This window comes from Erysipelatoclostridium sp. DFI.2.3 (genome assembly GCF_019132535.1).
GTDB lineage: Bacteria > Bacillota_I > Bacilli_A > Erysipelotrichales > Erysipelotrichaceae > Clostridium_AQ > Clostridium_AQ innocuum.
Window position 1 is genome coordinate 113,294 of record NZ_JAHOOJ010000002.1, and the last position, 57,671, is coordinate 170,964.

The 57,671-nt window shown below is 41.6% G+C and carries 56 protein-coding genes (2 of these 56 running past the window's edge); 49 read left to right on the forward strand and 7 right to left on the reverse strand.

The genetic code is table 11. The features are described 5' to 3' along the window. From KSZ58_RS02560 to KSZ58_RS02590, 7 genes are all read left to right on the forward strand, one after another. Positions 1-204, forward strand: partial view of a PTS sugar transporter subunit IIB gene (locus tag KSZ58_RS02560; RefSeq protein WP_008816306.1) — the end only. 279 nt of this gene lie to the left of the window's left edge; the window shows 204 of its 483 coding nt (coding positions 280-483); its start codon lies beyond the left edge, outside the window; it ends in the stop codon at positions 202-204. Between the two features lie 15 nt (positions 205-219). Beyond that, a complete protein-coding gene (locus tag KSZ58_RS02565) occupies positions 220-975 on the forward strand; it encodes a PTS sugar transporter subunit IIC (RefSeq protein WP_009269962.1) in 756 nt (251 codons plus the stop codon). Next, on the forward strand, positions 972-1,808 hold the full coding sequence (locus KSZ58_RS02570; RefSeq protein WP_008816308.1) for a PTS system mannose/fructose/sorbose family transporter subunit IID: 837 nt from the start codon (positions 972-974) through the stop codon (positions 1,806-1,808). Before KSZ58_RS02565 ends, KSZ58_RS02570 begins: the two co-directional genes overlap by 4 nt. Positions 1,809-1,819: 11 nt before the next feature. Continuing rightward, positions 1,820-2,980 (forward strand): iron-containing alcohol dehydrogenase, encoded by a 1,161-nt coding sequence (locus KSZ58_RS02575; protein ID WP_009269961.1) that lies wholly within the window; start codon positions 1,820-1,822, stop codon positions 2,978-2,980. Next, positions 2,973-4,016, forward strand: coding sequence for a zinc-binding dehydrogenase (locus KSZ58_RS02580; RefSeq protein WP_008816310.1), 1,044 nt, complete (start codon positions 2,973-2,975; stop codon positions 4,014-4,016). The genes KSZ58_RS02575 and KSZ58_RS02580 overlap by 8 nt, the downstream gene beginning before the upstream one ends. 18 nt (positions 4,017-4,034) lie before the next feature. Then, positions 4,035-4,922 carry a class II fructose-bisphosphate aldolase gene (locus tag KSZ58_RS02585; protein ID WP_002606395.1) on the forward strand — a complete coding sequence of 296 codons (888 nt, stop codon included), beginning with the start codon at positions 4,035-4,037 and terminating at the stop codon, positions 4,920-4,922. A 481-nt stretch (positions 4,923-5,403) separates the two neighbouring features. Beyond that, positions 5,404-6,282: a hypothetical protein gene (locus KSZ58_RS02590; RefSeq protein ID WP_008728725.1), complete on the forward strand. Its 879-nt coding sequence runs from the start codon at positions 5,404-5,406 to the stop codon at positions 6,280-6,282. A 55-nt stretch (positions 6,283-6,337) separates the two neighbouring features. On the opposite strand, the gene KSZ58_RS02595 is transcribed toward KSZ58_RS02590, so the two are convergent. Then, on the reverse strand, positions 6,338-8,017 hold the full coding sequence (locus tag KSZ58_RS02595; RefSeq protein ID WP_008816311.1) for an AAA family ATPase: 1,680 nt from the start codon (positions 8,015-8,017) through the stop codon (positions 6,338-6,340). Between the two features lie 212 nt (positions 8,018-8,229). Here KSZ58_RS02595 and KSZ58_RS02600 point away from each other — a divergent pair, with 212 nt between their 5' ends. From KSZ58_RS02600 to KSZ58_RS02670, 15 genes are all read left to right on the forward strand, one after another. Then, positions 8,230-9,099: a methionyl aminopeptidase gene (locus KSZ58_RS02600; RefSeq protein WP_009269959.1), complete on the forward strand. Its 870-nt coding sequence runs from the start codon at positions 8,230-8,232 to the stop codon at positions 9,097-9,099. Between the two features lie 289 nt (positions 9,100-9,388). Beyond that, positions 9,389-11,110, forward strand: coding sequence for a biosynthetic-type acetolactate synthase large subunit (ilvB, locus tag KSZ58_RS02605; protein ID WP_008816313.1), 1,722 nt, complete (start codon positions 9,389-9,391; stop codon positions 11,108-11,110). Between the two features lie 34 nt (positions 11,111-11,144). Beyond that, a complete protein-coding gene (gene ilvN / locus KSZ58_RS02610; protein WP_002606390.1) occupies positions 11,145-11,657 on the forward strand; it encodes an acetolactate synthase small subunit in 513 nt (170 codons plus the stop codon). 311 nt (positions 11,658-11,968) lie between these two features. Further along, positions 11,969-12,358 (forward strand): hypothetical protein, encoded by a 390-nt coding sequence (locus KSZ58_RS02615; protein ID WP_008816314.1) that lies wholly within the window; start codon positions 11,969-11,971, stop codon positions 12,356-12,358. Between the two features lie 531 nt (positions 12,359-12,889). Beyond that, complete coding sequence (locus KSZ58_RS02620; RefSeq protein ID WP_008816317.1) at positions 12,890-13,591, forward strand: GntR family transcriptional regulator; 702 nt, start codon at positions 12,890-12,892, stop codon at positions 13,589-13,591. 10 nt (positions 13,592-13,601) lie between these two features. Further along, positions 13,602-14,333 (forward strand): GntR family transcriptional regulator, encoded by a 732-nt coding sequence (locus KSZ58_RS02625; protein WP_008816318.1) that lies wholly within the window; start codon positions 13,602-13,604, stop codon positions 14,331-14,333. Positions 14,334-14,851: 518 nt separating this feature from the next. Then, positions 14,852-15,883, forward strand: a complete 1,032-nt coding sequence (locus KSZ58_RS02630) for an SIS domain-containing protein (protein WP_065530146.1) — start codon at positions 14,852-14,854, stop codon at positions 15,881-15,883. Positions 15,884-15,886: 3 nt separating this feature from the next. Continuing rightward, a complete protein-coding gene (locus KSZ58_RS02635) occupies positions 15,887-16,537 on the forward strand; it encodes an HAD family phosphatase (RefSeq protein ID WP_009588415.1) in 651 nt (216 codons plus the stop codon). After that, positions 16,534-17,379, forward strand: coding sequence for a sugar phosphate isomerase/epimerase (locus tag KSZ58_RS02640; RefSeq protein WP_161129364.1), 846 nt, complete (start codon positions 16,534-16,536; stop codon positions 17,377-17,379). The genes KSZ58_RS02635 and KSZ58_RS02640 overlap by 4 nt, the downstream gene beginning before the upstream one ends. Continuing rightward, positions 17,376-17,792, forward strand: coding sequence for a PTS sugar transporter subunit IIA (locus KSZ58_RS02645; protein WP_217752606.1), 417 nt, complete (start codon positions 17,376-17,378; stop codon positions 17,790-17,792). The genes KSZ58_RS02640 and KSZ58_RS02645 overlap by 4 nt, the downstream gene beginning before the upstream one ends. Positions 17,793-17,806: 14 nt before the next feature. Further along, the gene (locus KSZ58_RS02650) at positions 17,807-18,280 is read left to right on the forward strand and encodes a PTS sugar transporter subunit IIB (protein WP_008816324.1); all 474 of its coding nucleotides are present in this window, start codon (positions 17,807-17,809) and stop codon (positions 18,278-18,280) included. A 15-nt stretch (positions 18,281-18,295) separates the two neighbouring features. Further along, positions 18,296-19,069, forward strand: a complete 774-nt coding sequence (locus KSZ58_RS02655) for a PTS sugar transporter subunit IIC (RefSeq protein ID WP_009269955.1) — start codon at positions 18,296-18,298, stop codon at positions 19,067-19,069. Further along, on the forward strand, positions 19,056-19,895 hold the full coding sequence (locus tag KSZ58_RS02660; protein WP_008816326.1) for a PTS system mannose/fructose/sorbose family transporter subunit IID: 840 nt from the start codon (positions 19,056-19,058) through the stop codon (positions 19,893-19,895). Before KSZ58_RS02655 ends, KSZ58_RS02660 begins: the two co-directional genes overlap by 14 nt. A gap of 58 nt (positions 19,896-19,953) precedes the next feature. Further along, entirely contained in the window at positions 19,954-20,616 is a 663-nt protein-coding gene (gene deoC / locus KSZ58_RS02665; RefSeq protein ID WP_008816327.1) for a deoxyribose-phosphate aldolase, read from the forward strand. A gap of 99 nt (positions 20,617-20,715) precedes the next feature. Then, positions 20,716-22,086, forward strand: a complete 1,371-nt coding sequence (locus KSZ58_RS02670; protein WP_009269954.1) for an MATE family efflux transporter — start codon at positions 20,716-20,718, stop codon at positions 22,084-22,086. 710 nt (positions 22,087-22,796) lie between these two features. Here KSZ58_RS02670 and KSZ58_RS22475 read toward each other — a convergent pair. Further along, positions 22,797-24,221, reverse strand: coding sequence for a GGDEF domain-containing protein (locus KSZ58_RS22475; protein ID WP_308125099.1), 1,425 nt, complete (start codon positions 24,219-24,221; stop codon positions 22,797-22,799). A gap of 132 nt (positions 24,222-24,353) precedes the next feature. After that, positions 24,354-25,412, reverse strand: coding sequence for a PAS domain-containing protein (locus tag KSZ58_RS22480; protein ID WP_009269951.1), 1,059 nt, complete (start codon positions 25,410-25,412; stop codon positions 24,354-24,356). Between the two features lie 252 nt (positions 25,413-25,664). Here KSZ58_RS22480 and lepB point away from each other — a divergent pair, with 252 nt between their 5' ends. From lepB to KSZ58_RS02750, 15 genes are all read left to right on the forward strand, one after another. Then, positions 25,665-26,312 (forward strand): signal peptidase I, encoded by a 648-nt coding sequence (gene lepB, locus KSZ58_RS02680; RefSeq protein ID WP_002606376.1) that lies wholly within the window; start codon positions 25,665-25,667, stop codon positions 26,310-26,312. Continuing rightward, complete coding sequence (locus tag KSZ58_RS02685) at positions 26,309-26,746, forward strand: SRPBCC family protein (RefSeq protein ID WP_021421046.1); 438 nt, start codon at positions 26,309-26,311, stop codon at positions 26,744-26,746. The genes lepB and KSZ58_RS02685 overlap by 4 nt, the downstream gene beginning before the upstream one ends. Positions 26,747-26,779: 33 nt before the next feature. Further along, positions 26,780-27,064, forward strand: coding sequence for an anaerobic ribonucleoside-triphosphate reductase (gene nrdD / locus KSZ58_RS02690; RefSeq protein ID WP_002606374.1), 285 nt, complete (start codon positions 26,780-26,782; stop codon positions 27,062-27,064). Between the two features lie 355 nt (positions 27,065-27,419). Further along, positions 27,420-28,748 carry a hypothetical protein gene (locus KSZ58_RS02695; protein ID WP_009269949.1) on the forward strand — a complete coding sequence of 443 codons (1,329 nt, stop codon included), beginning with the start codon at positions 27,420-27,422 and terminating at the stop codon, positions 28,746-28,748. A gap of 116 nt (positions 28,749-28,864) precedes the next feature. Further along, complete coding sequence (locus KSZ58_RS02700) at positions 28,865-30,070, forward strand: O-antigen ligase (RefSeq protein ID WP_009269948.1); 1,206 nt, start codon at positions 28,865-28,867, stop codon at positions 30,068-30,070. A gap of 683 nt (positions 30,071-30,753) precedes the next feature. Further along, the gene (locus KSZ58_RS02705; protein ID WP_009269947.1) at positions 30,754-31,491 is read left to right on the forward strand and encodes a ChbG/HpnK family deacetylase; all 738 of its coding nucleotides are present in this window, start codon (positions 30,754-30,756) and stop codon (positions 31,489-31,491) included. Between the two features lie 5 nt (positions 31,492-31,496). Then, a complete protein-coding gene (locus tag KSZ58_RS02710; RefSeq protein ID WP_217752607.1) occupies positions 31,497-34,226 on the forward strand; it encodes a sigma 54-interacting transcriptional regulator in 2,730 nt (909 codons plus the stop codon). 232 nt (positions 34,227-34,458) lie between these two features. Then, positions 34,459-34,938, forward strand: a complete 480-nt coding sequence (locus KSZ58_RS02715) for a PTS sugar transporter subunit IIB (RefSeq protein ID WP_002606365.1) — start codon at positions 34,459-34,461, stop codon at positions 34,936-34,938. 13 nt (positions 34,939-34,951) lie between these two features. Continuing rightward, the gene (locus KSZ58_RS02720) at positions 34,952-35,731 is read left to right on the forward strand and encodes a PTS sugar transporter subunit IIC (RefSeq protein ID WP_217752608.1); all 780 of its coding nucleotides are present in this window, start codon (positions 34,952-34,954) and stop codon (positions 35,729-35,731) included. Continuing rightward, the gene (locus KSZ58_RS02725) at positions 35,724-36,524 is read left to right on the forward strand and encodes a PTS system mannose/fructose/sorbose family transporter subunit IID (protein ID WP_002606363.1); all 801 of its coding nucleotides are present in this window, start codon (positions 35,724-35,726) and stop codon (positions 36,522-36,524) included. The genes KSZ58_RS02720 and KSZ58_RS02725 overlap by 8 nt, the downstream gene beginning before the upstream one ends. 16 nt (positions 36,525-36,540) lie before the next feature. After that, the gene (locus KSZ58_RS02730) at positions 36,541-37,767 is read left to right on the forward strand and encodes a neutral/alkaline non-lysosomal ceramidase N-terminal domain-containing protein (RefSeq protein ID WP_008816339.1); all 1,227 of its coding nucleotides are present in this window, start codon (positions 36,541-36,543) and stop codon (positions 37,765-37,767) included. Beyond that, a complete protein-coding gene (locus KSZ58_RS02735) occupies positions 37,764-38,186 on the forward strand; it encodes a PTS sugar transporter subunit IIA (RefSeq protein ID WP_008816340.1) in 423 nt (140 codons plus the stop codon). The genes KSZ58_RS02730 and KSZ58_RS02735 overlap by 4 nt, the downstream gene beginning before the upstream one ends. A gap of 102 nt (positions 38,187-38,288) precedes the next feature. Next, positions 38,289-39,089 (forward strand): Nif3-like dinuclear metal center hexameric protein, encoded by an 801-nt coding sequence (locus tag KSZ58_RS02740; protein WP_008816341.1) that lies wholly within the window; start codon positions 38,289-38,291, stop codon positions 39,087-39,089. Positions 39,090-39,093: 4 nt separating this feature from the next. Beyond that, positions 39,094-39,852, forward strand: coding sequence for a tyrosine-protein phosphatase (locus tag KSZ58_RS02745; RefSeq protein WP_009588448.1), 759 nt, complete (start codon positions 39,094-39,096; stop codon positions 39,850-39,852). 21 nt (positions 39,853-39,873) lie between these two features. Beyond that, positions 39,874-40,722 (forward strand): Nif3-like dinuclear metal center hexameric protein, encoded by an 849-nt coding sequence (locus KSZ58_RS02750; RefSeq protein WP_008816343.1) that lies wholly within the window; start codon positions 39,874-39,876, stop codon positions 40,720-40,722. A 398-nt stretch (positions 40,723-41,120) separates the two neighbouring features. Here the strand turns inward: KSZ58_RS02750 and KSZ58_RS02755 are convergent, their stop codons facing one another. Beyond that, positions 41,121-41,993: an AraC family transcriptional regulator gene (locus tag KSZ58_RS02755; protein WP_008816344.1), complete on the reverse strand. Its 873-nt coding sequence runs from the start codon at positions 41,991-41,993 to the stop codon at positions 41,121-41,123. Positions 41,994-42,174: 181 nt separating this feature from the next. On the opposite strand from KSZ58_RS02755, the gene KSZ58_RS02760 reads away from it, so the two are divergent. From KSZ58_RS02760 to KSZ58_RS02780, 5 genes are all read left to right on the forward strand, one after another. Next, positions 42,175-43,758 carry an acyl CoA:acetate/3-ketoacid CoA transferase gene (locus KSZ58_RS02760; RefSeq protein ID WP_217752609.1) on the forward strand — a complete coding sequence of 528 codons (1,584 nt, stop codon included), beginning with the start codon at positions 42,175-42,177 and terminating at the stop codon, positions 43,756-43,758. A gap of 112 nt (positions 43,759-43,870) precedes the next feature. After that, the gene (locus KSZ58_RS02765; RefSeq protein WP_002606355.1) at positions 43,871-44,329 is read left to right on the forward strand and encodes a MaoC family dehydratase; all 459 of its coding nucleotides are present in this window, start codon (positions 43,871-43,873) and stop codon (positions 44,327-44,329) included. Between the two features lie 15 nt (positions 44,330-44,344). Beyond that, on the forward strand, positions 44,345-45,301 hold the full coding sequence (locus KSZ58_RS02770; RefSeq protein ID WP_008816346.1) for a ketopantoate reductase family protein: 957 nt from the start codon (positions 44,345-44,347) through the stop codon (positions 45,299-45,301). Positions 45,302-45,305: 4 nt separating this feature from the next. Next, the gene (locus KSZ58_RS02775; RefSeq protein ID WP_009269942.1) at positions 45,306-45,680 is read left to right on the forward strand and encodes a VOC family protein; all 375 of its coding nucleotides are present in this window, start codon (positions 45,306-45,308) and stop codon (positions 45,678-45,680) included. A gap of 10 nt (positions 45,681-45,690) precedes the next feature. After that, positions 45,691-46,161, forward strand: coding sequence for a type II 3-dehydroquinate dehydratase (locus KSZ58_RS02780; protein WP_002606352.1), 471 nt, complete (start codon positions 45,691-45,693; stop codon positions 46,159-46,161). 276 nt (positions 46,162-46,437) lie between these two features. On the opposite strand, the gene KSZ58_RS02785 is transcribed toward KSZ58_RS02780, so the two are convergent. Next, the gene (locus tag KSZ58_RS02785) at positions 46,438-47,952 is read right to left on the reverse strand and encodes an RNA-binding domain-containing protein (RefSeq protein WP_002606351.1); all 1,515 of its coding nucleotides are present in this window, start codon (positions 47,950-47,952) and stop codon (positions 46,438-46,440) included. Positions 47,953-48,307: 355 nt separating this feature from the next. Continuing rightward, positions 48,308-49,282: a helix-turn-helix transcriptional regulator gene (locus KSZ58_RS02790; RefSeq protein WP_009269940.1), complete on the reverse strand. Its 975-nt coding sequence runs from the start codon at positions 49,280-49,282 to the stop codon at positions 48,308-48,310. Between the two features lie 697 nt (positions 49,283-49,979). Between KSZ58_RS02790 and KSZ58_RS02795 the strand changes: the two genes are divergently transcribed. The 7 genes from KSZ58_RS02795 (at position 49,980) to KSZ58_RS02825 (ending at position 57,533) form a co-directional block, all read left to right on the forward strand. Beyond that, complete coding sequence (locus KSZ58_RS02795) at positions 49,980-50,183, forward strand: DUF1146 family protein (RefSeq protein ID WP_002606349.1); 204 nt, start codon at positions 49,980-49,982, stop codon at positions 50,181-50,183. A 62-nt stretch (positions 50,184-50,245) separates the two neighbouring features. Then, positions 50,246-51,919, forward strand: a complete 1,674-nt coding sequence (locus KSZ58_RS02800) for a sensor histidine kinase (protein WP_009269939.1) — start codon at positions 50,246-50,248, stop codon at positions 51,917-51,919. A gap of 5 nt (positions 51,920-51,924) precedes the next feature. Continuing rightward, positions 51,925-53,505 (forward strand): response regulator, encoded by a 1,581-nt coding sequence (locus tag KSZ58_RS02805; RefSeq protein ID WP_217752610.1) that lies wholly within the window; start codon positions 51,925-51,927, stop codon positions 53,503-53,505. Between the two features lie 43 nt (positions 53,506-53,548). After that, positions 53,549-54,490, forward strand: a complete 942-nt coding sequence (gene spoIID / locus KSZ58_RS02810; protein ID WP_002606346.1) for a stage II sporulation protein D — start codon at positions 53,549-53,551, stop codon at positions 54,488-54,490. A gap of 48 nt (positions 54,491-54,538) precedes the next feature. Then, positions 54,539-55,162 carry a M23 family metallopeptidase gene (locus tag KSZ58_RS02815; RefSeq protein WP_002606345.1) on the forward strand — a complete coding sequence of 208 codons (624 nt, stop codon included), beginning with the start codon at positions 54,539-54,541 and terminating at the stop codon, positions 55,160-55,162. Between the two features lie 261 nt (positions 55,163-55,423). Continuing rightward, the gene (locus tag KSZ58_RS02820; protein ID WP_002606344.1) at positions 55,424-56,410 is read left to right on the forward strand and encodes a rod shape-determining protein; all 987 of its coding nucleotides are present in this window, start codon (positions 55,424-55,426) and stop codon (positions 56,408-56,410) included. Positions 56,411-56,432: 22 nt separating this feature from the next. After that, positions 56,433-57,533 carry an MraY family glycosyltransferase gene (locus tag KSZ58_RS02825; RefSeq protein WP_008816354.1) on the forward strand — a complete coding sequence of 367 codons (1,101 nt, stop codon included), beginning with the start codon at positions 56,433-56,435 and terminating at the stop codon, positions 57,531-57,533. A gap of 5 nt (positions 57,534-57,538) precedes the next feature. Here the strand turns inward: KSZ58_RS02825 and KSZ58_RS02830 are convergent, their stop codons facing one another. Next, positions 57,539-57,671, reverse strand: the 3' portion of a protein-coding gene (locus tag KSZ58_RS02830) for a hypothetical protein (protein WP_021421051.1). It continues 14 nt past the right edge of the window; 133 of the gene's 147 nt are visible here — the last part of the coding sequence; the start codon falls outside the window, past its right edge; it ends in the stop codon at positions 57,539-57,541.

Consider the following 57,671-nt stretch of genomic DNA (forward strand, 5'->3'; position numbering starts at 1 on the left):
ATTGATGAAGGTATTCTGCTGGATAAAGTGATTCTGGGGGGAATGGGGGCAAAGTCAGGCCGCAGGAAATTTAATCGCAATGTATCAGCAAGTGAAGAAGAAATCGAGTGTATGCAGCGCATCATGAATAAGCATATACCGATGTATTATCAGTTGGTACCGAATGAGTCGCCAAGTGATGTTGGTAAAATGATAAGCGGATAGGAAAGGAGAAGTATTATGAGTATTTTGCAGGCTGTTTTACTGGGGATTATTTATTATTTGGGGAATAGCTCGATCATTGCAGGACCGGTTGGTTATTATTCTGTTTACAGGCCGTTGGTAAGCGGTTGTCTGACAGGGATGTTTCTTGGTGATCCCGCACAGGGAACTATGATAGGAGCTACCATAAATCTGATGTATGTAGGGTTTATATCGGCAGGTGGTGCTTTGCCCGGAGATATGTGTCTGGCTGGTATCCTGGGAGCCGCTTTGGGAATTACAGGTGGTCTGGATACGGAAGCAGCTCTGGCGATTGCTGTCCCAATCGGATTGATTGGTACCTTACTTTGGTTTGGACGTCTGACACTGGATTCAGTATTTGCACATATGGCAGATCATCTGGCAGAAAAAGGCGAGGCTGGGAAGGTTTGGATTCCTTCTGTATTGTTGCCGCAGCTGATGCTGTTTGTGCTTACCTTTGTTTCATGTATGCTGGCATGCTATTTCGGGGCCAGCTATATTCAGGGTATTATTGATGCTCTTGGCGGGACAGTATTAAATATCCTCATGATTATCGGAGGGATGATGCCTGCTCTCGGTATTGGCTTGACGCTGATGTATATTTTCAAAGGAGAGGCAAAAATCTTTTTCTTCATCGGGTTCCTGATTTCTGTATATTCGGGATTGAGTATGATTGCGATTGGATTTATATCGCTTTGTATTGCAATCGTCTATACACAGAAAAAAGAGAGTACAGGAGGTAATGCGGCATGAGTGAAACTGTAGATAAGAAAAATCTGCTTACCAGCAAAGAGGTTAATAGAGCCTGGCTGCTATGGCTGTTCAATAATCAGGCCTGTTACAATTATGAGCGTATGATGGGAATCGGCTTCCTTCATGCCATGACCCCGGCCTTTCGAAAGCTTTACAAGGATAATAAGGATTTACGTATAGAAGCCATGCAGCGTCATACCAGCTTCTTTAATTGTGAGCCTTGTCTGGGGTCATCTATTGTTGGACTGGTTCTGGCGATGGAAGAACAGAAGGCATTGGGAGCTGAACTTGATAATGATGCAATCACCTCAATTAAAACCGGACTGATGGGGCCGCTTTCGGGTATTGGTGATACCTTGATACAGGGTGTCATCCTCCCCCTGCTTATTGCATTCGCTGTAGATTTTGCAAAAGGTGGTAACTGGGTCATTCCTCTTGTATTCTCATTGGTTATGGCGATTATTGTATTCGGCATATCACGCTTTGGATTTTTACTGGGTTATCGTAAAGGTTCAGATGCAATTCTCAGTATGCTGGAGAATGGTGTTATCAAACGTTTAATATCCGCTGCGAGTATTATGGGCTGTATGGTACTGGGAGCATTGGTTGTTAATTTTGTGACAATGAAATGCGGCATCAGCATTCCGCAGGCTGAGGGAAGCTTCTCGATGCAGGAGCAGCTATTTGATGCCATTCTTCCAAGTATGCTTCCGCTGTTATTGACACTGGGCTGCTACAAGCTGCTGAAAGCAGGAAAATCAAGTGTTTTGGTTATGCTGGTCATAATCGCTATTGGTGTTATTGGCGGATTAACGGGAATTTTGAGTGTATAGGGAGGCAATAGATGCAGATTAAACAATACCAAACAACGAAGTATATCATGGGAAATGGTGCACTTCGTGAAGTACAACGGTGGAAGGATAAAAAAATCGGCTTGGTTGTCGATGAAAATGTTTTGAAGGCATTACAGCTTGAAACAAAGCTGTTTGATGAGCTTTTAAAGGACTGTGATTATGAAGTCCTCTGTAATATGCCGCAGGAGCCTACCACAGAGCTTCTGGAACCGGCCATTCGAAAAGCGCAGCGCTTTGATCCGGATGTATTTGTGGCAATCGGAGGCGGCTCCGTCCTGGATAGTGCGAAGGTACTATGGCTGTTTACAGAATTCCCTGATTACACTTGGGAACAGGCATTTGCACCATATGCTGTAGAATCATTCACAAAGGAAAAGGAACTGATTGCCATTCCTACAACCAGTGGGACAGGCTCTGAAACAACGGGCTGTGCGGTAATTAAGGATACAGAGAAAAGAAAGTGTATGGTTTTAAGCAATGAAATCATGCCAAGCACAGCCATTCTTGATTATGAGCTGTTGGTAAGTCTTCCTAAGCACGTCATTGCATTCTCCGGATGTGATGCTCTTGCCCATGCGTTGGAGGCGGGTATTTCTGTTCTGGCTTCGGATATGGTACGGATGCAAAGTGTGCAGGCCGCTGTGCAGATTATAAAACAGCTGGAGGCTTCCTGCAATGGTGATTTGAATGCACGTCGTGATATCCATTTGAGTGCAACGATTGCAGGTGCATGTATCAATAACTCCATAACCGGTATGGCGCACGGAATGGATCAGGCCGGTGGTGATTTCAGAAAGCCGCATGGACTGATGACGGGGCTTATCCTGCCGTATACGATGTGTCATCTGCTGCCGCAGCCTTTATATGAGGAAGTGGCTGATCAGCTGGGAATCTGCGGGACCTCTATGGAAAAGCAGGAGCGTCTGATAGCAAGGATATGGGAGATGTATCGAAAAATAGAGATGCCGGTTACCCTACAGGAAGCAGGTATTGATCGTAAGGCTTATATGTGTAAAATTGATACCTATGTGAAGCAGGCGATGCAGGATGCCAATGTGCAGTGTGCACCAAAGACCTTCTCTGCAGCTGAATTAAAAGCAATGTATCAGGAATTATATGATGGAAAAGAATGGAGGACAGCATATGAATAAGAAAATGAAGGTAGTAGCGATTACAAATGACCATAAGGTTGAGGTGAAAGAGGTTCGGCGTCCTGATGTAAAGCCGGGCAAAATACTGATGCATATCAAAGCATGTGCATTATGTACCTGGGAACAGCGTGTGTTTACACGGGAGTCCAAAATGCCGCTGCCGTTTGTTGGCGGACATGAAATTGTCGGAAGCGTTGCGGCCGTTGGGGAGGGGGTAAGTGAACGTGAGTTTCCGATTGGAAGGAAGCTGACAGCTCGTTTGATTCAGGTTTGCGGAAAATGTTATTTCTGTCGTCATGGTGAAGAGAATCTGTGCGTAGATATCAATGCGCCGTTTGATAAGGAAATGGAAATACCAGGTACAGGAGGGCTTGGAGAATATCTGAATATCGATCCCTCTCAGGCTTACCTGCTGCCGGAATCACTCTCTGATACAGCAGCGGTGTTCAGCGAACCGCTGGCATGTGTGCTGAACTCGATTGAACGTGGACAGATTGCACTGGGAGATGATGTAGCGGTGTTAGGTGGAGGCATCATGGGAATGCTGCATGTACTCTGTGCCAAGCTATCGGGTGCACGCGTTATCATGAGTGAGCCGGATGCTGAACGTCGTGCTCTGGCAAAGACGCTGGGATGTGATGATACTATCAACCCGATGGAAACAAATCCGGTTGATTACATAAAAAATCTGAATGGTATCGGTGCAGAGGCTGTCTTTAACACAACACCGATCAGTGCTGTTGCTAAGCAGGCTGTGGAGATGACAGCACCCTTGGGAAGATGCGTCATGTACAGCTCACAGCATCCTGATAAGCCGATTGAAATCAGTCCAAACTGGCTGCATTCCAGTGAAACGGTTATTACAGGAGCAGTAAGTCCAAGCGTACGTTCCTTTCAGCGGGCGGTCAATATGTTAAGCAAAGGGTTGATTGATCCAGAAAAATTGGTTTCCGGAGTATATCCGTGCAATCAGGCACAGGAAGCGTTTGAAGCAGCAATACGTCCGGATACATTTCGTATTATTATCACATTTTAACTTAAGGAGGAATATAAGATGTTAGTAAGTATGGCAGAAATCCTGCAACAGGCAAAAGAGGGACATTACGGAGTACCGGCTTTATCAGCTGTAGATGAGCTTTCATTGAGAGCATGCGTGGAAGCGGCTGAGGAGATGAATGCCCCCCTGATTATGCTTTGTGGCTGGGGTCATAATAAGGATATGCAGTATTTTGGCCGCATGCTGCATGATTTTGCAATCAAAGCGAGCGTACCGGTAGCGTTTATATTGGATCACAGTGCAACCTTTGAGGATGCGGTAAAAGGAATTCATGCCGGATTTCATACCATCATGGTCGATCGCTCCTCCCTTCCATATGAGGAAAATGTCGCACAGGTGAAGGAGCTTGTGAAAATTGCACATGCTGCAGGTGTCGGTGTAGAGGCAGAGCTAGGTCATGTCGGTGTCGGTGAGAACTATGCTGTTGATGGTATTGCAGCCCTAACGCAGCCAGATGAAGCAGTCCGTTATGTGAAGGAGACAGGCGTTGACTGTCTGGCTGTGGCCATCGGTTCCGCACATGGTGTTTATAAAGGAGAGCCAAAGCTTCGTCTTGATCTTTTAAAAGAGCTGGCAGAGAAGGTTCCGGTGCCATTGGTGCTGCATGGTGGCAGCGGTACCGGTGATGAGAATCTGGCAACGGCATGCCGTCTGGGTATCAGTAAGGTGAATGTAGCCAATGATTTATTCCGCGGAGCGTATAATAAAATACAGGAAGTCGGTATGGAGGGGAATAATATCTATGCCTTAATGCCGATGCTGCAGGAAGGATATAAGGAAACAGCAAAGCATTTCATAAAAATTCTGGGATGTGCAGATAAAGCATGGAAGGCAGAGCAATGTGTTTCTTCGGGATTGAAACAGGACCTAAATGAAGCAAAGTAACAAATAATCTAATAGAGAAATAAGATATCCTGTTATGGTGATTGTGACAGGATATTTTATGATTATCTGAAATCTATGATTGATCACATAAAATATGCTTACATGATATGGAAGCGAATTATACAGTTAACATAACATTCACACAAGGATGAGTTTCTATAATCTGTCTATCATGCGGAAGAATATGGAGACTTTTTATATTGATAATTTATGAGGCATATTAGTTTACTAAGTTACAACTTAGTAAGTTATAACTTAGTAAACTTCGGAGTAAAATATAGGTTCTGAGTTGGTTTAAAAATCATAATTATTACATAGTATAACTGTTTCTATTTAAATTTAAATTATGAAAACAATATTTTATAACCCTTTAATAAATGTGATTTTAATTTATTTTTTTGTTTTTTAAATATATTAAAAAGAATTATTGAAATTTCCTTCAGAATTCTATATGATTGTAATAAAATTCAGGAGGTGTTTTATGTCGAAAAAATACCAGACAATGAAAAAAGCAATCAAGATGGAGATCAAGGAGCATAGGAAATCGTTTCTTGTATACCTAACCCTGCGCGCACTTGTAATTCTTGTTATGATTCTTCAGATATTCAACAGGAATTTTGAAAATGTATTTTTATGCCTGTTAACACTGATTTTACTGATTGTACCAAGCTTTTTACAGGTAGAGCTGAAAATCGAACTGCCGACAGCATTGGAAATTATCATCCTGCTATTTATCTTTTCCGCAGAAATTCTCGGAGAAATCCAGTCCTTCTATATTCTGATTCCCATGTGGGATACCATCCTGCATACGCTGAACGGCTTTCTTGCGGCGGCAATCGGTTTTTCACTTGTGGATCTTTTGAATAATGATGATCGTCTGCAGTTTCGTCTTTCCCCTGTGTTTATGGCACTGGTTGCTTTCTGTTTTTCCATGACAATCGGTGTTGTATGGGAATTCTTTGAATTTGGTATGGATACCTTCATGGGAACGGATATGCAGAAGGATACGATCGTGCAAAGTATAACAACGGTTATGCTGGATCCAACCAACAGCAATATACCAATTACGATTGACGGGATCCATTCCGTTGCGGTAAATGGCAAAGAGCTGGGATTTAACGGTTATCTGGATATCGGACTGATTGATACTATGGAGGATTTGCTTGTGAATTTTATAGGCGCCTCTACATTTTCTATCCTTGGCTATTTTTATGTGAAAAAGCGTGGAAAGGGTGCTTTTACCAGACAATTCCTTCCTAGAAGAAAAACAAGAGATGCGGATTTTAAGCGTCTTGCCAGAAAAGAACTGGAGCAGGAGGAGCATGAAAAGCTGAAGGATGCAGGAAAAGAGGCATCTTGAAATTATTAGATATAAAAAAAGGATTGCGGGTCCGCAATCCTTTTGGAATAATGAACTATTGAATGCTCGTATCGTTTACAATAGTATCCGTGCTATCCTTTAAAGCCTCAATAACACAGAATTTCTTATAAAAAGCGATGCCATAGCCGATAATATCCTCATAACCCTCCGCCAGCATACCTTCTATATATTGTTTATCCTTTATCTGCTTACATGCGTGCTTTGCCGTGTTTTTTAATTCCGCAAGGGAAGTAGCTGTTTTTAGTTCTAATATCATCCCCCGATCACTTAAGGAACGAGGCGCAACCGCTATATCGAATCTTCCCAAACCGGACTCCTGATTAGACATGATGCGATAATTGCATAACAAGCCTATTAAAATGCCATGATAGAATTTCTCATCATAATCAAAATAGCTGATGGAAGTAAAAAGAAGGTCATTTACTATTTTATTTGCGGTTTCTATATCTTCCTTCAACAAGGCTTCAGCGAAATTCTCAGCATGTGCCTCCGTTTGTTCCTGAAACCATTCTTCAAATATGAGGGTATAAATTCTGTTGATTTCTTTGTTAGGAATCATCAGCTGGTATATACTCTTTTCTTCATCTATGCATTTTATGACTTTCAAATACCCCGTGAATAGAAGAAAGCTGTAAATGTTCTGTATTTTATCCATTTCACGGTAGGTGAGCTCATGTTTTATGGCTTTTTCAATCATCTTACCGGATGTCAATAAATCAAAATCCTCTCTCATATGTGAATTTGCTTTTTGAATGTACTGATAGATAATATCATTTCCACTCGTATTTGCCCAGAAGGATTCCGGTGTATCGTTTCCCTGCTTGATTTTTTGAACATATTTCAGTACGCTCCATGGATTGTATATCTCTTTGTTTCCGAATAGATACCCATCATACCATTCTTTTATGGTTTGTTCATAGGATTTCAAATCGTAGTGTTCAAGGAGTGTTATCGTTTCTTTTGGTGTAAATCCAAAGGATGTACTGGATTGATCTTCAGAAATGGAATATACACTAAAATTATTTAAGCCAGTGAAGATCGACTCTTTCGCAATTCTCAGGCAGCCTGTCAGAATCCCTTTTTCCAATGCATCATTTGTTTTTAGGGCAGCACTGAACATACCGCTTAAAAAGTCTGCCATTTCATCATAATATCCTTTTAAATATGCGCTTTGTAACGGAACATCGTATTCGTCAATCAAAAGAATAACATCTTTATGATAATGCTGCTTCAAGCAACCGCAAAGAAACTTTAATGCATTCTGCAGATCTACATCACTTTGTGAACGACGATAATATGCTATAAGCTGTTCTTTATCGAAGGTATTTAATTCCTCACTTTCGAGTAACTCCTGATTTTTTCTGACAATATCCTGGATTAGGATAGCGAACATCGCCTTTTGATTTTCAAACGTGTGTTTTTTCATATCTTTCAGAGTAATAAAAATGACCGGATACTGATTTTGGTATTGTAATGAGTCTGTATGATTGACAATATCCATATCGTTAAAAAGATAAGCATTATCCTTCTGCTTCATTGAGAAAAAATAATATAGCATACTCATATTCAGTGTTTTACCAAAACGGCGCGGTCTGGTATATAATGCGACCTTTTCATTTATAATGTCTGTAATGAATGATGTTTTGTCTACATAATAACAGTCTTTGTCAATCAGTTCCTTGAAATCTTCTATTCCAATCGGCAGACGTTTCATATGATCAGCTCCTTAACTTTATCCTTATTATACCACGATACCGAAACCGTATCGTAAGGAAATAATGTTTTGCGTACATGGTTATACAAAATGCATAATGCTATAAGGCATAGATGATATAGAAGGACTTTATTTCCCTTTCTTTCGCATGTTTTCATGTGAAAAGTACAGAAATAAGTGCTATACTATAGAGGTTGAAAAGAGGTGTCTATATGGAAATGCATAGAAATACACGCTGCTGGTGCGGCAGTGGAAAGAAATATAAGCAGTGCCATGAAAAATTTGATGAAAAGCTCGCAAAGCTGGCCAGGGAAGGACATATTGTACCGGATCGCTCTCTGATTAAAAACAAGGAAGATATCATCGGTATTAAGAAAAGTGGGAATATCAATACAGGAGTACTGGATCATGTCGCAAAGCATATTCGTCCCGGTATGAGTACCGGTGAAATTGATCGTCTGGTATATGATTATACTGTTTCCCATGGTGCGATTCCTGCACCATTGAATTATGAAGGATTTCCGAAAAGCTGCTGTACATCTGTGAATGATGAGGTCTGTCACGGTATTCCGGATGACAGTATTATCCTGCAGGAAGGCGATATTGTAAATGTCGATGTATCAACAATCTTTCATGGCTACTATTCCGATGCTTCCCGTATGTTTATGATCGGGGAGGTCAGTGAAGAGGCAAGAAATCTGGTTGAGGTCACAAAGGAATGTCTGAACATTGGCATGGATGCCGTCAAGCCATGGGGACATGTCGGTGATATCGGTGCCGCCATTCATAAATATGCGACAAGCAGGGGATACAGTGTTGTTGTGGATTTTGCCGGACACGGTGTTGGCAAGGAGTTTCATGAGGATCCGGTAATCGGTCATGTCGGTCGTGCAGGTAGTGGTATGGTGCTGGCTCCCGGTATGGTATTTACGATTGAGCCCATGATCAATGTAGGAGATTATCATTTATATATTGATGAAGATAACGGATGGACATCCTATACAGAGGATGGTTCATTAAGTGCCCAGTGGGAGCATACCCTCCTGGTCACAGAACATGGTATTGAAATACTAACGTATTGATACAATAGAATATAGAGATGTCTGAATTAGTGTGAGCAACAAAATGTTTTTATAATGTAAGCAGATAGTATATGCAGTATTCAATACTTTATATGGTATCTGCTTTTTTGTACATCAGCTTCTTTGCACATAAATTGCCTGTGAAATAGCATTTTTCATAGTTTTTTTTGAATTTGCTGAATCCTACGGTTTTTGTCACAAAAATGTCTTAAACAAGCAGGTTTAAAGTGTTTTCATAGTGCCTGTATTGTGTTAAAGTAGTAATAAGATAGATTAGGGAGGTATGCATATGAAGAAAATCAGTGGCAATAAGTTATTGGTAAAGGCACTTCAGGAAGAGGGTGTGGATACGCTGTTTGCTTATCCGGGCGCCTGTACCATTGACATCAGTGATGAATTATATAAGCAGAACAGTATAAAAATCATTCTTCCAAGGCAGGAAATCGCTCTTGTTCATGAAGCGGATGCCTATGCACGTTCTACAGGGAAAACAGGGGTATGTCTCGTTACCAGTGGCCCGGGTGCGACAAATCTTGTGACCGGTCTTGCGACTGCCTATTATGACAGTGTTCCACTAGTATGCTTTACCGGACAGGTTGCCCGGAATTTAATCGGAAATGATGCGTTTCAGGAGGTGGATATTGTGGGAATCACCCGCAGTATCACTAAATACGGTGTCACGGTTCGCAGAAGGGAAGACCTGGGACGTATTATCAAAGAAGCCTTTTATATAGCGGCAAGCGGAAGACCCGGTCCGGTGCTGATCGATCTTCCAAAGGATGTTATGGGAGAGCTGGGAGAAGCAGATTATCCGGATAAGGTGAATATTCGGGGATATAAGCCCAATACTGCAGTGCATATCGGTCAGCTGAAGCGTGCTATCAAAATGCTGGGAAAGGCAAAACGTCCATTGTTTCTTGCCGGGGGCGGTGTGAATATTGCCCATGCAAATGAGGACTTTACAAAGCTGGTTAATAAAACGAATATACCTGTCATAACAACAATTATGGGGAAGGGGGCAATTCCAAGCAATCACCCGCTGTATGTGGGGAATATCGGAATGCATGGTGCCTATGCCTGTAATATGGCCGTAAATGAGTGCGATCTGCTGTTTTCCATCGGTACGAGATTCAATGACCGAATCACGGGAAAGCTGCATTCCTTTGCACCCAATGCCAAAATAGTGCATATTGATATTGATACTGCCGCGATCTCTAAAAATATACAGGTAGACATCCCGATTGTTGCGGATGCCAGAGAAGCAATCAATAAAATGCTGGAATATGTGCATGAATATAATACAAAAAAGTGGCTGGATGAAATCGATGCATGGAAAAGCGAGCATCCACTCATGATGAAAAAGAAGCCGTATCTGACTCCGCAGGACATCATCGAAACCATCAACCGGGTATTTGAGGAGCTGATCGTTGTCACCGATGTCGGACAGCATCAGATGTTTACAGCACAGTTTATCGAGCTGACTAACAAGAAGAAGCTGTTGATGTCCGGAGGTCTTGGTACGATGGGCTATGGTCTTCCGGGGGCAATCGGCGCAAAAATTGGAAATCCGGACACTCCTGTACTATCCATTTCGGGAGATGGCGGGATGCAGATGAACATCCAGGAAATCGCAACAGCTGTACTGGAGGAGCTTCCTATTATAAATTGTATTTTCAATAATAACAATCTGGGCATGGTTCGGCAGTGGCAGAAGCTGTTCTATGGAAAGCGCTATGCCATGACCTGCCTTCGTGCCGGAGCTGCCTGCCGCAATAAATGCGGGGAAGTATCCTGTCCAACGTATACTCCTGATTTCGTAAAGCTGGCGGAAAGCTATGGGGCAAAGGGGATCCGGGTAACGGAAAAGGAACAGATTGAGCCGGCACTTCGCGAGGCGATGAGCAGTAAGAAAACACCGGTAATCATTGAATTTATCATAAATCCGGAAGATCTTGTGTATCCGATGATACAGCCCAACGGCACCTTAAAGGATATGCTTATGGATTGTTAAACTGATGCTGAAACAGGAAGGAGAGAATGGATATATGAATGGTAACGGTATGAAAAAACGTTGGATATCGCTGTATGTGGAAAATCAGGTAGGTGTTTTGTCTAAGATTTCCGGATTATTTTCCGGGAAATCATATAATCTTGACAGCCTTACCGTAGGAACGACGGAGGATCCTACCATATCCAGAATGACGATTGCGACAGTCAGTGATGATGAAACCTTTGAACAGATCAAGAAACAGCTGAATCGACTAGTGGAAGTAATTAAGGTCATAGATTTTACGGATATCTTTGTCCGTATGAAGGAAATTTTATATGTGAAGGTACAGAACTGTACCCTGCAGGAAAAAACGGAGCTGTTTCAAATCGCACAGACCTTTAAGGCAAAGGTGATTGATTATGGAAGAGACAGTCTCCTTCTGGAATTTGTGCAAACCGCAACAAAGAATGATGCGGTCATTAAGCTGATGAAAGAGGAATTCAGAGACATCGAGGTAGTTAGAGGTGGAAGTGTGGGAATCGAGTCAATCAGCATGATGGAACGTTGAATACACATGGAACGCAAAAATGTATATAACTAAGAAATAGGGATCAGAACATCTGGTCCTTTTCTATTTATTTGGCTGTTCGCAAATACAATAAGCGGTATAATAATTCTGTACATGCATATATGGATATGTGGTATAATGAACAGGAAATGCGGAGGTATACATAATGGTAAAGCTATGTCATTTAACTCACTGGAAGAAATTGATGTGAGACTCTATGATTTTAAATTCTGTTCGCGTATCATTCTAATAAAATAGAAAATGAAAGAATTGATTTTCATGACACAAGAGATATTTTCGAAAAGGGCTATGTGAACGGTTATACCGGTGATCTGAGAACACTGTTTGAAATAGAAAATCAGGTGCATTGCTATAATTACTTGAAACTGCTTATCGTAGAGAAAAAAGCTCTGGATATAAACTTTATCAAGCGCATGCAGTATAAGCTTATGAAAGGTACATATGATGATATTCGTTACCATGATAAACAGGAACGTTCGGGTGAATTCAAAATACATGATTATGTAACCGGTAAAAATGAAATCGGCAGGTATCCTCATGAAGTCGAATCCGATGTGAAAGAGCTGTTATCAGAGCTTAATACATATCAGGGAACAGATTACTTTACAGCAGGAGTATATCTACATGCAATATTTGAACATATAATCCCTTTGCGGATGGCAGAGCAGGCAGGACATTGATGAATTATTATTTCATGATTCATGATATCGCCCCTGTTATCATTTACAATGAGGATAAACCGGCGTATTACCGTGCACTGGAGGCCTTTGATCACAAAGTGATTTGATTCCTTTAAAAAGCTTTATACAGGAAGAACAGGCAAAAACATGGTGTAAGAAAAAGGATTCAGGAAAAAAGCGGTTAAGGAAATTTCTGGAGTAAACTGTATATAAATAAGGAAGCAGGCACCCCGTATGTGAGTATGAGGATTGCGTTGCTTCCTTTTATTGGATAATATGCCAGTAAGCAGCAGAGATTCTGCCTTTTGATAGGGGTTAAGCAGAGAATCAGATCAATATGCAAACTGGCGGTAATAGCGTCTTGTTGTCAGATCATGATAATTGCAACCTCATTATTTATGCCAATAGAAATATTTATGCAAATATATTTTTAACAGTGATCTCAATAAGAATTATGCTATCTATTTCGGCTTTCTTTTGGTATAATGAACAAAGAAAGAGGTTTATTTATGCTATGAGGAAGGGAACTTTATGAAAATCTTAACATTGAGTATCATGATTGCCAATGAACTCAAAAATATGATTGAGCAGGAAAATTTAAAGGAAGGCGACAAGCTGCCTAGTGAGCGGGAGCTGTGTGAGAAATTAAATGTTCAGCGACTGACTTTGCGTAGTGGATTACGTATCCTTATGCAGGAAGGGATTATTATCTCAAAACAGCGGAGTGGTTACTATGTTAATAAGCCCAGAATAGTAAAGAATGTTTTTCATTTGGAATCGACAAGTGAGGCTATATTTGAGCAAGGCTTGAATATGAAAATCAAAATTTTGAATATAGAAAAAAAAGAAACAAATAAACAATTATCTACAAAGCTGCGTCTTCCTTTAGGAACAAAAGTATATTGCTTACAACGATTACGTATTATTGACGATGAACCTGTTTCAGTAGATACTAGCTATTTGCCTATCAAATATGCGCAGGGTCTGGAAAAGAAAGATTTTGAAAGCCGTGCATTATATCAAATACTGGAAAGTGAATACGATATTTCAATAAATCGCAGTGAGCAGGAAATATTGATTTGTGAGGCAGATAACTATATAGCCAATGCTTTGCATGTGGAATTAGGAACACAGATGGTGTTGCAGCAGGGTTTGGCATATGATAATGATAATCGCCAAATTGAATATTCAGAAAGTATTATGAAGATGGAACGCTTCGTTTACGTGAATTAGGAGGATTTTTATGGATTATCGAATGCCGCTTTATATGCAGTTAAAAGAAATAATCATAAAACGTATTGAGGATGGTGAATATCTTCCTGGTGAAAAAATCCCCAGTGAAAGAGAGATGGCAGATACCTATGGTGTGAATCGAATGACTGTTAAAAATGCGATTAGTTCTCTTGTAGAAGCCAATATTCTATATCGTGTTCACGGTAAAGGGACATTTGTGGCAAAAAAAGAGACTGAAAAGGTTGCATTTTACGAAAATTATACCGATACCGGCCGGGGACTGGGTGCTGTTTTAAAGGATAGTGGAAAGCCGTTGACAAATCAAACACTTGAAAAGGGTGTAATTCAATGCAGAGGATATTTGGCAAATAAACTTCATATTTTAAAAAATGATGATGTTTATGTATTGCATCGTCTTCGAAGTATGGGAACAGAATCCTTTGCATTAGAGTATTGTTATGTACCGTTCCGTTTGTTCGAGGATATTGATTCTTATAATTTTGAACATGTATCCCTTTATGATTATATGAAAAGCAAAGGACATCTACCTGTAGTATTTTCACAGCGCTTGACAATATTAAAAGCAGTACAACCAGAAGCTAGACTGATGAAAATTCAGGAAGGACAGCCTCTATATTACTTTGAATATATCGGAAAAGATGCTAAAGGTAATGTTGTTGAATACACGGAAAGCTATGTTCGCTGCGATAAAGCAAAATTTACATTTCGAGCTAAAAGATAGATCAGAAACGATGTATCTTTTTTTTTCTATTTTTTTATCAAAGATTTATGATATATCAAGTTAAAAATTCTATTGTGAAATTATGAATAGTCATATTATTATTCCTACACACATTGTAAAGTCAAATAAATCTGGTATATAAATCTATATAATTGGTATAATATATGAACCTCGTATTATGTAATTTCTAGTATATAATATGCTTAAAATATAAGCAAAAAGTACGATATTTAAAGGCTTTTTAGCGTTTTTTTGTATGCTTTTTAGTTGTAAATATATTTTTATGAAGAATTATGTTTTTGAAAATATTAAAGAAAACGCTTGCAAAGAATTAATACAACTGGTATAGTAAATATATAAAGTGGATTATATGATGAACCACAGGGTGCACACTGTAGAAGAGAAATCTGTGATTCTGCTTTGTATATTCCTTATATCTGATAATGGTAACCTATGATGCAATAGAGCAGTTTTCAGTAAAGGGAAGCATATGAAAGTTATCGAAGGAGAAAAAGAACATGGAAAAAGAAAAAGTAGTATTGCCTAAGTTTAATGTGGAGACTTATTTAAAAGATGGAGATGCAGTTATCGATAAGCTAAAGGATGTAGAGGCTGCCGCAGATAAGATTCATGATAAAGGTTATGAAAACATATTCCTGCTTGGCATGGGGGGGACCTATGATGAATTAGAGCCTATTCAGTATATTATGAATAAATATTCTGAAGTAGAAGTGCATCTATCAAATGCTGCAGAGCTGAATGTACTTGGAAATAAAAGATTGAATAAAAAGTCAATTGTCATAACAGCAAGCGCATCCGGCGATACGAAAGAAATTGTCGAAGCGGTAGAGTGGATTGTTAAAGAGGGAATCGATGTAATGGCATTCACAAAACCGGAAACACCACTTGGAAAGCTTGCGACAATGATCGTTACTGCTCCTGTGACAACTGGACAGTGTGAATATAGTTACCTGATGTTTGATGTCTTGGCATTGCGTTTACTCAATCGCCGTGGAGAATTCCCAAAATATGATGATTTTGTGGCTCAAACAAAAAATATTTTCCACGATCTTGTTGGTATTCGTGAAAAATTCGATGAAAGAGCAGATGAGATTGCAAAACAGTATGCATTAGCTCCTTACAGTATCTTTGTTGGTTCCGGAGCATTGTGGGGAGAGACTGTTTTATTCTCCATGTGTATTCTTGAGGAAATGCAGTGGGTACGTACAAGAGCCGTGTCCTCGCCTGATTTCTTCCATGGAACATTAGAGCTGGTGGAAAAAGATGTACCTGTATTCCTGTTCAAAGGAGAAGATGAATGTAGAAAGCTGGATAACCGTGTAGAGGCATTCGCAAAACGCTTCACAGATAATCTGGTTGTAGTTGATACAGCAGAATATGCAATCGATGGACTTGATCCGGAGTTCCGCTTTATCGTTTCACCAATGATTCTGACTGCGCTGGTTACAGAAAGACTTGCAAGCTATTATGAAACATATACTAAGCATAATCTTGCCTACCGCCGATACTATCGCCAGTTTGAATACTAATCAATGGATGCAGTTATATTCGATATGGATGGTGTTCTGATTGATTCAGAACCCATCTATATGCATCATGTACTTGAATTCTATCGTCGATTTGATATCCATGTACCTTATAAGGAAGTTGTGAAGCTGGCAGGGAGTAGTCATGAAGCTGGATTAGAAATGATGTCAGCGTGGTGGAAAGAGGATATTACGCCTTCGGAATTTGAAAAATTCTATGAAGCAAACAGCGATGAGGAAATCGTTTATTCGGAAATCTTGAATCCGTATGTTTTATATGTTCTTAAACGTTTAAAGGCAAGGGGTATGAAACTTGCGATTGCATCCTCCTCACCTAAACAGGCGATTGTCACAATGGTAAATGAGTGCGGATTAAAAGGATACTTTAATGAAATCATCAGCGGGCATGATTTTCCTTATAGCAAGCCTGATCCTTCCATTTACTTATATACCCTACAAAAACTGAATGTAGCAAAAGAACGTTGTATCGTCATAGAGGATTCCACTTATGGAATACTGGCGGCTAAAGCAGCCGGTATTCGTGTTATTGCGAAACACGATGTAAGATTTGGATTTGATCAATCGCTGGCTGATTATCTGGTTTATGATTTGCTTGAGGCCTATCATTTGATAATGCAAGAAGGTGAAGCTGCATGAATAGGGAAATAAAGCTTAGTGCAATGAATTGCCATCACCGCTTTTATACACTGGAATCATTTTTTGCCAATGCGAAAGCAAATGGTTACTCCTGTGTTGAATTATGGACGGGACCACAACATTTCTACATGGACTATCATGGTTATGAAACAATAGCCAAGCTGAAAGATCTTGAACATCGATATGGGATAAAAATTATTGGTATCTGCCCTGAACAGACGAATCCAAAACCCAATAATATGGCGGTCAGAGATTCAGATATGCAATTGCAGGTTGAACATTATTTCAAGAATGCTATTGATGCTGCGGTAGAAATAAAAGCGAATCAGGTTGTAGTAACAAGCGGTTGGGCTTTCCTCGATGAGCCAAGGGAAGACGCCTATCAGCGCAGTGTGAAGATGCTGCAAAAAATAAGTGAATATGCGGAACAGAAAGGGATGTTATTGGCGATTGAAGCTTTGCAGCGTAACGAATCTGTTCTGGTAAACAGTGTTGAGGAATTACAGCATCTGCTAAAGGAGGTACAGCGTGATGCTTTGAAAGTTTGTCTTGATACCGGTGCTATGGCAATGGCTGGGAACACCATTCAACAATATTTTGATGTATTTCACGATGATATTATTCACGCCCATTTTGTAGATGTTAAAGCGGATACAACACATCTTGCCTGGGGTGACGGTGAACGGAATATGAAAGAGGATTTACAGGTTTTCATTCAGAATGAATATCATGGTGTTCTTTCTGTAGAATGTGTAAATTCACAATATTTTGAAAACCCGTCTGTAGCAGATGAACAATCCATTCAGCAATATCAAAAGTACATGAAGGAGTTATACGTATGAGACATTATGTAATCGCATCACACGGAGGTTTTTCGAAAGGGATATATGAAAGCATTAAAATCATCATTGGGGAACAGGCAGGTGTCGATATCATCACAGCCTTCATAGATGGTAAAAATGATATAGAAGCATTAGTAAACGGAACTTTGGAAAAAATTCCATCTTCAGATGAAATCATTGTATGTACTGATGTCTTTGGAGGCAGCGTCAACACGGAATTTATGAAACAGCTGAAAACACGCAAAAATCTATATCTGATTACCGGAATGAATCTTCCTTTATTGATGCAGCTGTTTTTATCAGCAGAAGAAAATACGGAGCGTATGATTCTTGATATTGTTAATAGTGAGGATACACACGTTAAGTATTGTAATTCGATGATTGAAACACAAGATGTAGAAGACGATTTCTAGAAAGGTGATGTAGAATGATTAAATTAGTAAGAGTAGATCATAGATTGTTGCATGGTCAGGTTGCTTTTTCCTGGACAAATGGTGTAGGTGCAAACTGTATTTTAGTCGCAAGTGATACCGTCGTGAATGATGATGTCTGGAAAACGACACTAAAGCTGGGAAAGCCAAGCGGGGTAAAGCTGGTTATTAAGAATATGGCTGATTCAATAGCAGCGATTAACAGCGGAGTTACCGATAAATATAAACTGATTATTGTTGTACAGACAATCAAAGAAGCCAAACAGCTTGCGGATGGGTGTCCTTGCATAACGAGTATAAATCTTGGAAATACGAAAGAAAGTAAAACAACAACACAAATTAGTAAGCAGGTATTTCTGGAAGATGAAGAGAAAGCTATTTTGAAAGAGTTAATGAATCGAGGCGTAGAGTGTGAGATTCGTGCATTGGTTGATGATTCAAAAATCAATGTCGCACATGCTCTAAAATAATTAGGAGGAAATTTTATGATAGTACAAGCTATCTTAGTCGGTCTTATCGCAGCTTGGGGTTCTTTGGATTATGCATTTGGTACCCTGTATACATTCAGACCTATTGTGTTAGGTCCACTTGTTGGTCTTGCTTTGGGAGATGTAAAAACAGGAGTAGAAATTGGTGCTAGCCTGGAATTATTGTTTATGGGAGCAATTTCTGTAGGTGCATATATACCACCGGATGTAAATATCGGAGGTGTTCTTGCTACTGCATTTGCTATATCTATGGGTAAGGGGGTTGATGCAGCTGTTGCATTGGCCATGCCGATTGCAGTTATATCATTAGGAATCGGAAATCTGGTGTCTGCTATTACCCCTGTCTGTCTGAAAATTGCAGATGATGGTGCTGCACAGGGAAATGATTCTAAAATTATGTTTACGCAGTGGTTGATGGGAGCATTTGCTACTTCATATAAATTCCTGCTTGCCTTTGGCGCATTTTATATCGGAGCAGACAAAGTACAGGATCTATTGGATTTCATACCGCAGTTTATTCTGGATGGGATGGGAGTTGCCGCTGGAATCCTGCCAGCAATGGGTTTTGCAATGCTGATGCGAATGATTATCAATAAAAAACTGATACCGTTTTTCTTCCTTGGCTTTGTACTGGCATCCTATGCGAATATCCCAGTGCTGGGTGTGGCAATTATAGCAGTAATTATTGCCGTGGAAAAATTTGGATTTCTGGAAGGAAAACCACAGCTTGCAGGAAATGCTGAGGAGGTAGACGATGATGACGACTTCTAATAAAGAAGACAGACTGATTACAAAAAAGGATTTGTTACATTCTGCTTGCAATATCGGTGCATTGGGAATGGAATACTCCTGGAATTATCCACGGCAGATGCATTTGGCTTTCTGCTTAATGATCAATCCGATGCTGAAAAAGGTGTATAAAGATGATCCTGAAGGCTATGCAGAGGCTCTTACACGGCATGTGGCATTCTTTAATATTACACCTCAGCTTGCTCCATTCGTTGGAGGTATTGCAATTTCAATGGAGGAGCGTGTAGCAAAAGGGGAATTGGAAGGAGCTGCGGTAGATTCTGTAAAAGCTGCCCTCATGGGACCATTAAGTGGTATCGGCGATTCCATTTTTCTGGGATGTATACGTGTAATTGCTGTTGCCGTAGGTATTTCCCTATCAGCATCCGGAAATATTATGGGACCAATCGCTTATTTCCTGATTTATAATATCCCAGCTTTTCTGGTACGCTTTATCGGTGCAGTGAAAGGTTATGAATTAGGCTTTTCTTTCCTTGCGAATGCTGAGAAGAGTGGGTTGATGGAAAAGGTTATGTTTGCATCCGGCATTGTCGGTATTATGGTTATTGGGGCAATGAGTAAGGATATGTTCTATGCGACTATTCCGCTTGAAATTGGTGCAAGTGTATCGGGAGAAGAGGTACAGACGGTACAGGGGATTTTAGATGGAATTATGCCTGGTGTACTTGGATTAAGCGCAACATGGATTTATTACTGGCTGTTAAAGAAAAAAGTAAATCCTATGTGGTTGATATTTGGAACTATGATTCTGGGTATTGTTGGTGTTTACTTAGGTTTCCTGGGATAATTTACTAATCAATTAAGGTGATGAATTCATTACTGTATTAAAATGTCAGGAGGAATATATGCGTATAAGTAAATATATCGACTATATCGATGACCCGGAAGATACCTTTCTGCAATATATAAATAAGGGAAAATTTTATGATTTCCGTTGTGTTTTTGCAGATTTGGAAACATATGCAGTCGCTGTTGAATATTTGAAAGATACAAGTGTTATAATAGCGGGGGCAATTGATTTTCCGGAAGGAAAGTTATCACTTGATGAAAAGATGAAAATGTTTAAGACATATGCGGAAAAGGGATTTCGAGAGATTGATTATGTATTAAACCAAAAAGCTGTTGAACAAAAGGATTATTTATATATAGAGAAAGAAATGTCCTGCATAGCAGATTTCTGTAGAACACATGGAATACTTGATAAGGCCATTGTTGAAATGTGTAAACTGGATAATGATGAAGCTGCGAAGAGAGAAATCTGCAGAATTGCAAATAAAGCAAAGCCGGCATTCTTAAAGACATCAACAGGAAAGAGCTATGCGGGTGCAAAACTGGAAGATGTAAAACTGATGAAAAGCATACTGCATGATGATATTAAAATTAAGGCAGCTGGTGGTATTCACAATTATCAGGAAGCGATGGCGTTCATCAAGGCTGGAGCTAGCGTTTTAGGTGCCAGTGCAGGGATAGCGATTGTCAAAGGCGAAACACAAAATGTAATCGAATAATATAAGAAAATAGAAGCACTTGTAATCTGATTATTCAGTTTTATGAGCAGCTTCTTTCTTTTTCTTAATGTAATGTCAATATGTATCAGGAGGTTTTATATGAAGCATATCAGATTTATGAGATATTTTATAAGCTTAGCATTACCGGTGATATTGCAGCAATTATTAGCCCATTTACTGGCAATGAGTGATACCATTATGTTGGGAGCCTTTAGTGAACAGGCCATCAGTGCTGTAAGTGTGGCAAATAAATATTTCTTTATTTATAATTTGGTTATCTTTGGTCTTACAAATGGATTAGGTTTGTTTATTTCACAATATCATGGAGCTGTACAGAAAGAAAATGAGAATCGTACCTTGCGTTTTGGATTAAGGCTTTGTATATATACTGCATGTGGCTTTATGTTCATTCTTCTGATATCACCATCTGCAGTGATGTCAGTTTTTGTTAAAAATCAAAATTTGATTTCATTAGGAAACACATATAACAGGATTGTTTTATTTTCCTTTATACCTTATGCTGTTGCGCAAATGCTGGGTGTCGGCTATCGTGTAATTGCCCATACCCGTATACCGATGTATGCAGGGACACTTTCCTTTGTCTTAAACGTAGTTTTAAACTATGGACTGATTTTCGGCAGGCTCGGTCTGCCAGCTATGGGAATAGCCGGTGCGGCGTGGGCCACGCTTCTTGCAAGGCTAACAGAAGCGGTCTCTCTAACTCTTGTATCTATGCATAAAAAAAGTGAGTTTTATTTCTTTCAGCGATATGGTGGTTTTGATGTAAGGCATAAATTAGTAATACTGAAAAAGACGATTCCACTGGTTTGCAATGAATTTATATGGTCATTGGGTCTCTCACTTATTTTTATAAATTATTGTTTTGTGAGTGAGCAATACATACCTGCTTTAACTGTTGTTGATAATATATCAAGTATGATCTATGTTGCATTTAGTGGCTGTAGTACAGTAACCGGCGTGATTATCGGAAATGATTTGGGTGCTGATAAACTGGATCAGGCAATGAGGGATGCGAAACAAATGATAAAAATAGGTTTGATGATCTATGTAATTGGCTGTATTCTGATTTTACTTACCAGTCCGATAACTCCTAGACTTTTTTCTTTAAAAGGAGAAAGCTTGCAGATGGCTATATGGTTGTTAATCATTAAGTCCTGTATCACATGGACACAAGGCTATTCAGAAACAATTTACTATATTTTAAGGGCTGGTGGTGATACACGTTCTGTATTATACATTGACGGTTTATTTACCTGTTTTGGGCCACTGCTTCTTTCAACAATCTTTGCGCGGCTGTTTCCGCTGCCTATACTATTTTTGTTTGCTGTTGTCGAGGGCTGTAGTATTTTTAAAATAATTATCGCTACATGGTTTTATCGTAAAAAGACATGGCTGAAAAATCTAACAGAAGAAAAGAGTAATTATAATGAGTATACAAAATATTCGTAAGAAAGAGCTTGATCATTCAACCATGACTTGTTAAGGTTAAATCCATATTCCGACTCACAGTTTCTGCGAAGAATTCAAATATGAATTTTCGAAATATAAAAAATGCTGAAATAAAGGCAATATGATGTCTAATAAATAGTCCTATATGTAAAGTGATAAACATTTATATCTGAAACTGTCAATATAATACTTTCAGGGCTTCCACATCATAGATAGACTTATTGAGAAAGGATATATAAGGAACTGCCATTTGAAGTGAGGCTTTATCATAGTCATGATAGAACCTTCACAAGTGGTGTGTCATATAGGCAGCTTAAAAATTTTCATGTATGTATGGAACAATGCTTTCATTATATGGTGAAACTTTGTATTACTGCCAGTTTTGCATGAAAGAACGGCTTTTTTATAATTGTAATCTTATTGTATATAAGTGATTCTCTATTATTGACTACGAATATGTGGTTTATCGCACATATCAACAGAACTGAAAAATAAATGATGTAGTTTACAGGATAATCAGGCAAAGAATTGCGAATCAATTTTAATAAAACTATAAATCAACTGAGAAAAACCTCTTAACTATGAATAAGAGGTTTCTTCATGTACTCATTTAATATTTTTTATAAAATGACCATCATAGAAATATGGGATCCATTTAATAATATGTTTTTCTAGCAGGGTATGTTTCATCAATTGTTCTTTCATAACTGTCATTTCTTATACCTTGTAACATCGACACCTGATAATAGAACATATTTCTGATGATCATACCATTCCACATAGGCTGCTGTCGTTTGAATATCCGCATTCAGCTTCGCATTATGTATGTCTGTGGAGGCAGAGGGAACTGTCTTTGAAAGCTGACGTATCGGGCAATCCTTACACGGTGTATCTTCCTCTCTGAAGACCTTATGACAAATTTCACCTGTCTTCAATTTCGGAAAGATTTCCATAAGACTCTGGTTAAAGTAAATCAGCTGATAACTGTGCGGATCAATGACATATATGGAATTTCCAAGGTTGTTCAAAAGTGAAATCAACGTGTCGGTATACTTTTTCTGCTGCTCACGCTGCTGCTGATCTTTGAGGAAGGTGACGATTACCTCAAAAATTGTCCGAATATCCGTGCGCTGATTACGACTGAAGCTATGCGTATGCCTGGTATTGGCAAGACCGATGAGGATATCGTGTTGATTGGAAACCGGCACACTCATGTGAACCAGCGCAAAAATAGCTAGCTTGTTCAGAATTTCCTTTGGAAATCTATCAAAACAGTCCTTCCCGCAATTTTCCAGAAACAGTATACGGTCATTGTCAGAATGAATGGTTTCCAGAAATTCCAATGCTGCTTTCTGCTCATCCAGCTGCAGCAATTCATACAGGCTCTTATCCTCTTCACTCCAGGAAAGCAGCGGCTGTATGCTTTGGGTTTCCCTGTTGAAATCCATAACATAAAAATACTGCATGTCGTAATGGTGGGCGATAAGCTCCAGTACCGTCCGCATGGTTTGCGGATCCGTCTTCTCCCGACGATAGAGAATGCGGAAAATATACTCGCCGATATTGCCCTCAAAAGGCTTGTTCAGCTGCATGTCGCCGATATTGTCGGTTTCCGGCTTTTCCATGATTTGCTGACAGCGCTCCATCGTATCATGATAAACCGTCCATCCGTTTTTCCCGTTCCGCTTACAATGATACATGGCAATATCCGCCTTATCATAAAGCTCTGTAAAGGTGGTGCCGTGCCGTGGATAAAATGAAATCCCCATGGAGACACTTGTTTTCACCATGTGACTTCCCGAGGTATAGGTATTCACAAGTGCTGTTTGCAGGCGTTCAGCTGCATGCATGAGAACCTCCTCACTTTGTAAACGGGGAAAGAATGCAACGAACTCATCACCGCCCAGCCGTCCTATCAGCGTGTCATTTCGACAGAGCTTCTGAATTTTCTTCGCTGTTTCAGATAATACAGCATCGCCGTATAAATGACCGAAGGTATCGTTGACCTCCTTGAAATTATCAATATCCAGTGATACGCATGCGCTGATCGCTTCGGGATTCTGCCGCAGCAGCTCCTCGATATGTGTAATAATTCCTTTACGATTATAGGCGCCTGTCAGTGCATCGATGTGCACTTCTTTTTGAAGCTTTTCTTCCTTTTCTTTTTGTGCCTGAATATCTTTTAGGAAAACACGTGCGAAAATATCCGCACTGCTATCTTTTTTCAAAAGCTGAATGGATGCATTGATCCAGTGGTAACAGCCTTTTCACTTCAGCCGGTATTCCACATTGCATGTATGTATGCCACGCATATACGCCAGATGCAGTGCCCTGCAATTCATTTTTTCGTAGACCTTTTTCTGAAAGTCCGGATGTATTTTCGATAGTGCTGCCTGCAGAATTTCATCATACACGCCTTCCTCCGGTGGACTGCTCAATTTTGCCGCGGCTTCCTTATCTATCAGAATCATCCGGTTTTGTGTTACATTTACTTCAAAGACACTCAGGAATCCTGCATTCATGATTTCCTGCAGCTTCCGTTCATTTTGGTAGCTGCTTTCCAAGCGCTTCTGTTCACTGATATCCTTTGAAATACCGATTGCCTTAATGGCTCTTCCCGCTTCATCGAAAATGGTTGTACAGCGGATTTCCACCCATCGTTCCTCACCATTTCTGTTACGCATATGCAACTGTCCGGAAACTTTTTTGTAGCCTTCCTTCAGCTTGCTGTACATGACTTCGATTTCCCTGATGGAATCCTCAAATAGAATGCCCTGCGCAATAAGAGCATCCGGCACGCCTTCAATAACCCCTTCATTGGGAAATATTTCAGAAAATTGTCCCCGGACATTATCTATACGCTGTATGGTATGCTCCCTGATATCGTATTCCCACAATGCGGTGCGGGCCTGCTGTAAAGCAATCTCATAGCGCTCCTGGCTGATTTTCAGCTGGCGCTGCACCTCCATCAGCTCCCGTACATCCGTGGATACATTGATATAACCGATGGGATTGCCCAACGCATCCCTGAGATAGGAAATATCGACACGATTTATGATATCTCCGGGACCGCTTTGGATGGCACCCTTTTCATTACGCAGGAAGCGTTGGATACAGCAATCTTTTGTATGACAGTAGGGTGTATGAAAATTACTGCAGGGCTGATTCAACAGCTTCTCATAAGGAGGGGGAACAATCGCTCTCGCCGCAACATTGATATAGCGTACGATTTTGTCCATATCTGTGACGATGACAGGGTTTGGAAGAGAATCGAGAATATAGCGGTATTTATCTAGACTCTCCCAGAACTGATTCTGATCAGGCATGGGCGCCGCCTCCTTTCCCAGCTTTAATAAAGCCGTATACATGTTTCTATCTAACTTCATTATAGCGGATAAACAGGGGCAGTTCAAATGATTATCGGTTTTCTTTATGTATTTTGAAAAATGGAAATGTTCACCTTTGTGAAGCCGCCTGCAAAGGAAAGGCAAAAGGTTTTCTTAACAATTTAAAAAAAGAGTTTCGTTTTAAAAAAGCAGTGCTATAATTAAACCATGCCGTTAAGGAAGGAGAGTATCATGGATCAAAAAGAAAATAAGGAAGAACAGTTCCAGGCAGTCATCGATGGAACGGAAAACATAAAGCCCAAAAAGAAAAAGGAAGAAAAGAAAGGTTTAAAATATGAGCTGCTGGACTTGGTGAAAACCTTCGTCATCTGCTTTGTATGCATCTTTCTGTTAACCAATTTTGTTGTCAAGCCGGTGCGTGTGGATGGCAGAAGCATGGACCCTACGCTGGAGGATGGAGAAATCGGCCTCATGAATGTGTTCAGTGCAAAGTTTCAGGATATTGAACGCTTTGATGTTGTCGTAGTATACAATGAAGAAAAGAAGGAAAACTGGGTAAAGCGTGTCATCGGTCTGCCGGGTGATACGATTTATGCAAAGGATGATGTGGTCTATGTGAATGGCATGCCGATAGAGGAGCCTTATCTTGACAATGCTTATGCAAATCAGATTCGCAGGCATGGCAATAATTTTACAGAGGACTTTCCAAAGCGGACACTGAAGGATAATGAATATTTCCTGATGGGGGATAACCGTATTGTTTCCTATGACTCCCGCCGTGTCGGACCATTCAAGCGGGAGGATATACGGGGAAAGGATGTCTATGTCCTGTTTCCGTTTAATAAAATAAAAATGGTACGCAATGGAGGAGCAGAATGAAAACTTCCGTATTTCGAACAGAGCTGCCATACAGCACAGAGTCTGTCTGGGCGGTTATGACAGATACAACGCAGTATGCATGGAGAAGTGACTTAAAATGTATAGAAACCGATAGTGATACGGTTTTTCGTGAAATCTATCCGAATGGTAATGAAACAGTATTTACAATAACAGAAAAAAAGCCGTTTACGCGATATGCTTTCCATATGGAAAACAAACGCTTCAGCGGTGAATGGACTGGTACTCTGGAGGAGCTTGCGCATGGAGGATGCCGTTTGATCCTGGAGGAGCGTATTGAGATACATAATCCGCTTATGCGCCTGGTGGCAGGCATGGCTTGGAATCTAAACAAGCTGCAGCAGACCTATGTGCAAGATCTAAAGAAAGAACTTGTCAGGCGTAATAATTGTAAGGAAGCATCTGCTTCGTTATAATGGTATCAGAAAATTATGAGGAGGAGCTTACATATGGAATATCAGATTATGGTTGATGGAATTGAAATTCAGTCAAATGAACAGGTGAATGAAAAGGAAGCCCGCGCGTATATCAGCTATATACGCAAGAATAATCCAAAGAAGGAGATATCATCCGTTGAGCTGAGCTTTGATGGTGAGGAAGTAGGATTGGGCTATCACCTGCAGCCGGAGGGCTTTGAAAAAATAAGACGCATTACCGGTTACCTGGTGGGGACAGTCGATCGCTTTAATAATGGAAAGCGCGCAGAGGAGCATGATCGCGTTAAGCACGCATAGGCAGCAGAGCGCTGCTTTTTTTCTGTATGATATATTACATATAATAGAAATATCACGTAGTGGAAAAGTATAGTCTTAAAATATGTAAAATTAAGTTAATTTTAAGATTTAAAATGACAGTTTATGTGATTAGGTGTTATAATTATGCCGTAAGATTGCATATATTCATCTAGCCAATGAAATAAGGATATGTGACTTACGTAGCGAAATTTCTCTCTCCTCCTTTGAGTAGCAGAAATTCGATTCGGAGTGTTCGTAGGAGAACTATGAGCACTCTTTCATTAAAATAAGGAAAAACGACAAAACGGTGCGCATAGATTATATACAATGATACAAGTACGTTGGAGGTTTAAATATGGATGATAAAAGAAGAACAGCCGGAAATGATGAAGATATTGATTTATCCGGTATGATCAATGAATACAGTCAGGATAATGAATTGAGAAAGAAGATTGAGGAGCTGAAAAAACAGAAGGAAGAGGAGAAAAGGATCTATGCTTCCAAGCAGGAGTCCTCAGCAGCAGGCAGCAGCATCTTTGACAGTATCAGCGAAACTGGTACCTTTAAACGGCCGGAAGCGGTAAAGCAGGGTGGGATTCCGGATATCCGTGTGGATGACACACAGCTTGATCAGACGAGGGTAGGCTTTGATGACGATCCTGCCTATGATAAAACACTGGTTATCATGAATAACAGAAACAAGGCATCTTCCGCAGATCAGACACAGATTTTCGGTGAAGACCGTACTGCTGTGTTCCACACAATGGACGCACAGGAATATGATGACAGTGATGTGGAGGAAGAGGATGCAGAGGAAGAAATTTATGAAGAGGATGACGATGATAATCTGTTGGCCCGCATAAAAGAGAAAAAACAGCGCAAAGAGGAAGCAAAACGCAAGCTGGAACAGGATGACGATGAGGAAGAAGATGAAGACGATCCTGGGAAAAGTGCGAAAATGAATAAAATCATCACCTACGTAATTATCGGTATCGTGGGAATCTGTATCATTGCCGGCGCATTTTTCGGTGTGAAATATGCCTTGTCAAATTTCCTTGGCGGAAGTGATGATAAGGAAAAGACAACGGATAAAAGCGGTACTGGTTCAAAGGATAAGGAACAGAACGAAGGCAATAAGCAAACGAATACCAATCCGGGTGATGACGAGGATGAAGAGAAAAAGAATGAAATCAAGACCAATCAGGCAGAAGCGGCTCAGCTGCAGAAACAGCTGGATCAGTATGAATCTCAGCTGAAGGATGTGGAAAAAGATCTGGCGGCTGCGAATAAGGAGAGAGCTGATGCACAGGCAGAATTAGACTCATATAAATCACTTGGTGATGAAGCATCAAAATTAACTGGTCAAGCTAATACTGTAAAACGATATGCTGAAGCTTTTAATAATGTAAAGGATTATGAATCAAGTGAAGATAATGATAAGAAAGCACAATATGATAATGCTCTGAATGCCTTAAAAAGTGCATTAGCAGGGACAAATTTCACTTCTTATGAGGAATTGCAATCCGCTGCAGATGCAGCTAATTCTAATTACAATACCAAGACACAGGCTGCTGAACAGAAAAAAAGTGCTGCGGAAAGCAGTATCAGCTCACTGGAAAACAGAAAATTAGAGCTGGAATCTAAAATAGCCGATACGACTACAAAACTGAATGAATACAATTAACCGGCGGAATAAGCCGGTTTTCTCTACCAGTTTTGTAAGGTAGTCATTATTAAATTGTCATTTTTTTGCCGCAATGCTATAATAGGTTTACTTTGTTTAGGAATGGAGGGAAACAGATGGAGAGAATTTCCGCTTTTCTGCACCGTAAACTTGATAACTTCACACTGGATGAATATATTATTATGTTCGTTGTGTGTTCCATATTCCTGCCGTTTGAATTCCCATTGCTGGCGATTGCCGGTGTGCTTCTTTACCTGTGTGCAACAGGAAGGATGAAGGGAATCATTCAGGCAGTGCCAAAATCAGGATTTATGATAGTATTCTGCTTACTGACCTCTGCAATTGCATTTATCAGCGGTAATCTGCTGGGCGGTGTCTGCGGTATCGGAATCCTGCTGCTGATGCTGTTTATATTTTATTTCCGCACTGTTATCAATAAGCGCTTATTCGAGTTGCTGATGGACGCCTGCTGTATCATTTCCCTTTTCTGTTTTGGCTGGGCGATGATGGAATATTGCAGAATCATAGACCGTTTAAATTACAGCTTTCTTCAGCTGAAGGTGGAAAACAGTCCGAAGGACCGTATCAATTCAACCTTTTTCAATGCAAATTATTATGCGATGATGATTGAATTTATTGTATTGATCTGTGTTTATAAAATGATGCAGGTGAAGACTCTGCGCCGTATTGTATTTTACGTTGTTACCATCGTATGCAACCTGTTCGCCCTATATCTGAGCGGCTCCAGAACAGCATGGATTCCCTTCGTGGTGACCATTCCGTTTATGTTTTTGATCAATAAGCGGTTTATCTATTTCACCACATCCATGGCGGGAATTGGCGGTGCCGGTCTGCTGTTGCTGCTGGAACCAAAGCTGATGCAGCGGGCAACGATTTTTCAGGATTTCGCAAAACGCAGTAATATATGGGAAACGGCAATCAAGGGTATCCAGGCGCATCCGCTGCTTGGAGAGGGACCGCTGACCTACTTCCATATATATAAGCAGTATCACGGACATCCAACCCAGCATGCGCACAGCATCTATCTGGATCCGATTTTAAGCCATGGTATTATCGGTGTCATTCTGGCAGGTATCTACTTTGCAGGTAATCTGAAAGAAGTATATTTATTGTTAAAGCGAAGAATTGACTTACGACTGTTTTCTTTAATATCTGCATTCATACTTACCATACTGATTCACGGTATTCTGGATTACACGGTTTACTGGGTACAAACCGGTCTGATGTTTTTGATAGTTTTATCTGCATCCAGTATGTATTTTCACAAGGAACAGCCATATGATATACACGAGGAACATTGATTCCTCTTTTTTATATCCATCATTTGTTTGGGCTCGCTTTCCATTTAATTATTAAACGAATTTTCCATCTTTTCTTATATGGCTATTCTGAATTTCCGGCATTAAGTTTGAAACCCATTATTTCTAAGTAGGAATAGTGAAAAGAGATGGCAAAGGTATTTGACTTTAAATATCTGTATGACATCTCTAATGTTTATACATACTTATTTTATAAATTATAAGATACAGCAAATGATGGAATGGACACATTCTTTATTCGTATAACGGATATATCCGGTTGCGATTAGAGCCGAGCGATACAATAAGCTTCTTATCTGTCATTTCTTTCAGTATCTGCCGTGCCCGAGCCTCATTTATATGGAATGTATTGGCAATTTATCATTGATTATCGACATTTATCGTCGATTTCTATATATATCGCAGATTACCGCTATGTATCGCTGATAATAGACAATTTATCGCTGATTTTATGATGCTAATCGTTAATTTATTTAATATAAAATCAATAATTTCACCAGTACCTAACGATTAACAGTAGGCATAAAGACACTATGTATTTTAAAACGACACTATCAATACTCTGCTTAACACTATTCTACATTTTTCCATATCTATCCATCTCGTTTTCATTTACAACCATGCAGGATTGCGTTATTTTTAATATAGAGAAGTAGGTGTTGGATATGAAAATGATAATACGTGCGGATGATTTTGGATTTAGTGAAGCTGTAAACTACGGTATTTTGAAGGCATTCCAGGGAGGTCTTGTGAAAAACATCGGGCTGATGAGCAATATGCCTTATGCGAAACAAGCCTTCGATATGATCAGAGAAGAAATTGTCACGTTAGGACTTCATGTCAATCTGATTCTGGGAAGCCCCTGTGCCAGACCGGAACAGATTCCCTCACTTTTGAATATGGATGGGAAGTTCCTATCCTCCCGCGTCAGAAGAAGAGAAATGGAAGAGGGAATAGATAACTTCGTATATGAGGATACCGTTGTGGAAGTGAAAGCACAGGTGGAACAGTTTTTGTCCATCTGCGGCAGATTACCGGATTATATAGATGCTCATGCGGTATGCACAGGGACAACAGAAAAAGCCATCTGCGATATTGCGGATGCTTATGGAATCGATATAAAAGGACATATTGAGGATACCCGCTGGCAGGGGATACAGACAGATTACACCAACACAGAGTTTTATAAGCAGAAGCTGCCCTTTGTGCAATTTTTTAAATCCTATCTGAACTACAGTGACCGTATCAGTTTGATTGTCTTTCATCCGGGCTATCTGGATTATGATGTGATCCGTACATCATCGCTGACTGTAAACCGCTGTCTGGATACTGCCTTACTTTGTGATGCTGAAGTTAAAGAATATCTGAAACAACATACATTGTTGTCATTTAAGGAGCTGTAGGTAACATGGAAGAAAATTTGCGTAAGCTTGTGAAAGAGAATACGATACATGAAAAGTATAAGCTGAACAATGCTTCTCAGCTGGGGACACAGCTGGGACTCAGCAGAAACTGGATATCACAGTATCTGAATGAATACTATAATGATGGAACATTTATCAAAATAAATACCCGTCCGGTTGTGTTTCTTGACCGGGAGGCACTTGAAGAAAAATATTCCATACGGGTGGATAAGAACCTGCTGACCTCTTTTGATGAGCTAAGAACAATCATTCAGGGACAGAATATATCCGATTTTGAAAAACTGATCGGTCAGAAGGGCTCTCTGCGTGATGTTGTGGACAAATGCAAAGCCAGTATATCCTATCCGCCGCACGGACTTCCGACACTGCTGTATGGACCAACCGGAACAGGAAAAAGCAGCATTGCGGCAATGATGTACGAATATGGTATCAATCATAAAATCCTCAAGGACAACGCTGCCTTTCTTCATGTAAACTGCAGCGAATATGCAAACAATCCGGAGCTGATAACCGCAAACCTGTTTGGTTATAAGAAGGGAGCCTTTACCGGTGCGGAATGTGATAATGTAGGGATGATCAAGGCTGCGGAGGGTGGTGTCCTGTTTCTGGATGAGGTTCACTGTCTGCGTCCGGAATGTCAGGAAAAGCTGTTCCTGTTTATGGATAACGGCAATTACCGCATGCTGGGAGACAACGAGCATCAGTATCACAGTACAGTGCTTCTGGTATTTGCGACAACCGAGGATCCGGAAACGGTGCTGTTAAAAACGCTGCTGCGAAGGATTCCCGTACGTATAGAAATACCGTCGCTGGAGGACCGCGGCATCAAAGAAAAAACCTCAATCCTTGTCGAGGCACTGGATATCGAAGCGAAGAAAATGCGCAGGAATATCACCATCAGCAATACTGCCTTCAATGCACTATTGAATGCCAGATATACAGGGAATGTCGGTGAGCTGTTTAATGTTGTACAGGCAACGTGTATGAATTCACTGTTTCACAACAAAAAAGAAGGAGTGCTGGAGATTCATACGCTGAACCTGCCGGGTAAGATTATTTCCAATCATCACATTGATCGAAACAGCATTTTATTCGACAGGCATCAGATGCTTTCACTGGATCAGCTGAAGCAGCATGCATCCGACAGTCTGCCGCAGACCACATTGTTTGCGACACTGCTCGGACACCTCAGGGATCTACAGAATAACCGTATTCTGATGCCGAAGTTTATCGAGAAATGCACCGTGGATGTGGAGCATTATTTTAATTCGGTTCTTTTTGATAATCAGAATATCAAAGACCCGACGAATACGTATATTATGAAGTCACTGAAGGCTATTGTGGAAATGATTTCGGAAAAATACGGGTATTCCTTTCAGACGAACGAGATATATTCCATGTCCCTTATGATCCGTGACTGTATGCAGTCCTATAGAGAGATGGAGGAATATTTTGATACCTTTTCTGAGGAATGTGATAATTTTACCGGTATCATAGAAAAGAAATTCATGCGGGAATATGCCATTGTCTCGGAAATCAGCGAGGTGCTGAAGCTGCATCTTGACATTGAACTGCGCCCTTTTATTGCGGCGATTTTCACCTTAATCATGCATATGTATCACCGCAGCAAAGACATCAATAAACGCATCGGCATCATTCTGGCACATGGTTATGCGACTGCCTCCTCCATAGCGAATGCAGTAAATCAGATGCTGGATCAGTATGTGTATGATGCCATTGATATGCCGCTGGATACGACTACGGAAACCATCGTGAAAAAGCTGAATGATTTTCTGAGAAAGCGGGGAGAATATCGCGATCTCGTATTGCTGGTTGATATGGGCAGTTTAAAGGAGATACACAGGGGAGTTTCGGATATATCGCGGGCAAATGTCGCCATCGCCAGTGATGTCAGTACAAGGATGGCACTGCAGATTGGAGACGCACTCCGTAAGGATGTACCTTTGAAGAAAATTTTTGAGGCATACCGGGAAACGTGTGACATGCATGTAGAGATTTTGGAAAGCAAGGTACGGGAAAAAGCAATTTTATGTTCCTGTGCCACCGGTATCGGAACTGCGGAAAAGCTGAAAACGATACTGGAGGATTCCCTTCCGAAAAATCTTCCTGTACGTGTGCTTACCTATGATTATTCAACATTGCTGGAGAACCGCATGGAGGATGATTTCTTTGACCGCTATGAGGTCGTATGCATTGTCGGTACACTGAATCCCAACATTGACAACATAAAATTCATACCGGTGGAAGAGCTGATTATGAACAATTCGTTTGATGTTTTAACGATTCATTTCAAAGACCTGCTCAATGAGGAAGCAATGGAGCAGTTTCGAAGAAATCTCCTGAAAAATTTTTCCCTGTCCAATATCATCGGAAATCTGACCATCCTGAATCCGGATAAGCTGCTCCGGCATGTCGCAGATGCGATTGACCGACTGCAGAAGGAAATGAACAGGATGTTCAGCTATAATATGTGCTTTGGTCTTTATGTGCATGTCTGCTGTCTGATTGAACGCCTGGTAACCCGTGAGGGGGCTGAGGATTATGTGAAAAGCTATGCGGAATGCAGTCGTGAAATGCAGGAGTTTATTCTTTGTATAAAAGCCGCATTTGAAAAAGTGGAAAAGTATTATAGTGTTTCCATTCCGATTGAGGAAATTGAGTATATCAGTATCTATATTCGAAACATGCAGTAGGCGCCAGGGGTAATCGTCCCGATAATTCCATCCGTTTTCATTGATTCCTACATGGGCGATTACTGATAACTCCTAGTGTTAAGTTTTAAAATATAGTGTCCTTAATTGTTGAAAAAGCCTGTAAACAAAGGCTTTTGGAAGGTTGGCATGGGAATTGCTAGAGGAATGGTGAAGCAGAACAGACGCAGAACTCATCATGCGTCGGATTCTGACATGCGAAGGAGGAAATGTAATGAGTATTGTATTGGGCAGAGTGGATTACCGCCTGCTGCATGGTATTGTGGCAACCATGTGGGCACCGCAGTCCGGCGCTCAGCGGGTGATGGTGATCGATGACCGTACGGCAAATGATCCGATCATCAAGGAAAGCATGCGCCTTGGAAAGCCTGCCGGCATGGCATGCTCGATCATCACAGAGGAAACAGCCATGAAGAATTTCAAGGCAGGGAAGTATGATGATCACAAGGTATTTGTGGTATGTGAGGATCCGGGGGTGTTTCTAAGACTTCAGGAAGCCGGACAGAAGATTCCGAGAATCGTCATCGGTATTACCCGTGATCGCGATAGCGGAACGAAGGTCAGCTCCAGAGCTTCTGTGAAGGATGAGGAAAAGCCAATTTATAAGAAGCTGATGGAAAACGGATGCGAAGTGGATGTGCAGTTCACAACAACGGATAAAGCTGTAAAGCTGTCACACGCAATGGAATTGTAGGAGGAGAAAAAGGATGGAATTATCAATACTACAGATTGTCTTTATCACACTGATTGCGTATCTGAAAATGACAGATACCGTAACAACACAGCTGTTTGCATTCAATACGATTATCTGCGGCTGGCTCACCGGTCTGGTTGTGGGAGATCCGACAACAGGGTTGAGCATCGGAGCTACCATGCAGCTGATGTCTATGGGGGTTGTGGCAGTAGGCGGATCCTCCATGCCGGATTATCCGATTGCGGCCACCATCGCGACAACGATTGCGGTTACAACAGGAAAAGGCATGGAGGCAGGTCTTGCCATCGGTCTTCCGGTTGCCATGCTTGGGGTAAACTTTGACGTTATTTACAAAATTTTCAACGGCTTCCTGATGAGAAAGGAAACATCTCTAATCGAAGAAGGTAAGTTCCAGTCAGCGCTGAATATGATTAAAATTTCACCGGTCTTCTACGGTCTGTGCTCCGCTGTTCCGGTTCTGGTTTGTATTGTCGCAGGACCTACAGTTGTCAATGCGATACTGGATTTCATGCCTGCCTGGTTTACCACCGGCTTAACGATCGCCGGCGGTGTTCTTCCCGGTGTCGGTATGGCGATGCTGTTAATGTATATGCCGCTTGGAAAATACTGGTCCTTCCTGCTGGTCGGCTTTGTGCTGGCAGCTTATCTGAAGGTTCCGGTGCTTGGTATTGCGGCAATCGGACTTGCAGGGGCATATGAAATTTACAAGAATCAGATGAAGGCGGGAACTGCAGCTGCAGGTGCTGTCGCAGGAGGATTGGAAGATGAGTAAGGAAAAGGTTTTAACAAAAAAGGATTTGCGTAAGGCAGCATGGAGATGGCTGATTGGTATTTCCACATTCAACTATGAAACACAGCTGGCACCTTCCACATTGTTTTCCGTATATCCGTGCTTACGGAAGATGTATCCGGATGATGAGGATTTGAAGAAATCCTGTCTGAATTATATGCGTTACTACAACACCATGCCGTGGATTTCACCGTTTGTGATCGGTGCAGCTCTGGGTATTGAGGATGAAGGCGGTATTTCCTCACTGGATGCAGTCAACGACTTCAAGGTTGGTCTGATGGGACCGCTGGCCGGTATCGGCGATACCATTGGCTGGGCAATGATACCTACAATTTTCGGATCCATTGCGGCAAGCATGGGAATGGAGGGAAATCCACTGGGAATCTTCCTATGGGCGGCATTTACCTTTGTGTTCCTGGTAGTCCGTATTCTTCAGTATGAGTGGGGATACGGTATGGGTGTCAATGTTATCACCAAGTTCGGTAAACAGATAACGGTCTTTACCGAAGCCTGTTCCGTTCTCGGTCTGACCGTGGTCGGCTCTCTGGTTGCGACCGTCGTAAAGCTCAGCACCGGTTTGCAGTTTAAAAACGGAGATGTCGTCATGAAGGTTCAGGAGCTGATTGACGGTGTTATGCCGGCACTTTTACCGGTAGCTGCTGTAGGAATTATATATTACTTCATGAAGGTGAAGAAGGTGAAAATGACCTGGATGATTCTGTTCATCATCGTGGCATCCATGATCGGAGCTGCCACCGGCATCTTCACAGCCTAGAAAGAAGGGACTGATATTGAAGGCTGCGACCTGTGTCGCTGATATCACACCCAAATGTGCCGTTCATTTATGCGGTTATGTCGGAGAAGCCAGGAAATATACTGCAAAGGGGATTCATGATCATCCCCTTGCGGTTTCTCTGTTGCTGGAAATTGACGGTGTCCGACTACTCTTTATCAGTATTGATGTCATCACATTGGGTGGAGAAAAAGCGGCAGTTATAAAAGATAAGATACAAAAAATACTCACAATTGAAAATGATCATATCATTATCAGTGCAATTCATACCCATTCCGGCGCAAACGGACTGGATGATATGACGGTGTTCGGCACACCGGATAATCCGGAATACTTTGCATATGTCTGTGAGCAAATTACTGATAGTATCCAGCATCTGGAACAGCAGCTGTGTGAGGTGCAGGCATACATTACAACAGGAAAGGTACACGGATACTACAGTAAACGGACGGATAAACATCTGCCCTTTGAAGACCATGCGGCCATCATTACATTTATACATGGAGATACGGTTGTCGCTGCCATGTGCAATTTCAACTGCCATGCAACCGTTCTGGGTGTGGAGAATATGCTTGTGAGTTCAGATCTTGTGGGAAAGGTGCGCTCCCTGATGAAAGAGGATCTGGGCGTTACCCCTTATACCTTTACCGGCGCCAGCGGAGACATCAGTAACCGTCAGTACCGGCAGGGAAATGACTTTGCGGAGCTGGACCGTGTAGGAAGCGGTATTGCAGAAATTCTGCGCAATATGGGGCCATATGAAAAGCTGGGGCTGCATCATGTGCAGACAGTAAGCTATGATCACACTGTCTCCTATGATAACACATGGTATTTTAAAGAGTATCAAAAGGGTATACGGGATGCAGAAGAGGTATTATCGCGTAAGAATATTTCACTGGATGAATGGAAGCTTGCCACCTCGGAAAAAACACTGCTGGAAAAGAAGCTGCAATGTGAGAAAGTGGAATTTCATGTGCGTGGAGTTGTTCTCCATCTTGGTGATCTTACGATCGTCACCTTTCCCGGAGAGCTGGCGTCCACCTTTGGCTTGCAGCTGAGAAGAAAATGTAAAACAAAGCATTTTCTGTTGATTGGCTATGCGAATGATTATCAGGGATACTTTATGGAAGCACAGGAATATGGAAAAACATACGAAACAAAAGCAAGCAATACACCGGTTGGGGAAAGTGAACGGATTGCTGGCGAGATAGGAGATTTATTATGAGAAGGTTTATTTTTGCATCACATCATTATCTGGCATACGGACTAAAGGATACCGTGGATTTTCTTACGAATAAGGCAAAGACGATCTACGATATCAATGCATATGCAGAGGATAAGGAACAGAATCTGGAAAGCAGGGTAAAGGAGCTGTTTGATACATTTGATCCTCAGGATGAGGTCATTGTGTTAACGGATTTGCTGGGGGGAAGTGTGTATCAGAAATTTTATCCCTATATCAGTGAACGGGTGCATGTTTTATGCGGGATGAATCTGCCCATGGCGATGAGCATGGTTCTGGCGCAGGAGGATGTGCCGTTTAGTGAAAAGCGTATAAGCGAGATACTTGAGGAATGCAAAAACCAGATCGTTTATGTAAATGCCTTACGTTGTGCTTCCACTATGGATGGTGATGATGAATAGCATCCGGCGGCTCTGAGGTTCTGCTTCAGAGTCTTTATTTCCGTTATGGCGTTTGTTCAAAAGGGCGGTAAACGGTGAAAGGCTTCAGAAAGGAGGTTTGTTATGAAGGTAATGGATGTTATACAACTGCTGGAGAAGGAAGGAACATGGATAAGATCTGATTTTAAAACACGGGATCACCTGCTGCATGGAAGAGAAGATGCACAGATTCATACCGTTGGCGTGTGCTGGGTGGCGACCATGCAGGCGATTCAGGAAGCCGCAAGGCATAAGGCGGATATGATCATTACGCATGAAAACCCGTTTTATCAATGCTCAACGCAAATGCATACAGCTGCATATGAAGCGGCAAAAAGCAAGCGCAGGCTGCTGGATCAGTACGGGATCAGTGTATACCGCTGTCATGATGTATGGGACTGTATCCGTACCTACGGTGTTGCGGATCAGTGGGCGGCCCTGCTTGGCTTCCCGTTTGAACAGCGTCCACAGGCTTCCTATTATCAGGCTGCGGATATTCCTGAAATGCGTCTGGAGGATCTGGCAAGGCATACCTGCCGTGTATTGCATGGTGATCATGAGGATGGTTTATATGTATTCGGGAATACGGATATGCATATAAGGCGTATTGCCATCGGAACAGGTGCTGCCACCGATTTGTATGAATTGCTGCCGCTTCACCCGGATGCGGTCATTGTCAGCGATGATGGGATTACAAGCTATGATGCGGCGCAGTATGCACTGGATCATGGTATTGGAATGGTAGTTGTTAACCATGCGGCAGTGGAGCGCGCCGGACTGAAAGCCATGGTGCCCTGGCTGCAGGAGCGCATGAAGGATGCGGAAGCTGTCTGGTTACATGACGGTTTTCATATTCATTATTATATGAATAAGGTTGGGTGTTGACCAGATGGAAGCGAACAGGATCACGATACCGAATTTTCGCAGAGTAGCGGGAAAAACAGCGGATGGCAGAAACATCAGGAATCACATGCTGTATCGAAGCGGTGCTCCAATACCGATCACGGTGCAGGATATAAACGGAATGAGAGAATGCGGTATTCGTCATATCGTTGACCTGCGAAGTGATGAGGAGTGCTGTGCCCATGCCTATCAGCTTAGCGATGCGTTTGTATCACATCATATGTCTGCGTTAAAGACAAGGGACGGACTGGAGAATTTTTATTTTTTTATGCTGATTGATAAAAACTCAACTGTCGAGGATATAAAAAGGGCAGCTTCCTTTATACATGAAGGATATCGGATTCTGCCGTTTCACAATCCTGCATTGGCACTTCTGCTAAATCTGATGGAAGCGGATGATGGAGCTGTTTTGCTTCATTGCAGCTCCGGCAAGGACCGTACCGGTGTACTCGCGGCACTTCTTCAGAAAATGCTTGGTGTAAAAGAGGATGTGATTATGCAGGAATATCTGTTGAGTAATGCGTATATTCTACCGGATATTCTGCGTCATGCGAAAGAGCTTGGATTTCAGGGAGATACCAGAGATATGCTGGTGCATTGCTGCAGTGTACATGAATCGCTGTTGCGCTCCTCCTTTGATGAGGTGGAAAAGCGGTATCCGGGCTGGGAGGAATTTTTTGAAGCTGAATACGGTATGAGTGAGAAAAGAATCAGGAATTTAAAAAAGCGTTATCTGGAACCATAAACATAGAAAAGGAGTGATTTTATGCTGATACAAACGGTAATTGATCATATAAAAGAGTATCATAAAGGAGTATTTGAAGGGAAGCAGATTGATGAGCAGACAACAAGGGATAAGGTTCTGTATGGAAACCCTCATCAGGAATGTACAGGCATCATCACCACCTGCTGGGCAAGTGTGGATGTCATAAGAGAAGCGGCAAAGCGCGGCGCAAATCTAATCATTGCACATGAAGCCTTGTTTTGGAATCACGGAGATCATACAGACTGGCTGCAGGAAGAGAACAACCAGTCCTTTCTCGCAAAGAAGAAGCTGCTCGATGAGGCGGGAATCGTTGTCTGGAGAGATCATGACTATATTCATTCCGGCATACCGATGGAAGATGGCAGCTATACTGATGGTATTTTTTATGGTGTGGCGGATAAACTGGGCTGGACGCAATATATTACAAAGGATATTCATCATCCATTGCATTTCACAATACCAAAAACAACAGTCAAAGAGCTTGCGGATTTTCTGATTCAGAAACTGCAGCTAAACGGTGTAAAAATCATAGGAAACAAGAACAGCACAGTAGAAAAAATAAGGATTCCCTTTCATATACTGGGAGATGCCAGAGATTCCATTCAGGAAGCTGATCAGGAAAATATCAACTGTTATCTCACCATGGAAGTAGTGGATTTTACACTGGCGGAATACATTCGGGACAGCAGTATGCTGGGCATGGATAAAGCGATTATCGGTATGGGACACTTTAATCTGGAGGAACCGGGTATGGAATATATGATAACGTATCTGCCAACCGCTGTCAAAGCAGATATCCCGTGTGCATACATCCAGTCCGGGGATATGTATGATTACAGAACACGATAGCACAGAAAGCACATACAGAAGCTGCATAAATAAAAAACGAATAAGGTAGGGACGCCGGTTTTTTCCCGATTATGGGTAAACATAAAACAGGGAGACTTCAACACGATTGTATTATCAATAGAAGTTGAAGTCTCCCTTTTGCAAACATCCTAAAGTAAGAAAGAACCAGGCAACGGCACCTATCCGTTTTTGTATGTAAATATTTGAACACTGCGTGGTCTATTCCCTGGCACATGCGATTGCTGTCACGATTAGGATGAAGCTTTCTTGTGTGTAATTGCGCCATCCACCACCATGGGAGTAATAACAGAACATACTATCTTTTTTCCAATCCTGTTCCCTTCCATCTGAGAAAAGGTCTTTTCTGATAAACCACAAAACGAAAGGAAACAGCCCTTCTATTCCTCACTGCTTATCTTCATGCCAAAGCGCTTCCGGTATTCCAGAGGGGGATAGCCGACTCTTTTTAGAAACAGCTTTGCAAAATGAGTCGTATTGTCATATCCCACCTGAGAGGAAATGGAAATCAGGGAATCACTCGTATTGATCAGCATCCATTTCGCTTCACTGATTCGTCGGTCAATCACATAATTGATTGGTGAGATTCCATAGGTTTCCTTGAATTTATGGGAAATATAATCACTGCTGATGTGAAAATGCTCTGTCAGTTCCTTTAACGTGATATCGGAAGCATAGTTTTCATTTATATAGAATAGGATATCCTGGGCAAAGGTTGACTTCTTTTTCTTCCTGTCCGTAACTGCATTTTGAAAGATATGAAAGTAAATATGTGCCAGAGCATTTGCCAAGGCGTTACAAATTGCCGCAGAGGACTGTGTTTTCTGTTGTGAAAACATTTCCAGTGTTTCAAAGATATCCGCAATGATTTTTTTATGTTCTCCGGTATGTGCATACGGCTTTTTATCCAGTGATAAGAAACAGTCCGCAGCTTTTGCATTTGCCATTGTAAAATCGGTAATGGCGCACGTCCAGCAGGAAATCGGATCCTCATAATCGGATGTAATGGAATGGATACAGCCCTTATTCACAATCAGCAGATCGCCTTCAGAAACATGAAAAATCTCGTTGTTAATCTGGTAGCTTGCTTTTCCCTGTGAAAAATATATCAGCTCGGTTTCCTGTTTATGTACATGGTAGGGATAGGACCAGTGTGCATCATTGAAGCTATGGGACAATCTGGATATGATCGGCTCCTTCGTAAAGACTGGGGTGGATTGTTTTTTTTCGTTCAAAATATCAGATAAGAACATAGGACACCTCCAAATTTAGCAATATAATTTTTTGAAAAAGCAGGATAGTTACCTGTATTACCCTTTTATTATAGAAAAACGAATGAAAACAAGCAAGATAATTTTTGATTTCAACGGAATAGACAGTTTCTTTTTTTTCCTACAATTCCTATAATTTCTATATAAAGGAAAGGATAAGGATATGTCAAAAATCAAGAGGAATGGAACAAAGCCGCAAGTATTGTCTGCCAGAGAAGCAGTGGAGTATATTGCGGATCAGGATACGGTGGCAGTTTCCGGTGCAGGCGGTGGAATCGTTGATCCCTATGCACTGATCAATGCCCTGCATGAGCGGTATGTGGAAACTGGCTGTCCGAAAAATTTAACGCTGTGGCATTCTACCGGATTGGGGGATCGAAATGACCGCGGCATGTCACCACTCGCCCTGGAAGGTCTGGTGAAGCGTGTGATCGGAGGACATTGGGGACAGTCACCAAGACTTGCGGAAATGGCAAGTGAGAACAAGATTGAAGCGTATAATTTTCCACAGGGCATCATGGCACAGCTGGCAAGAACCGCTGCGGCAGGACAGCCGGGAATTCTCAGCCATGTGGGTCTTGGGACATTTATCGATCCCCGAGTAAGTGGCGGTAAGCTGAATGAAGTATCGCAGGAAGACCTGATCAGGGTCATGAACGTAGATGGAAAGGAATGGCTGTATTATCCGGTTGTTCCGTTGGATGTTTGCCTGATACGTGCAACGACTGCGGATACAGAAGGCTATGCATCCATGGAGGAGGAAATCACCTATATCGATGTTCTCCAGCTTGCACAGGCGGTTCACAATAACGGAGGAACGGTTATCCTGCAGGTAAAACGGCTGGTAAAAGCAGGTACCCTGCATCCGAAAAGCGTAAAAATTCCAGGCTTCCTGGTGGATGCAATCGTTGTGGAGGAGAAGCAGGAACAGTTATATAACGGTTCTGACAGGTTCTTTTCGGGAGATTATATCGCCGATGACAGTGCGGTGACGATGCTGCCGCTTGACCAGCGAAAGGTTGTCGCAAGAAGAGCACTGATGGAGGTTCGTCCGGGATATGTTGGAAATGTCGGTGTCGGAATTGCGGATGGAATCGGAAATGTTGCACGTGAAGAGGGTGTTCAGGATGCCTTTACGTTAACCGTGGAAACCGGGCCGGTCGGTGGTGCTACGGCACAGGGAATCTTCTTTGGCGCAACAGTCAATGCAAGAGCGGTGATGGATATGCCTGCACAGTTTGACTTCTATGACGGCGGTGGTCTGGATGTGGCATTCCTGTCCTTTGCTGAACTGGATGAGAACGGGGATGTGAATGTTCATCATTTCAATGGCAAAATTATGGGAACCGGCGGCTTTGTCAATATTGTTGCAGGAAGTAAAAAAGTGGTACTGTGCGGAACCCTGCGTGCCGGTAAGCTGTTAACGGAAATCAAAGATGGAAAAATAACAATACAGCAGGAAGGCAGGTTTGAAAAGCTGATAAAGAAGGTCAGCTCCGTGACCTTCTCTGCGAAGCAGGCGGAAAAGCAGAAACAGGAAGTTATCTACATTACAGAACGAGCTGTGTTCAAGCTGATGAATGGTAAGGTGGTTCTTACAGAAATCGCTCCGGGAATTGATGTACAGAAGGATGTCATCGATCAGATGGGCTTTGTACCTGAGATTGCAGAGGATCTGAAGGAAATGGATGCACGTATTTTCAGGGAAGAAAAAATGAATATCTATAACGAATTTATCAATCAGTAAATATGAATGGGCTGTACATAAGTCATATGAGGTCATAGTAGGGTTCTATGCCTGGTATGCATAGGATGGAGTCAGTTTTTGATTACATAACAAATTACAAAGGAGAAAAAACATGGCAGAAAAAAAAGAAATCACAAAAGTGGATATCCCTTTAAAGATAGGGGACAGTGCAGTATTTGAAAAAACGATTACGGAAACAGATGTCGTACTGTTCGGTGGCTTGACGGGCGATTACAGTCAGATGCATTTCAATGAGGAATACATGAAGAAAACAATGTACGGCACTAGAATCGCACACGGTATCTTAACATTTGCAATCGGATGTACAGCATCCACAAAAATTCAGGAACAGGTAAAATCACCAGTTCCTTCCGCATCCTACGGATACGATAAGCTGCGTTTTATCAATCCGGTATATTTCGGAGATACGCTGACCTGCAGATATACCGTTGACAGAATCGAAGAAGAAACAAATAAAACGTATTCAAAATTGGAAATCTTTAACCAAAAGGGAGAAATCGTTGTCTTTGCCATCCATATTCTGAAGTTCTTCCCTTTGGAAGAAAAGTAAACCGGGAGGCGGAATATGAAAATAGTAATGTTAGGTGCCGGTGCTTTGGGTAGTACGATTGGCGGAACTCTGGCGATGGGCGGAAACGATGTCCATTTCGTTGATATGTGGCAGGAGCATGTGGATCTGATCAACAAAGACGGTCTGCATATGACAAATGAAAAAGAAGACTGGTATGTCAGGGTGGACGCAAGAACAACTGCCGATACGATCGGTGAGGCGGATCTGGTCATTGTCCTTGTGAAATCCTTTGCGACAAAGCAGGCAGTGGAGCAGTTAAAGCAGACGAATGTTATCGGAAAGAACACCCTGGTCATGTCCTTACAAAACGGTTTGGGCAATGAAGAAACGATTGCTTCTGTCATCGGCTCTGAAAATGTCATCAGCGGTAAAACGTATGTTGGCGGCAGACTGATTCAGGCGGGCTATATCTCCGCAGGCGTACAGGGGAAATGGACCTATATCGGAGAATTGAACGGAGAAATCACGGACCGCATTCAAACGGTATGCAACGTATTCAATGATGCAGGGCTGCTGTGTGAGGTAAGTGATAATATCAAGGGTCTGATCTGGGATAAACTGCTGATTAATGTTGCGGCAGGAGCATTGTGTGGAATTACGCGTTTACCTTACGGTCCGCTGTATGAAGAGGATTATATTAAGGATGTAGCGGTAGCCGCAATTCAGGAAGGAATTCAGGTCGCAAAGGCAGCCGGTGTCGTATTGAAGAGTGAAGATCCGCAATACCCATGGGTTGCCGCAAGTGAGGGACTACCGGGAACGTTTAAAACCTCTATTCTGCAGTCTCTGGAATTAAAGCGTCCCACAGAAATTGATTTCATCAACGGCTCCATTGTGGAATGGGGGAAAAAATACGGTATTGCAACACCGGTGAACCAGACGCTGGTAGCCTGCGTAAAAGGAATCGAAAAGTATATTTTAAAGTATGAACCGTCATTGAAAAAGGGGTAGTGCTATGGCAACATATGTAGAGCATACAGCATGTAAGGTGAAGGATCTGGACTGGTGTGTGAAATTCTTTACTGAGGTATTTGATATGCCGATCAGACTTTCTCTGGGTGAGAAACCGAATCGTAAAATCTGGCTGCATGCCGGGATTCAATTGAATGAGGATATCACCTTTGACGAAAAGGAAGGCAGACTGGATCACATAGCTCTTATGACAACAGATTACGAGAATGTTTTTGAGAAGTGTCTTGCATGGGGCTGCACAGTTCTTCCGGCAGGGGATAACTGGCTGAAAATGCCGAATGGCATTGTTATCGAGTTAAAAAGAGGAAACAACGAGGTACTTCATACGATCATAAGTCAGAAGCCGTGGGTAGATTAGGAGAGAGAATATGCGAAAATTAGTAATTGTAAACGGACCAAATAATAATTTCTATGGAATACGAAACAAAGGGCAGTACGGAAATCAGTTATACGCTGATTTGATCGAAGAGCTGAAGGAATATGGTGCATCCATCGGATTTGAGGTTGAGGCATTTCAGAGCAATGGGGAAGGGGCACTTATCGATTACTTCCAGAGCTTATATTTTGAAGCGGAGAAAAGTGGATGCAAGATTCCGCTGGTACTAAACCCGGGAGCATTCACGCATTACAGCTATGCAATTAAGGATGCATTGGAGTCCGTACATACGCTGATACCGGCAATTGAAGTTCACATGTCCAATATCCATGGACGGGATGATTTCCGTCATATCTCTGTGACGGCATCCGAATGTCTGGGTCAAATTGCAGGAATGGGTAAGCACAGCTATAAAATTGCCATGGAGGCTTTTAAACAGATGATTGAGGAGGGGCAGTTGTAAGTCACTTTCGAATTGATTACAATTGACTTTGAGATATAGGTAAAACAAAGGAGTGAAGATTTATAGATCTTTCACTCCTTTTTCTATACTGGAAATCTTTAACAGTGCATGATTATCATGAATTTAAATTTCTTATAGATACCTTCCTTTAGGATCAATTCCTGTCTGTTCTTCATGATGTCCGCAGTTATCATCAGTTACATGTTTCATAGTATGTTGAGTCCATTACACAGTTATAAATCAAAGAATCGATTCCATGATATGTATGAAGCTTTATTATATATCAGTATTTTTGACATTATAACTGACTGTCTTACGTGAACCTTTCTTCTGAATTAAATCTAAAGCTATTAGTTTATCTAAATACCGATCCAAGCTAGTTAGAGGAATCTTTGTTTTTTCAAAGATTTTCTTTCTATTTAGATTAGGAAATTCTCTTATAACATTTAAAACAATCTGTTCTTTTTCATTTAATATATGATTTGGCTTTTCTAATGCCCCACTTAATGCCCCACTTAATGCCCCACTTAATGCCCCATGCTCTTTCTTTACAATCCATAACTTAAGATTCGTAATTCTCATGTCTTGATTTTCATACAACTCAGGCACTTGAAAGCCTTCAGCTCTGGAGGGAGCTAATATTTTGTCATATCCAGATCCTGCACTTTCTCCAAATCCAATAAACCTGAAAAGTTTTTGTAATGTGATATTTCTAGGAACAGATACTCCACCTTGATAAATCTGTTCAATAGGAATTCTTAGTAACCCTGGATTAGAATAAGAAATGTAATTGTCTTTTTTAATAACCAATATTGAGCAGCTTTCTTCCTTAAAATCAGCATGTATAACTGAATTAACTAATGCTTCTCTAGCAGCTACCTGCAATTTTGTTTCATCATTTCTTTGCAATGAATCTTTCATTTGAAATGGTACAGGGAATTCAGAAATAAGTTTAGGATACACTTTTGTAATGAAATTATATAAATTTTTCTCCCATAAACCATTTTCTATTATTCGATCACTCCAACGCATATCACCAAACAAATTGGTTTCATCTCTATAATCCAGATTGACATTATGATAAATTTCGTTAAATGTTTCAGTTTTCCCAAACATCAAAACACCTGCAGATGTAACTCCCTCAATATTTCTTTTCTTATCAAAGCGGTATGCACCCATCTTTGTTAGAAAGTCTTTATCTGATAATTCTTCATAAATATGCCCTTCATTATTATTTCTAAATCGTGTCCTGTATACTGCAATTGTGTTTTTATCAAGATCGCCAATATTTAACCATTCGAGAATCTCATTATCGCCAGCGTTCTGAAAAGAGTCACGTATCATTGAATTTACAGATTCCTTCGTACATCTATAATCTCCTTCAAAATTTCTTTTAAACGTACCGGCATAAGGATTACTGCCGATATAGATAGGTTTCTGATTGTACAAGGCTCTTGGTATATGCAGAATAACAAGCTCTAAGCCCTGGACTGTTAATGAATAAACGTCTGCATCCTTTAAAATGTTTCTATTTACTTTACCGGAATTTATCGTATTCCAAAAGTCAGAAATAATAGAATTTGCATTTTCTACTCCACTAATTTCATAATTTACAGCTGTGCCTGTTTTTATTTCTTTTACTCCTAAAATAATCAAGCCGCCATTGGTATTGGCAAAAGAAGAATAAGTTTCATATATACTTTTAGGTACTCCTCTTTTAGCTTCTTTAAATTCAACATTTACTTTTTCTTTATTATCTAATATATTTAATAATTCTTTCTCTGAAAGCATTTTTTCACCCACCTTTAAATGATTTTCATATTTATTATACCTTTTCTAATGTGGAAAGGAAATAAAAGAATTCTGCTTGCGTATAGCATAGGCCAAAAACTCCTATCGCATACCAGCCTATAAAAAGGAGAGAGCACTTCTCATAACTTTTTATTAAGGCTTCCGAATCAGCGTATGGCAATAGGAACAGTAGAGCATTTTTGTTTTATGATGAAATAAAATGTGGTTCTGTTTGTATACTATCAAAAGAATAAAGATATTTTATATTTGCAGCAGGAGAATAAAAACTGCTAACTGATTTAAACAAAATAAGAAATGTTCTAAGCTTTCAGAAAAAGTAAAATAACAGCACAGTTTATTGCATCCTTTTTTTCACCGGACATATATACTTCCAGCAGCGCTCCGGCTGAAAGTAAAAGTACAGCATTCTGCCGGGGGTATCATCAAAGCAGTAGCCGGTATTTGTAAAATCAAATGCAGTCATTGCATCCTCCATCCTATGCTCAACACTTCGATTCTCCTGCTCATAATCAAATGGTCCGTGTTCAAATACAAGATACTCTGCTTCCGCAATATCAAGCAGCTGCATATCATGTGGAACATCTCCGGTATAATGAACAGGAAGACGGACACCATAACACTCTGTCCGCAGGTATCCCCAGTCACACAATCTGCCGTTTCGATCATTGCGATAGGCCATAATCTGACCGCCTCCGCTGTTGATGTCACTCCCGCCACTATCATCGAGCTTTCCTTTGATGCTGTCCAGTAGTCCGCAAACCGTATCCATATCCTGGCCGGGAATCTGATTCTGCTTCTGCCAGAAATCCCAGTAGCCGTTACTCTCCCGGTTTTCGATAAACAGGAACTTATGTGCGGGAATGGTCACGAAGTAGGTCTTTACAGCTTTCGCTGAATTTATTTCTCCAAGCTCATCCAGACCTAGAAGATAGCGGTCAAACGGATTGATTTTGGTACGTAGAACAACAGGACTGGGCTGTTTCCGGTACGCACTCGGTGTCCTTCCGTATGCAGCTTTAAATGCTCTGGTAAACGCCTCATGAGAAGAAAAGCCATAATCAAGAGCAATCTTCAATATGCTTTTCTCACTGTCACGGATTTCCTTCAGGGCGAAGGCCAGCTTTCGCTGTCGGAGATATTCCCGAAGCTTCATACCGGATATCTCCTTGAACTTTCTCGTTGTATAATATTCAGAATAGCCCAGCTTTTGTGAAAGGGTTCGCAGTGTCAGTGCTTCATCCTGATAGCTTTTTATGCAGCTGTCAATTTCATCGACAATAATCTGAATCTGCTTCTGCCACTCATACATTTTGCTTCACCTCATTTATATACTGCTTCTATTATAAGGGAAAGATATAGGAAATACTTGACATGACTTGCGAATTACACAAATTTTCTGTGAAAATGCAGCTTTCTATGGGCAGCCTTTCCAACGATATGCCATAGATTTCTCTACCATTCGCGAACATAAAGTTTTATGAAAATTAGATTATTTCATACCTTTCGTTTATTCTTTCACGCTTATCCCTACAGGTATAGCACATTACAATATCATCTGAAAACTGACAGGAGCTTGTCTTATATTTTATAAGGAAAAACTGCCGGAGCATTTCATCTTATGGTATAATGTAACCAGAATGAAATAGGCGAATTATACAGATGAGCAGCAAGCATTTCCAAGACGGCTTATGTCTTTTCTTTTCTATCCTTCCCTTTACAAATGGATGGAGTATTTGAACCAGGTGCTAAAGACGGCGCGGCTTGAGTAAGCGAAGCCCTCGTATTCACAGCATTTGTATGATTGCAGTATTACAGCTTGTAATAGTAATCATCTGTGAAAAATCCGGGATAAAAAAACAGGAGTGAGAAGCCTGCACCGGTATTGTCTGTAGGATATATGGATAAGCACTTGCTATGTAAACGCGTACTGCGACCGCCATCTCATGGATGTCAGGCACGCTTTTATAAATGTGGAAACAGGTATAATAAACTTATGGAGGTTATATATGCAATATTTTCTAATGAATCTGGCTGTTCATGTACTATCCTTTACACTGAGCTTCTGGGCATTGAGCTGTGTACGTTTTGAAACCTTTACAAATGTGAGAAAGCCTGGTCAGGTGCGTCTGCTGCTGTTGCTGCTGTCTCTGGGTCTGGGATATCTGGTAGCGCAGTTTTTGCTTGCTATTTCCGTATACAACGGACTGTAGAGGCTTTATTTATAGATAGGAAAGGACCTACAGCTGATACATGATGAAAGGTGCTGGTTGTTATGCTGAGAGGAAACAGAAATCTGCTGCGCAGAACGGATATTAAAACAAGACTGACGCTGGCCTTTATCTTTGTACCGCTTTGTCTGATGATTGTGTTTTTTCTTATCTATTATTCCTTTAGCACAACTGTTATACGGGATAAAAATGAACAGGCGTCTGCACAGATGGTGACCATGTCCGAGGAAATCTTCCATTTGAATGCGAATGCATTAAATGAACAAATCGATAATCTTGCGGCGTCCACCTACTTGCGGAATTATTTATACTATCCTGCAGATACCGCAATGCGGCGTGCCTTCTCTCATAATCTGCACGACAATGACCTGCTTGCCGGCAGAAAGGGGCTGCAGCTGTATGATGAAACAGGGAAGCTGCTCTATGAGGAGGGAACCCTCTTTCCCGTAGATTTAAAAGCATATAAAGCAGAAATTCAGGCACAGAAGCAGGGCGGCTACTGGCTATATGATAACGAAGCGCAGATGATTATGCTGACAAGGGAAATTCGGGATCTGTATGATCAGCCGCTGGGTTATGTATTTTGCAGCTTTGCGCAGGAAGCCTTCAACGCATCCCTCTCACAATCCACGCAGGCAGGAGGCCATATGCTTGTCGTTGATGCAAACGGACAGGTTCTGTTTGGAAGCAATCCGGATGATATAAAGGAAATCATTGATTTACAGGCATCCACCGTAGAGATCGATCAGCATTCCTATTATATGTCTGATAAAAAAATTGAGGGAACGCCCTGGTATGTGGTTTATCTGAATGATGAAAACTATGTGCTGGAGGAAATCCATAATTTCCGCAATATGCTGGTGGCATATGGAATCGTCTTCTTTGTCCTTCTGGCTGCCATTGCCTACTTCGTATATCACAGCATCTATGACCCGGTTCATAACATTCTGTATTCCATGCGGACACTGGATGAGAATAATCTGGCAATGAATCGTGTGGAGGATGATGGTCGTGATGAAATTCATGAACTGAGTATCAACTTCAATGACCTGCTGGATCGGGTACAGGAGCTGCTGCATACTGTGCACCAGGAGCAGGAACAGAAAAGAGAAACCCAGTTTCAGCTGCTGCAGGCACAGATCAACCCGCATTTCCTGTTCAATACCCTGAACACACTGCATTACCTTGCCATCCTGAATGAGGATAAGCCGGTCAGTGAGGGAATCACCGCCCTTGCCAGACTGCTGCGCAACACCATTGTGGACAGCAAGGAAGTTGTTACGGTGGAAGAGGAAATCGAAAATCTGAAAAATTATATCATCATTCAGAAGCTTCGCTATGGTGATGTGTTTGAAACCGTATATAATATAGATGATAACGTGCGCAGCTGTGCTATTTTGAAATTTCTGCTGCAGCCGATTGCAGAGAACAGCATTCTTCATGCCTTTGAGGAGGACAGGGAGCATCAGATTCTGACAATTCGCGCCAAGGCGGAGGGAAAATATCTGAAAATAGAGATTGGTGACAACGGCAAGGGCTTCGCTTTGGATATGCAGGAAAACCGCAATAAGAAGCTGAGTGGTATCGGCATTGGAAATATTCAGGAGCGTATTCGTCTCATGTATGGAGAAGACTATTCGATGGATATACAAAGCGTGGTAGGCACCGGTACGATTGTGACACTGCTGCTGCCGTTTAAAAAAACAGAGGGGAGGTAGGCCTCATGTACAAGGTACTGATAGCAGATGATGAGCGCTTAATCCGGATCACATTAAAAAACATGATTGATTGGAAGGCACTTGACTGTGAGGTAATCGCTACAGCAAAGGATGGGGAGGAAGCATTTCACATTTTCACGGATATTCAGCCGGAAATCGTTATTACGGATTTGAAAATGCCGGGTATGGATGGAATTGATCTGATATCCAAAATCAAGGAGGTCAATAAAAACACACAGGTGATTGCACTCAGCAATTATTCCGATTTTGAATATGTGCGGGATGCCATGAAGGCCGGTGCGTTTGATTATCTTTTAAAGGTTACGCTGGAAAAGAAGGAGCTGGAACGCATTATCACGCAGGTGAAGGAATCCTGTGTGGAAAGCAGTTTGAATGACCATGTGGAATATGAATCTGCGTTAAAGGAGCTGCAGCAATGTCTGATTCTTACCAAGAACGAGCATATTCTGAGCCGTAAGGAATTTCAGGAAGCACTGTCACAGCCGGTGTTTGAGCCCTATCAAAAGGGATTTCAGATGGCATATTTTCGCGTGGATAACATCAATCATCTGTATCGAACCAAGCTGAAGGACCATGCGGCACTGCATAAGCATCTGCAGGATTTAATACGGGAATCCATGCCGCTTGCCGTGCATCATCACCTGATTTTTATGAGCAACCATTCCGGCATCCTGATGTTTGAAAGCAGAGAAAAGCTTCGTATTCTGAATATATGCAACAGCATCATTCGAAATATCACACAGTATCTGGATATACATCTGTCCATTACATTGTCGGATATCATTGCATCACTGGATGAATTTTACGATCAGTTCGAGCTGCTTCTGAAATCACATGAGCGAAGGTTTTATGTGGGTGAGGGATGTCTGATTCAAAGCGAGGAGCATGACGCGTTTCAGGAGCTGGATATGAATGAGGTGACCTTTCATCTGGAGCTGCTGGACGCGGTTGCCGCTAAGGATTTTAATACGGTACAGCACAAGCTGAAGGAAACTCTGGAGTATATGAAATTTCATGAAATTGATCCGCATGCGGTACTGGAGTATTTCATCTTCATTTTCCATAATATAGAGGGAAATGAAATGGCACGGGGGATTCGGCAGACCTTTCCGTTTGATACGATAACAGCAAAGCTGCGACTGTGTGAAACAGCAGACAAGCTGGAGGAAATTGTCTCCTCCTCGTTTGATCAGATTGAGGCATGGATGAAGGATCAATCAAACAGACGCTATCGCCGCAAAATTCTGGAGGTTATGGAATATATTGATGCAAACCTGAACCGCAAGCTGACACTAAAGGAAATCGCAGACAGCATCGGTATGAATGAAAGCTCTTTGAGCCGCTTGTTTAAAAATGAAACCGGCGTGAATCTGAATTACTATATCAATGAGAAGAAAATGAAAAAAGCGATGGAGCTGCTGCGCGGGGAGTCCAGCATGATCAAGGATGTCGCAGCGGCGGTCGGTATGGATGACCAGCTCTATTTCAACAAGGTATTCAAGAAATACTATAATGTATCGCCAAGTGAGTTTAAAAAGAAGCTGCATCCGGATACCGAGGAATAAGTGCACACACCCTTTCATACAGTGTAGAGAGGGTGTGATTTTTTTGAAGATAGCTGTGAAGTTTCTCCTTGTACTCTCCATAATTCTTGTCTCTTTTTTTCTCTGGCTGAATATGGGCACATCCTCACCGATTTTATGGAATACGGGTAAGGAATCGGTGCAGGAGCAGGAAAAGAAGGATAAGGAAAAAGCAAAGGACAAAGAACAGACCGTACATATTACAAGACAGGACGGAACCAGTCTGAAGCTGCCGCTGGAAACATATCTGGAGGGAGTGATCGGCTCGGAGATGCCGGCTTCCTTTGAGATGGAGGCGCTGAAGGCTCAATGTGTAGCTGCCAGGACCTTTGTGACGAAGCGCGGATTTGAGGTGGATGATACCACACGGACGCAGGTTTATCACGACGATAAGCAGATGCGTCAGATCTGGGGGAGTTCGTATGATAAGATGCATGCCAGGGTTGTGAAGGCGCTGCAGGAGACAGAAGGGGAAATCATGACTTATCAGGGTGAACCGATTTCTGCTGTGTTTTTCAGTGGATCATGTGGGAAAACAGCCAACAGTGAGGAATACTGGGACAGCAGGACGCCGTATCTGCGCAGTGTGGATTCACATTGGGATAAAGAGGAAGACGGCTATGAAAAAACAGCTGTTATTTCAGAGGAGGATTTTCATACGATGCTCGGCTTTGAGAATCCGGTGAAGGAAGTGGGTAAGCCTTCCCATTACGCTTCCGGCTATGTAAAATCCATAACGATTGACCGCATTGTCTTCAGTGGCAGAGAGATTCGTGAAAAGCTGAATCTTCGCTCCTCCTGCTTTTCCATAAAGAAAACAAGCGGCGGTTATGCGGTAACAACCAGAGGCTTTGGTCATGGTCTCGGCATGAGTCAGTACGGGGCGCAGGGAATGGCGCTGGAGAAAAAGAATTACAAGGAAATACTGAAGCATTATTATACCGGCGTACAGATTGTAAAAGAATGATGTATAAAGAAAAAAGGGGCGGGCATAATCATCACTAGAGGTGATGAAATGTATAGCTATACAAAGGAAAAGAAATTTCCAAAACGCAGACTGATTGTTTCCTTAAGCTGCCTGCTGATTGCCGCAGCTGCCTTTCTGACTTATGAATATTCCATGAAGAATCCTGCAAAGGACACTTCCGTGTTTAAGGAAGACACCACGCCGGTGCTCTCGCTTCCCAGCTCAGCTGAGGAAGAAAAAGGCATCCAGCCGTTTGCGGTCAAGGCAGAGGTCGTTCTTGATTATTTTGATGGAAAGGACAGCAAGGTTGACAGTATGACAAAGTTTGAAGGCGTCTACCGAGCCAATCAGGGCATGGACTATTCCTTCAACAAAGAGGCTTTCGATGTTCTGGCAAGCTTCAGCGGCGAGGTGAGTGATGTGAAGGAAGATAATATCTTCGGCAAAAGTGTTACAATCACCAGCAAGGATCTGAGCATAACCTATCAGAGCCTGTCCGATATCACTGTGAAAAAGGGCGATAAGGTCAATCAGAAGGATCCCATTGCAAAGGCCGGAAGCAATATTTACAACAAGGAGCTGGGCAATCATCTGCATATCGTCGTAGAGAAAAACGGCAAGATTATAGATCCGGAGCTGATGTACGGCAAAACGAACGCTGAGATCAAATAGTACCCTTGCGGTACTATTTTCATATGTGAAAGCCCATCCATACATATTACGGAATTTTAAGAAAAGGAAAGGCATATTAACACTTTTACATTTCGGATTTTGTGTTATAATGGTAATTGCTTGAAATTGAGTATAAATAGCGCATGGTATGTTTGGAAACGGATATTTCTTATCTATTTCAGAATCTGTGCGGACAACTGTAAAAAATGCGGATCAAATTCTTATGGAAGAAATATGAACGCACGAAAGGAATGAAGGACTATGTTTTCAAAAGAAGTAGGAATCGACTTAGGAACAGCAAACTTACTGATGTATGTAAAAGGTGAAGGCATCGTAATTGACGAGCCTAGTGTAGTTGCGATAGATGCAGAAACAAAGAAATGTCTGGCTGCCGGGCAGGATGCGAAGGACATGCTTGGAAGAACACCGGGCAGAGTACTGGCAATCCGTCCTCTGAAGGATGGGGTTATTGCGGATTTCGAGGTAACGGAAATCATGCTGAACTTCTTTTTCAAGAAGCTGGCTATCAAGGGGATGTTTAAGCGTCCTACCATTCTGATCTGCTGTCCAAGCAACATCACCAGTGTGGAAAGAAATGCCATTCGTGATGCGGCTTATCGTGCAGGTGCGAAAAAAGTGTATATCGAGGAGGAGCCGAAGGTGGCTGCTGTCGGTGCCGGACTGGATATCGGAAAGCCAAGCGGATGCATGGTTCTGGATATCGGTGGTGGTACGACTGACGTTGCGGTGATTTCTTTAGGTGAAATCGTAAGCAGTACCTCCCTGAAGATTGCAGGGGATACGCTGGATCGTGATATTATCAAATTTGTTAAAGAAAATAAAAAGCTGCTGATTGGTGATCGTACAGCAGAGGAAGTGAAGAAACAGATCGGAACTGCATGGAAGGGCAGCATGCATGAAACGATTGAAGTAAGTGGACGTGACCTGGTAACCGGTCTGCCGACAACCATTACCCTGTCCAGTGAGGAAATTCAGGGCAGTATGGCGGAAAGTCTGCAGGATGTTGTTCGTGCCTGCAAAACGGTTCTGGAACAGACACCTCCCGAGCTAGCAAGTGATATTGTGACAAGAGGTATCGTACTGACCGGTGGCGGTGCGCTGCTGCACGGTATTGACGAGCTGCTGCGTAATGAACTGCACATTCCGGTATATGTTGCGGAGAATGCACTTCGCTGTGTGGCCGAAGGTACGGGAATTCTGCTCGAGAATCTGCATCTTGTACAATAGAAAATAAAAGCGAGGTATCTATATGGATTGGCTGAAATATCTGATTATTCCATTGGCCTTATCCGCACTGATTACTCCTTTTCTGAAAATCGTCGCCTACCGGCTGGATATTTATGCACAGGTGAATGAGCGAACCGTACATAAGGGAAAAATTGCACGTATTGGCGGTGTAGCCATTTATATATCCTTTGTCGTGTGCATGGCGGTTTTTATGAAGACGGATATGACCATCAACGGTATTCTGATTGGTGGGACAATCATGTTCATAGGCGGTCTGATCGATGATATGGTCAATCTGAAACCGAAGTATAAGCTTGCATTTGAAGTTGCTGCCGCCATCGTTTTAATGACAGTGGGAAAGGTTTCACTCGATGTGATCCGTCTGCCGATGGGAATTTCCATCGATATGGGACTGGTATCCTTTATTGTAACCTTTGTGTGGATTATCGGTATCACCAATGCGGTGAACCTGATTGACGGACTGGATGGTCTGGCAGGGGGAATCTCTGCGATTATTCTGGTTGTCATTGCATGTCTTTCCGTGATCGAGGGACGTCTGGATATCCAGACGATGTCTTTGATTCTGGCAGGGGCAACCATGGGGTTTCTGCTGTATAATTCACATCCGGCAAGTATTTTCATGGGGGACTGCGGAGCCTTGTTTCTGGGCTTTATTATATCCGCTATCTCATTGCTGGGCTTCAAGAGCTCCACGATTATGACACTGGCACTTCCGATTCTGCTGCTGGCGGTTCCCATTGTGGATACCATTGGGGCAATTTTGAGAAGAAAGCTGAGTGGGCATAAATTTTCGGAAGCCGACAAGAACCATCTGCACCATCTGCTGATGCAGCGGTTCGGACATCGCAATACGGTCATTATTTTGTATGTGGTGACTGCGCTGTTCGGCTTTACAGCGTACATCTATCTGATAAATAAAGCGACAGGATTTCTTGTTTTGTTTATCATCGCACTGGTTGTTGAGCTGTTTATCGAGTTTTCCGGGATGATATCCAAGCAGTATCACCCGTTGCTGTCGATAGCAAATACCATTCAGAAGCGTGCCAGAAAGCTGTATCGGAAATTTTCAAAGAAAAGTCCGGATACGAAACAGGAAAAATAGCAAATCTAATGCTGTAGAAATCCTTGGCATTCAGGATGAAAATAAAAAATATGAGAATTCAGAGCTGCAACCATGATTGCAGTGCTTGGATTCTCTTTTTTACATTTTGTATTTGATTCTCGTGTGATGAAAATCATA

Bases quoted from the DNA above. Each gene is read 5' to 3' on its own strand.
- KSZ58_RS02620 (WP_008816317.1), top strand. From the start codon at position 12,890: ATGAAAATCTTAACATTGAGTATCATGATTGCCAATGAACTCAAAAAT.
- KSZ58_RS02700 (WP_009269948.1), top strand. From the start codon at position 28,865: ATGGAGAGAATTTCCGCTTTTCTGCACCGTAAACTTGATAACTTCACA.
- KSZ58_RS02595 (WP_008816311.1), bottom strand. From the start codon at position 8,017: ATGAAACGTCTGCCGATTGGAATAGAAGATTTCAAGGAACTGATTGAC.
- KSZ58_RS02695 (WP_009269949.1), top strand. From the start codon at position 27,420: ATGGATGATAAAAGAAGAACAGCCGGAAATGATGAAGATATTGATTTA.
- KSZ58_RS02715 (WP_002606365.1), top strand. From the start codon at position 34,459: ATGAGTATTGTATTGGGCAGAGTGGATTACCGCCTGCTGCATGGTATT.
- KSZ58_RS02725 (WP_002606363.1), top strand. From the start codon at position 35,724: ATGAGTAAGGAAAAGGTTTTAACAAAAAAGGATTTGCGTAAGGCAGCA.
- KSZ58_RS02640 (WP_161129364.1), top strand. From the start codon at position 16,534: ATGAATAGGGAAATAAAGCTTAGTGCAATGAATTGCCATCACCGCTTT.
- KSZ58_RS02770 (WP_008816346.1), top strand. From the start codon at position 44,345: ATGAAAATAGTAATGTTAGGTGCCGGTGCTTTGGGTAGTACGATTGGC.
- KSZ58_RS02670 (WP_009269954.1), top strand. From the start codon at position 20,716: ATGAAGCATATCAGATTTATGAGATATTTTATAAGCTTAGCATTACCG.
- KSZ58_RS02790 (WP_009269940.1), bottom strand. From the start codon at position 49,282: ATGTATGAGTGGCAGAAGCAGATTCAGATTATTGTCGATGAAATTGAC.
- KSZ58_RS02590 (WP_008728725.1), top strand. From the start codon at position 5,404: ATGTCGAAAAAATACCAGACAATGAAAAAAGCAATCAAGATGGAGATC.
- lepB (WP_002606376.1), top strand. From the start codon at position 25,665: ATGGATCAAAAAGAAAATAAGGAAGAACAGTTCCAGGCAGTCATCGAT.
- KSZ58_RS02720 (WP_217752608.1), top strand. From the start codon at position 34,952: ATGGAATTATCAATACTACAGATTGTCTTTATCACACTGATTGCGTAT.
- KSZ58_RS02765 (WP_002606355.1), top strand. From the start codon at position 43,871: ATGGCAGAAAAAAAAGAAATCACAAAAGTGGATATCCCTTTAAAGATA.
- KSZ58_RS02580 (WP_008816310.1), top strand. From the start codon at position 2,973: ATGAATAAGAAAATGAAGGTAGTAGCGATTACAAATGACCATAAGGTT.
- KSZ58_RS02650 (WP_008816324.1), top strand. From the start codon at position 17,807: ATGATTAAATTAGTAAGAGTAGATCATAGATTGTTGCATGGTCAGGTT.
- KSZ58_RS22480 (WP_009269951.1), bottom strand. From the start codon at position 25,412: ATGCCTGATCAGAATCAGTTCTGGGAGAGTCTAGATAAATACCGCTAT.
- KSZ58_RS02820 (WP_002606344.1), top strand. From the start codon at position 55,424: ATGTTTTCAAAAGAAGTAGGAATCGACTTAGGAACAGCAAACTTACTG.
- KSZ58_RS02760 (WP_217752609.1), top strand. From the start codon at position 42,175: ATGTCAAAAATCAAGAGGAATGGAACAAAGCCGCAAGTATTGTCTGCC.
- KSZ58_RS02565 (WP_009269962.1), top strand. From the start codon at position 220: ATGAGTATTTTGCAGGCTGTTTTACTGGGGATTATTTATTATTTGGGG.
- KSZ58_RS02800 (WP_009269939.1), top strand. From the start codon at position 50,246: ATGCTGAGAGGAAACAGAAATCTGCTGCGCAGAACGGATATTAAAACA.
- KSZ58_RS02655 (WP_009269955.1), top strand. From the start codon at position 18,296: ATGATAGTACAAGCTATCTTAGTCGGTCTTATCGCAGCTTGGGGTTCT.
- KSZ58_RS02685 (WP_021421046.1), top strand. From the start codon at position 26,309: ATGAAAACTTCCGTATTTCGAACAGAGCTGCCATACAGCACAGAGTCT.
- KSZ58_RS02660 (WP_008816326.1), top strand. From the start codon at position 19,056: ATGACGACTTCTAATAAAGAAGACAGACTGATTACAAAAAAGGATTTG.
- KSZ58_RS02780 (WP_002606352.1), top strand. From the start codon at position 45,691: ATGCGAAAATTAGTAATTGTAAACGGACCAAATAATAATTTCTATGGA.
- KSZ58_RS02750 (WP_008816343.1), top strand. From the start codon at position 39,874: ATGCTGATACAAACGGTAATTGATCATATAAAAGAGTATCATAAAGGA.
- KSZ58_RS02825 (WP_008816354.1), top strand. From the start codon at position 56,433: ATGGATTGGCTGAAATATCTGATTATTCCATTGGCCTTATCCGCACTG.
- KSZ58_RS02740 (WP_008816341.1), top strand. From the start codon at position 38,289: ATGAAGGTAATGGATGTTATACAACTGCTGGAGAAGGAAGGAACATGG.
- KSZ58_RS02795 (WP_002606349.1), top strand. From the start codon at position 49,980: ATGCAATATTTTCTAATGAATCTGGCTGTTCATGTACTATCCTTTACA.
- KSZ58_RS02570 (WP_008816308.1), top strand. From the start codon at position 972: ATGAGTGAAACTGTAGATAAGAAAAATCTGCTTACCAGCAAAGAGGTT.
- KSZ58_RS02735 (WP_008816340.1), top strand. From the start codon at position 37,764: ATGAGAAGGTTTATTTTTGCATCACATCATTATCTGGCATACGGACTA.
- KSZ58_RS02705 (WP_009269947.1), top strand. From the start codon at position 30,754: ATGAAAATGATAATACGTGCGGATGATTTTGGATTTAGTGAAGCTGTA.
- KSZ58_RS02745 (WP_009588448.1), top strand. From the start codon at position 39,094: ATGGAAGCGAACAGGATCACGATACCGAATTTTCGCAGAGTAGCGGGA.
- KSZ58_RS02600 (WP_009269959.1), top strand. From the start codon at position 8,230: ATGGAAATGCATAGAAATACACGCTGCTGGTGCGGCAGTGGAAAGAAA.
- KSZ58_RS02815 (WP_002606345.1), top strand. From the start codon at position 54,539: ATGTATAGCTATACAAAGGAAAAGAAATTTCCAAAACGCAGACTGATT.
- KSZ58_RS02575 (WP_009269961.1), top strand. From the start codon at position 1,820: ATGCAGATTAAACAATACCAAACAACGAAGTATATCATGGGAAATGGT.
- KSZ58_RS02625 (WP_008816318.1), top strand. From the start codon at position 13,602: ATGGATTATCGAATGCCGCTTTATATGCAGTTAAAAGAAATAATCATA.
- KSZ58_RS02635 (WP_009588415.1), top strand. From the start codon at position 15,887: ATGGATGCAGTTATATTCGATATGGATGGTGTTCTGATTGATTCAGAA.
- KSZ58_RS02710 (WP_217752607.1), top strand. From the start codon at position 31,497: ATGGAAGAAAATTTGCGTAAGCTTGTGAAAGAGAATACGATACATGAA.
- KSZ58_RS02755 (WP_008816344.1), bottom strand. From the start codon at position 41,993: ATGTTCTTATCTGATATTTTGAACGAAAAAAAACAATCCACCCCAGTC.
- KSZ58_RS02805 (WP_217752610.1), top strand. From the start codon at position 51,925: ATGTACAAGGTACTGATAGCAGATGATGAGCGCTTAATCCGGATCACA.
- ilvB (WP_008816313.1), top strand. From the start codon at position 9,389: ATGAAGAAAATCAGTGGCAATAAGTTATTGGTAAAGGCACTTCAGGAA.
- KSZ58_RS02775 (WP_009269942.1), top strand. From the start codon at position 45,306: ATGGCAACATATGTAGAGCATACAGCATGTAAGGTGAAGGATCTGGAC.
- KSZ58_RS02630 (WP_065530146.1), top strand. From the start codon at position 14,852: ATGGAAAAAGAAAAAGTAGTATTGCCTAAGTTTAATGTGGAGACTTAT.
- nrdD (WP_002606374.1), top strand. From the start codon at position 26,780: ATGGAATATCAGATTATGGTTGATGGAATTGAAATTCAGTCAAATGAA.
- KSZ58_RS02785 (WP_002606351.1), bottom strand. From the start codon at position 47,952: ATGCTTTCAGAGAAAGAATTATTAAATATATTAGATAATAAAGAAAAA.
- KSZ58_RS02585 (WP_002606395.1), top strand. From the start codon at position 4,035: ATGTTAGTAAGTATGGCAGAAATCCTGCAACAGGCAAAAGAGGGACAT.
- ilvN (WP_002606390.1), top strand. From the start codon at position 11,145: ATGAATGGTAACGGTATGAAAAAACGTTGGATATCGCTGTATGTGGAA.
- deoC (WP_008816327.1), top strand. From the start codon at position 19,954: ATGCGTATAAGTAAATATATCGACTATATCGATGACCCGGAAGATACC.
- KSZ58_RS02645 (WP_217752606.1), top strand. From the start codon at position 17,376: ATGAGACATTATGTAATCGCATCACACGGAGGTTTTTCGAAAGGGATA.